Source organism: Acinetobacter sp. YH12116, from assembly GCF_013418895.1.
GTDB lineage: Bacteria > Pseudomonadota > Gammaproteobacteria > Pseudomonadales > Moraxellaceae > Acinetobacter > Acinetobacter indicus.
Genome location: NZ_VPBE01000020.1, coordinates 1 through 49509, shown reverse-complemented (window position 1 = coordinate 49509; position 49509 = coordinate 1). Strand labels below are relative to the sequence as shown.

The window sequence follows — 49509 nt, the reverse complement described above, 5'->3', positions numbered from 1 at the left end:
GATCGAGTACAAGGCTAGCAGCTTCAACTTTAAACTCTGGAGTAAATGTACGTCTTGGTTTCATAAGCACCTCATTGGTGAATCTATTATCACCTAATTTGGTGTCCAACTTTATTAAACCACTACACATGACAAAGTCCCCCTTTGAAAAAGGGGGATTTAGGGGGATTTAGGGGGATTTTTAGTTCCCCCTTTAATAAAGAGGACTAGAGAGATTCTTAAGAAATCGAATCATCCAAATTTGGCGCTAACCAACGTTTCGCTTCATCCAGTGTCCAACCTTTACGCTGCGCATAATCTTCAAGCTGGTCGCCTGCGATTTTACCCACGTTAAAGTACTGGCTTTCAGGGTTGGCATAGTAGAAACCACTGACTGATGAAGGTGGCCACATCGCAAAGCTGCTGGTCAGTTGCGTACCAATCTTGTCAGTTGAGCCTAACCAGTCAAATAAAGGCGCTTTTTCAGAGTGCTCTGGGCAAGCAGGGTAGCCCGGTGCAGGACGAATCCCGACATACTTCTCTTTAATCAGCTCTTCATTTGACAGTTGTTCATTGGCCTGATAGCCCCAGAACTCTTTACGGATACGTTCATGCAAATGCTCGGCAAAGGCTTCGGCAAAACGGTCACCTAAAGACTGTACCAGAATGGCATTGTAGTCATCGCCTTTGGCTTTGTACTCATTGGCCATTTCTTCTGCACCAAAGATCGACACGGTAAAGCCACCTAAATAGTCTTCCGCTTCACCTTTTGGCGCGACAAAATCGGCCAGTGACAGGTTCGGTTTGCCAGTGACTTTGTCTGACTGCTGACGAACGTGCTGGAAAGTATGCGTGACATGCGTACCTGTTGCATCATACACTTCGACTGAATCTGCACCGGAACGGTTGGCCGGATACAGGCCAAATACCGCGCGCGCATCAAAGCGTTTATTGTCGATAATATCTTTCAGCATCGCCTGCGCCTGATTGTATAAATCGGTCGCTGCTTCACCCACCACTTCATCGGTCAGGATGGCTGGGAATTTACCGGCCAGACTCCATGAAATAAAGAATGGCGTCCAGTCAAAATATTCAACCAGAGTTTCCAGCGGATAGTTGGTCAGGGTCTGGGTACCAATAAAGTTTGGTTTTACCGGTGTATTGGCTTTAAAGTCAATTTTCAGGCCGTTTTCAATTGATTCTGCATAAGACAGTTTCGCCGCTTTAGGCTGCTTGTTGGCAATCCGCTCACGTACTTTGGCATATTCAGCACGAGTGTCTGCTACAAAGGCTGGTTTCATGTCTTGTGACAGCAGGGTGGTTGCCACACCAACAGCACGTGAAGCATCAGCCACATAAATCACCGCATCATTGGAATATTGTGGATCAATTTTCACAGCCGTATGCGCTTTCGAGGTGGTCGCACCGCCAATCATCAATGGAATATTGAAGCCTTTACGCTGCATTTCTTTGGCCACAAAGACCATTTCATCCAAAGATGGGGTGATCAGACCCGACAGGCCAATAATATCGACTTTTTCATCAATCGCAGTTTGCAGGATTTTCTCTGCCGGTACCATCACGCCCAGGTCAATAATGTCATAGCCGTTACAGCCCAAGACCACACCAACAATGTTTTTACCAATATCGTGGACATCGCCTTTTACTGTGGCCATCAGCACTTTACCTTTGGACTCGCCCACAGTTTTTTCTGCTTCGATGTACGGGTTTAACCAGGCCACCGCCTGTTTCATCACACGGGCCGATTTCACCACTTGCGGCAGGAACATTTTACCGGCACCAAACAGATCGCCGACCACGTTCATACCGTCCATCAGTGGACCTTCAATCACATCTAGCGGACGTTTGGCTTTTAAGCGGGCTTCTTCGGTGTCTTCATTAATAAAGGTGGTAATTCCTTTAACCAGCGCATATTCCAGACGTTTTTCCACCGGCTGGTTACGCCATTCCAGGTTTTCTTCTTCTTTTTTAACGCCCGACTGACCGCGATATTTTTCCGCGACTTCCAGCAGTTTTTCCGTAGCATCCTGACCGCTGGTACCCTGATTCTGGTTCAGAATCACGTTCTCAACCGCATCTTTCAGTTCCGGGTCAATATCATCATAAATGGCTAGCTGACCAGCGTTTACAATACCCATGGTCAGGCCCTGTTTAATCGCATAGTACAGGAACACGGCATGAATTGCTTCACGCACTGGCTCATTACCACGGAAAGAGAACGACACGTTAGAAATACCGCCAGAAATCATGGCATGTGGCAGATTCTGTTTAATCCAGCCCGTGGCTTCAATGAAATCCACCGCATAGTTGTTGTGTTCTTCAATACCGGTTGCAACCGCAAACACGTTCGGGTCAAAGATAATATCTTCAGCCGGGAAGCCCACGTCATTGACCAGCACATCATAAGAACGTTTACAGATTTCTTTTTTACGTGCGGCAGTATCGGCCTGACCATTTTCATCAAAGGCCATTACGATCACGGCAGCACCATACTGACGGCATAGACGCGCTTTTTCGACAAACTCGTCATAACCTTCTTTCAGGGAAATCGAGTTGACGACAGCTTTACCTTGTACACATTTCAGACCGGCTTCAATAATTTCCCATTTAGATGAGTCAATCATGATTGGCACGCGGGAAATGTCCGGCTCAGAGGCCACCAGATTCAGGAAGTGCACCATTGCGCCTTGTGAATCGAGCATGCCTTCATCCATGTTGATGTCGATGACCTGTGCACCGCTTTCAACCTGTTGACGGGCCACATCCAGCGCTTCGGCAAAGTTTTCTTCACGAATCAGACGCAGGAATTTTTTCGAACCGGTCACGTTGGTCCGCTCACCGACGTTCACGAACAAGGAATCTTTGGTGATGTTAAATGGTTCTAAACCACTTAAACGGCAGGCAGGTTCAATTTCTGGCAGTTGACGCGGTGCAATACCTTCAACGGCTTGTGCAATGGCACGGATATGATCCGGCGTGGTGCCACAGCAACCACCGGTAATATTAATTAGACCGCTTTCGGCAAATTCTTTTAAGAAGGCAGCAGTTTGTTCCGGGGTTTCATCATAACCGCCAAAGGCATTTGGCAAGCCGGCATTCGGGTGTGCAGAAACAAAGACATCGGCCACATCGGATACGGTTTTTACGTGTGGACGCATGGCATCTGCACCTAAGGCACAGTTAAAGCCAATAGAGAGTAAATCACCATGACGCACCGAGTTCCAGAACGCTTCAGCAGTCTGGCCGGTTAAGGTACGACCTGAGGCATCGGTGATGGTACCGGAAATCATCAACGGTAATTCGCGGCCCAGCTGTTTAAAGACTTCTTTTACCGCAAAAATTGCCGCTTTACAGTTCAGGGTATCGAAAACGGTTTCAATCAGCAGAATATCGGCACCGCCTTCAATCAGGGCGTGCGCGGCTTCAATATAGTTTTCTTTGAGTTCATCAAAAGTGATATTACGGAATGCCGGATCATTCACGTTTGGTGAAATTGAACAGGTGCGTGAGGTTGGCCCCAAGACACCCGCCACAAAACGTGGTTTTTCCGGTGTTGAATATTTTTCACAGGCAGCTTTGGCCAGACGCGCAGCTTCACGGTTAATTTCCGGAACCAGCGTTTCCATGTGGTAATCCGCCATGGAAACACGCGTGCCGTTAAAGCTGTTGGTTTCAATAATGTCAGCGCCGGCATCTAGGTAGGCTTCATGAATACCTTGAATAATCTGCGGCTGGGTCAGTACCAGCAGGTCATTGTTGCCTTTCAGGTCATAGGCCCAGTCAGCAAAACGCTCACCACGATAATCGGCTTCTTCCAATTTATGGCGTTGGATCATGGTACCCATGGCACCATCGATAATTAAAATTCTTTTGGCAAGAAGTTCTTTCAGGGTAGCAAGCGTGGACATAAAAAACCCTTGTTTTGATGAATCAGAAATGCGCAATATTTTAGCAGAGTTCGACTGCTTTTTTCTGCAATTGATGGGATGGAACGGAACTTTGTGGCATCTTTGCTGAAAAAGTATACGTTTTCATGGGTTTATTTTGAAAATATACACATCGTTATAAATAAATCATTGTAAGGATTCATAAAATTGTCATATAGCTATGGCAGCATGAGATGGCCTAAAAATGGGCCGGGTTTTGCTGTGCTTGTAATATTTCAGTGTCATCAAAGATGACAGCAGTGACAGAAAACCTGATGAAGATGAGATGGTGGTTTATAAGTTTTTGATTTATTTTAAATAGTTTGATTTTTTGTCTATAAAATTATCAGGAAATTGTGGCAAATAAAGTAGAAAAATTACTTTATTTGACCTGCTTTTGTCATATAATTGTCACAATTTAACTGAACAATAAGGGGATTTTGTATCCTCTTTTCCTGCTTGCATGAATTCTAATCAAACTCCCGTAGATTCAGCACACCAGTCGGCTCCGAAAAAGTCGACCAATGTTCATGTGCCAACACCGAAATTCTTTATGCCGGTGTTTCTAACGCTTATTATTTCAACGCTTATTTATATTGGCTTTCAATTATCGGCAGATTTATCGCATGTTCCGGCGCTTAGCCTGTATTCGGTGATTCTGCTGGCCACCGCTTTATTTATTGCGCTGGGCTTTGAATTTGTTAACGGTTTCCATGACACCGCCAACGCGGTGGCTACGGTCATTTATACCAATGCCTTGTCTGCACCAGTTGCGGTAATGTGGGCCGGTTTCTGTAACTTCCTTGGGGTGATGGTCGCCAGTGGTGCCGTAGCCTACGGTATTATTGCCTTACTACCGGTCGAGCTGATCATGAATGTTGGCTCAGGCGCAGGTTTTGCCATGGTCTTTGCCATGCTGATTGCGGCCATTCTCTGGAACTTAGGCACCTGGTTCCTCGGTATTCCGGCTTCAAGTTCGCATACCTTAATTGGTTCCATTCTGGGTGTGGGAATTATGAACTACATCCTCAATGCGGGCGCTGGTGCATCCGGCGTGGATATGGAACAGGTGATGAAAGTCGGTAAGGCTTTACTGTTCTCGCCATTAATTGGTTTTGCCTTTGCTGCCGTACTGTTCCTGCTGGTGAAAAAGATTTTCAAACGTCAGCTGGAACTGTTCCAGCCGCCTGAAGGCAACAAACCGCCACCACCATTAATCCGTGCCATCCTGATCTTTACCTGTACTGGGGTGAGCTTTGCCCACGGTTCTAATGACGGTCAGAAAGGCATGGGCTTAATCATGCTGATCCTGATTGGGATTGTGCCATTGGCTTATTCCTTGAATAAGGAACTGGACAACCAGCATATTCAGTCTTTCCAGCAATTGTCGACGCAAACCGCGTCTGCAATTTATGCCAACCATACCGATATTCCGGATGCGCAGGCCCGTGAAGTAATCACCAAGTACATCCAGACCAAGGAAATCACCCCGGAAGTGGTACCGGCTTTGGCCAGTTTGACTGATCATTTAGGTGAGCGTGTGGGTCAATACGGCGATTTGAAAAATATTCCGGAAGCAGAAGTGGCAGCATTGCGTAATGATATGTACCTCAGCACCACGTCATTCAAGCGTCTGGATAAAGCGGAAGCTTTACCTGCCATGAGCAAGGAACAGGAAAAAGTGGTCGATGATTACCGTGACCATCTCGATTCCTTCCTGCAATATATTCCAACCTGGGTTAAAGTTGCGGTGGCACTGGCACTGGGCTTAGGAACCATGGTCGGCTGGAAGCGTATTGTGGTCACCGTGGGTGAACGGATTGGTAAACAGCACATGACTTATGGTCAGGGTATGTCAGCCGAGCTGGTGGCGATGTCGACCATTGCTGCAGCAGATGGCTTTGGTATGCCGGTATCGACCACGCATGTCTTGAACAGTGCGGTGGCCGGGACCATGGTGGCGAATAAATCTGGCCTGAATTTCCAGATGGTTAAAACCATTCTATCGGCGTGGATTTTCACCTTGCCTGCAACCATCTGTTTATCGGGTGGCCTGTTCTGGTTATTCCTGAAAGTATTCTAAGCCGGTTCATCCGCAATAAAAAACGCTGCCTGGGCAGCGTTTTTTTATATCTGTAGATGAAACAGATGATCCAAATGCTAAGTCGTGACGTCCTTTATTTTTTAGATAGACAGCAAATCTACAATGCATTCTCTCAAGGGGTGAGGGCTGGGGGTAAGGAAATAGCCTAAGCAATATCAAAGCTTCTCTTTCTTTAATGAACCTATCCACTATTTTATCTTTCAGGTAGACAGCAGGTCTCTAAAAAAATCTCCCTCTCCGTTTTGGATACGTAGCACCGCTACACAAGAGAGAGGGAACGATCGAAGAGAGATTAAAATCTCTTATTTCTTTAACTTGGCCAGTAAGCCTTTAGGCAGCTTCTCGGTAGCAAAACCATATAAGGCTGCAAAAGGCAGGGCAGTACGGGCCAAATATGCGACACGCCATAAACCGCCATGGTTGGCCCCTTCCATCATCAACTCTAAAGGATGGTTCAGAGTCACTTCCGGATTGGCCCCCGACTGTGGATTACGCAGGTCATGAATCCAGAGCGCGGCCATAATCGCATTGGTGGTTTCTGGCGCAAAAGCTTCTACATCAAACAGGCTGGCACCATTAAATGCCGCTTTTAATAACGGATTTTTAGTCACCGAATAGGTCGTGGTTGATGGTGCAATATTAATGCTGACGCGTTGTCCCTGATGACGGGCGAGGGTGGCGCGCCATTGCTGAATACGTTTGGCCAGCGCATAGTTCGGTCCTTGTTCTACCACCAGACAGTCGGCAATGCCGTAATCCTGTCCATTGTCTGAATGGACCAGATCATGCAGGTTTTTCTGGAAGAAATGCTGCGCCGTAACCGTTGAAACCCCACGGGTCAGCAGTTGCTGGGCTTTCGAGCGCTGCTGATACTTGTCTTTTGAGGCCTGAATCACATCGGCAGGCACTGCATAGACATCAGTTGGGGTGCACATAAACATCAGGCTGGTCTCGGCTTTTTGCGCGCTGACAGCCTGCATAATCGCATCCATCGCCATGGCCACACGCACGTGTTTTTCACCATCTAAATAGGCAATTGCAGCCAAATCCAGCTGCTGTTCAAACTGGGTTAGCCACTGGGCAATTTCAGGAGTTTGAGTCAGTAAATTGGCGCCAAGCTGCTCTTTTAATAGCTCAGTCGTGCTGTTTTCATCTACCGCTTCAGTCGCTGGTGCATACAGGGTGGCATTACCCTGTTGCACGGTTTCTAGAATTTTGTTCCAGACCTGGGCATTGGGTAAATCGACCGCGACAATATTGGCTTTCCATTTCGATAGCCAGGTCAGAGGGCCAGCTTCAGAAGCAGCGCCAAACAGCACCATGGTGCGGTCCGATAAATCAAACCATTCCGGATGAGCCACTGCTGCACGCAAAGCTTGGGCATGACTGTGTTCGATAATCCCGCCATCTTCCCAGCGCTGGATTTGCTCAAGCAGTGCCTGACCTTGCAGTTGTTGTCCCTGATATGGCACATACCACTCCGGCGTTGCCGTGCTTTGGCCCTGGATTTTAACTGTATGTAAAGGCTGGGCATCGAGGCTCATCACATCTTTCAGCAGATGTTTTTGACCATGTCGATAAAACTCGAAACTGCCATGCGCTTTATTCAGGCCCTGTTCGGCAATCTGAATCGGGTTCTGGCAGGTCTGAATACCGTATTCGACCAGCGCCTTAAAATATTTGGGATACTGTTTGCGCCAGTTTTTTTCAGACAGGGTTTGCTGGGACAGTTGCGGTGCAACACCGGCCAGTGCCTCGGCAATAATCGCACGTCCTGTGCGTGAAGTACTGGGTTTCTGGTTTTCGAAATGTGGAAATTGTAGGCCGTCTAATGTGGACATGCAAAAACTCGCAGCTTGAAAGCAAATTAATATACAGATGTATACATTATCTATGCCAAATTGTGAGATGGGGTGGCATTAACTACCAAAATTGTATGAATTATCCAATGAAATTGCAGTTTATGAGGACGCAGTAAAAAGCCTCCATTCTGGAGGCTAAATGGAAAAATGGGCTTAGCAGCGGCCTTTTTTGGCCTGACCTGGTGGGCAGAAATCTCCTGGATGGCCATAAATACGTGAGTCAGGATCAATCACCAAACGGCCTTCTGGGGTATGGACGGCACAGGCACTCAAGCTCAGTAAACAGCCGGCAATCAGAAATAACTTTTTCATCTCTCATCTTCCATCTTCGTTATTATTCGAGTTATTTTAGACGCCAACCGCTGCGGCATACTGTGTTAATTTGTAGTTATGCGTTGTCAAAATATACCGCAGGCGCTTCAAATTGCTCAAATTTAGAACGGAAGCTGGCTAAGTTTATTCAGGAAATGTGGAATTAAACGTGGCTCAATCATAATGGTGATAATCACCCCATAGGCTGCTCCCCACAAATGCGCGCTGTGGTTAATATTGGAATTGCCACGTTTACCCGACCAGATGCTATAGGCCACATACAGCACCGCAAAAATAATTGCCGGAACCGGAATAAAGAACACAAAAATCAGTTTCCATGGTTCAAACAGGATATAGGCAAACAGTACTGCAGACACCGCACCGGAAGCACCCAGGCTGGCCCAGCGATGATCATTTTTGTGTTTCAGATAACTCGGTAAAATTGCGGCAATCAGACCGCCTAAATAAAACAGTACAAAGCCCAGATCATACAGATATTGACGGTAAAAGCTTTCAATAATACTGCCGAAGAAAAACAGGGTAATCATGTTAAACAGCAAGTGGGTACCATCGGCATGGACAAAACCGTGAGTAATGAAGCGGTCATATTGACCCCGTTCCAATGCCGGTGGCCAGAAAATCAGCCGGTTCATGACTTTTTCTTTGGAAAAAGCAATAAAGGAGATAATCGCTGTAATCACAATCAGCGTAACAGTATGATTAAACGGTAAATCTAACATAAACAGATGTTCTTCTTTTCGGGTTTCCTGATCATAATGCCATTAAAAAACAAATGAAACAGAACTTTCATAGGATAATTCCGACAATTTTAGTTGAATTTTTTTAATTCCCCCGCATCTTCAGTTAAAATGGCAACTTCAGCATGAGGAAATATTGTTATGTCGACTGAGAACCACAGCACTGCAGTTGCAGAAGAGATTCCAAACTTATTGATCACCCCAAATGCTCAAGAGTATTTAAAAGATTTATTGGCAAAGCAAAATACACCGGGGATTGGTGTGCGTGTTTTTGTTGAGAATCCTGGAACGCCGCGTGCTGAGTGTTGTATGGCTTATAGTGCGCCAGAAGAAGTCGTACCAACAGATTATAAGCAGGATTATCCGGATTTTCCGGCCTATATCGACACCCCGTCTATTCCATATTTACTGGATGCGGTTATTGATTACAACAAAGACCGTTTTGGTGGTCAGCTGACCTTCCGTGCGCCTAACTCGAAAGTGCCACGCGTGGGTCCGGATGCCTCAATCGAAGAGCGTATTACTTACGTATTACAGTCTGAAATTAACCCGGGCCTTGCCGGTCACGGCGGTAACTGTGCCTTGGTGGAAGTAGTTGAAGATCCGGAACACGGTTTAACCGCGATCCTGAAATTCGGTGGCGGTTGTCAGGGCTGTTCAGCGATTGATGTCACGCTGAAACAGGGTGTGGAAACCACATTAAAACAGCATGTGCCTGAATTAATGCGTGTGGTAGACCAGACTGACCACAGCCAGGCCGAAGGTGCTTATTTCAAATAAGTCTTTAAGCTATTTAAGTTTAACTTTAAAAAAACCTCGAATATTCGAGGTTTTTTAACAACACTAAGGTTAATGATAATAATTATTAATAACAATTGCATTTAGATGTTTTTCCGTTACAATGCTTCACAAATTCATCACTTTTTATTCATAAATTACCTGTGGGGCACCTTCGGATATGAACAAGCCGTTTATGAAATCGACTTTAGCTTTTGCTGTACTTTCAACATTGGCTGCTTCAGTACAAGCACAAAATAAATCAGTTGAAGAGCAACAACCAGTCGCGCAGTCTGAAGCTACAAAACTGCAGACTATTGTTGTAACGGCAAGTGGTTCTGAAGTAAATGTAAAAGATGCTCCTGCTTCTATTACAGTCCTCACCGCAGAAGAAATTGCCAAGCAACCAGTAAAAAGTATTTCTGAGCTTCTGGCAAAAGTACCTGGTGTATCAGGTGGTATGGGTCTAAATGGTGAAGGTGCGAAAATTAAACTTCGTGGTTTACCTTCTGAATACTCTTTGATTCTGGTTGATGGACGCCGTATTGGTAATTCATCACGTACAGCTTATCGTACAGACTTACAACGTCAGGATTTAAACTGGATTAATCCAGAGAATATTGAGCGAATTGAAGTTGTAAAAGGCCCAATGTCGTCTTTATATGGTTCAGATGCGATGGGCGGTGTAATTAATATTATTACCAAAAAGACAGCTCAAGAATGGGGTGGCTCAGCGACTATCAATTTAGAAAAACCTGCAGATAGTACAGAAGGCGATACTCTTCAAATATCAGCAACTGCGAGTGGTGCAATCACAGATACAGTGAGTGCTCGTATTACAGCAGGCCGTACTGAACGTGAAGCTGACCAGAATGTTAAAGATCTTGAAAGTTCAACAACTGGTATGCGTAATGATACGGTTGAAGGAAGTCTTGTTTACCGCCCAACAGATAATCATCAGTTTGAGCTTTTTGGTAGTTATGGTAGTCAAACCAATACGAATCCGACCTATGCACCAAATGTTTCTGATGGGGAATTCTGGTTAGGTTCAGCTGGTGATAAAAATGAAACAGAATCTCAACGTCTTGGTCTGGCTTGGGATGGAACATATTCTTGGGGAAGTTCAAATCTAAGTGTTTATCAGAATAAATATGATCGCAGTACTACAACAGAAGTTGATGGGGTATTTAGCCCAACTGTTCAAAAAACAGAATTAACCGTTGTTGATGCTAAAGTGAATTTACCGTTTGATTTTGTTGTGCCGCATAAATTAACTGTAGGTGGTCAATTCCGTTCTGAAGAATTAACCAATGATCGTACTTTAGGTATTGATTCAAATGGTGCACCTTCGATTGATGGTAATGATTACACAGGTGATTCAACAGTAGCGGCTGATGTTTGGGCGCTATTCTTTGAAGATATTTTAAGTATTACACCTAATTTCGATGTGACAATTGGTGGTCGTCTGGATAAAGATGAACGCTATGATGCGAACTTCAGTCCACGTGTATACGGTGTATATCATTTTAATGACGCATTAACATTCAAAGGCGGCGTTTCTACGGCTTTCCGTGCTCCTGATCTTGTTCAAACTGCGCCAGGTTTCAGTACAGGTTCACGTGGTAAAGGTTGTACTTCTCAATTTGGAAAATATGATCCTGTAACTAATCCTACCGGTTTCCAAAGTAGCTATGATGCAAATACTAATCCGTTTGTAAACTGCTATAATACTGGTAATCCTAATCTGGAAGCAGAAGAATCAACAAACTATGAATTAGGCTTCCAATATGATGACGAAAAATATTCAGGTGGTTTAACTTATTTCCATACCGATTTTGATAACAAACTGGTGAACATGCCTGTTAAGCATATTCCTGCTGAACAAATTAATGACCCGCGTTATCCGAAAGGCGTATGGTATGTCGCACCTGATAATGCTGAAAAAGCTCGTATTCGTGGCCTAGAAGGCACCTTTGCAGTTAATCTGACCGATTATGCACGTTGGTCAACAAATGCAACTTATTTCTTTGAATCTAAAAATTTAGATACTGGTGCGGCATTAATCAGTACACCTGAGCTGTCAGTTCATTCAGCACTAGATTTACAAGCTTCTGATGCACTCGCTTTGCAAATGAACCTGCAGTATATTGGTAAGCAATATACAACAGAAACAACAGATGTAAATGCGTGGGCAAAAGCCTATACCTTATATGGTGTGAATGCGAACTACACTTTGAATGATAATGTCACTGTGCGTGCTGGTATATCAAATTTATTTGATGAATCCATGGAAACTACCGATAGTTCTGAAGATTATTATTCAATTCAAGGTCGTACTTATTTCGTTGGTTTAACGACACGTTTCTAATTTTATAAGTAAAAAAAGCCGCTTGAAAGCGGCTTTTTTTAGTCTTCAATCTTTAAAATTTTTAAGGTATTTTCAGCATAATAGAATTTTGCCAGATAGGCACGGGCACGTTCCCGTAAATACTGCTGCGACAGCATCTGCTGAATCACCGGGTTCAACAGCTGCTGTAATTCTTGCTGAATCAGGGCTTCATCAATATTCAGATCACGCAATAACAGGTCAAAAGTGCGTTCCTGATTACGGACATACCAGGCGTGTACCCCATCATGTAGCTGCTGTTTTAAATAATCACTCTGGCGCATAAAGTCCCAGATTTCATGACCCAGCGCCACAGTCTGTGGCAGATCCTGTACTTCAATATAGTTTTTTAAGACCGACAAAGGCAGGTCTTTAATCTTGTGCCAGATATTGGCCTGCAGATGATAGAGCTTGTCATCATCAAAATGCTGGTTCAGGACCGATTCACTCATCTGGCTAAGCTTTAAGATATTCTTTTGCAAATAGGCGCTGACTGCACTGTCTAAACTGGAATCGGTCACTGTTTCCAGTACCGATTTGCCCATTTTCATAAAACGCGACACGCCAGGCACGCTTTTGGCAATCAGTGAATTGTCCAGATAATCCTGAATCGAGTGCTGGATTAACTGGCTGATCATTGCAGAAAAGGCCGGATTACTGACCACGGTTTTAATCAGACGCTGACGATGGCCACTTTTGCTGGCCACATACTGGGCAATTTTATCAATGGTCAGTACCGGAATGACATCGGCAATTTTGGCGCTGTCATTCACCGGATGCACCAGGGCAAAGCGGATGTGTTCTGCAATCTGTTCAATCAGAAAGGCGCTGGCCGGCGTGTCCAGAATCTGTTTTTGCAGCAGGGCATTCAGCTGTTCGCAGCTCCAGAGATCTTTCAGATGCTGCTTGCGGAACCAGTGATAAAAATGCAGAAATTCCTGCTGTACGGTTTCAGGCTGAGAAAACTCATGTGCTAAAAAGTCAAGATGAGCTTCAATCAACTGCTCAAGCATCGGGTTTTGCTGCATACAATCTCTGGAACTTAGTTTAAAGGAATCAGTTTATCAGCTAGCGGGTTTTTTAGGTTCTGTGTTTTGGCCAGGAAGGGTAAATAATGTTGTACCACCTGCTGTTCGGCTTCCAGCATTGGCACATGACCGACATTATTTAAAATGACCGGGGTTTCTGCGCGTTTAAACAGACCCTGTAATTCTTTGGCCACTTCAACATTAATAATTTTATCGTGCTTGCCCCAGAGAATCAGGGTCGGTGCTTCAATATTGCGGGTGAGACGGGCAAAGCTGTCCGGGGTATAAATCCGGTTCAGGGTTACCATCTGATCAATAAATTTTAAGGATTGACTGGCCCGTGAAATTAACAGTTTTTCCTGGGCAGATTTAAACTGCTCTGGTACTTTCGGCGGGTTTTGCATCAGCTGATGCGCAATATGGTCTAAATCGCCCGGCGCGGTGACCACCAGATTTTTCAGTAACAGCGAGTCTTTGGTATAAGGCGTATTGGAGTGTTTGTAAATACCGGCACTGTTCAGCAGGAACAGGCTTTGGGTATCAAACGGATATTGGGCCGCATAGACCGTTGCCACAGAGCCACCCAGAGAATGCCCGGCAATATTCAGCTTGTCGGCAATATTCAAGGTTTCTACCAGCTGACGCAATTGCGCGCTCATGCTCGGTACAGACAGGTCAAAATTGCCCGAACTCTGGGTTTCACCGGTATTGGGTAAATCGGGGATAATCACATGATAGGACGGGGTGAGAAATTTGGCCACCCGGTTCCAGTTGTCGCGGTGTCCGGCAAAGCCATGTAACAGCAAAATGGTTGGCCGATTAACATCGCCGCCTTCATTATAGCGCCAGGTAATATTGCCAATTTTCAAGCTTTTCGAGACCAGACCCGCCGCCTGGCGTTCAGTCTGATAATAATGCTGCACCACTTGCTGTTCAGGCGAGAGTTTGGCGGCAGAGCTGAGCAGAGGTGCAGACAGTGCCAGTGTCAGGACTGCCAGTCGTGGCCAAGACAAAAATCGCGAAGAATCCTGCTTCATTGACGATATCCCCAAGAATATTTTTTAAATAGGCGTCGGCTTGGCTTGTTTGAATTGTGTAAATTTTCGCCTTAAGTCGAATTGAAAATGCTGTTTCTGGTTATTGTAAGGGCTTTGCAGAAAATGTCACCTAGCTGTTTTTTGATCGGGTTGGTGTGCTGCTTTTGAAGTGTGATGTAAATCGCAATTACTTTAGGAAAATTTGAAAAAATTTATCTTATAAAAATTGATCAGCTATTTTTTTTGCAAGTGACTTTGTCCCGGCAGAGGATTAAAATGCTGAAAATTCAAAAACTGGTGGTAACAAGAATGCTCACAGCTCAAGAGGCTTTAGAACGTCTTAAACAAGGAAACCAACGTTTTGTTTCGGGCAATACCAATCATCCGAAACAACTAACCCACCATCAACGTGCAGAGATGGCCGAAGACCAGAATCCTTTTGCGATTGTGCTCGGTTGTTCTGATTCACGTGTACCTGCAGAAATGGTTTTTGATCAGGGACTCGGCGATCTGTTTGTGATTCGTGTGGCAGGGAATATTGTTGCGCCATCTCAGGTCGGCAGTGTTGAATTTGCGGCAGAGCGTTATGACTGCGCCGTGGTTGTGGTCTTGGGCCATAGTCACTGTGGCGCGATTCAGGCCACCATTGATACCTTGATGTGCCCGGACTGTCCACCATCTGCCAATCTGATGTCAATTGTGAACCGTGTTCGCCCGTCCGTAGAAACGCTGATGCAGACTGAACTGAAAAATGATTTGGCCAAGCTGTCGAAACATGCGGTTCGTTCCAATGTGTTTGCCTCAGTCAATCAGCTACGTCATGGTTCAGCAGTGTTAGAAAACCTGATTGAACAGGGGCAGCTGAAAGTCGTAGGTGCAGAATATTCATTAGAAACCGGTGAAGTAACTTTCTTTGATTTTTAATTGATTCTAAAAATAATCAAAAAGCGGGCATTGATGTCCCGCTTTTTTTATCGCTGAAATCCGGATCTTGAAAACCATCTCAGCGTTGAATCGGCTTTATTTTAATGCTGCCTGAATGAAGGGATAGGCATTTTTCAGCAAAATGGGCTGGGCTGCAGCCGTCGGATGGATCAGATCTTTTTGCATCAGGGTATTTTTACCGGCGACACCGTCTAGGAAGAAGGGCAGTAATTTGACCTGATAACGCTGGCTCACCACTTTGTAGTTATTTTCAAACGCCTTGCTGTAGGCGCTGCCATAATTGGGTGGCATTTTCATGCCAAATACAATCACCTTGGCTTTGGCCTGTTGACTGTGCTGAATCAGCCGCGCCAGATTATTTTGAATCAGCTGCGGTGGCTGACCACGCAAGCCATCATTACCGCCCAGTTCAATTACCACCACATGCGGCTTATGCGTTTGCAGTAATTTGGGCAAACGTGCCAGCGCGCCGCTGGTGGTTTCGCCACTCACACTTGCATTGACCACTTTATGCTGTTTCGGATACTGTTGCTCTAAACGTTTTTGTAACAGATGGACCCAGCCTTGTTGTGGTTGCAAACCGTAACCGGCACTTAAGCTGTCACCCAGAATCATGATGGTTTTGGCAGACACCAGCATGGGCATGAAGGCAAGCCCCGCCACAGCGAAATAAGCAAAACAACTCATTTTGAAATTGCGAATGTGCATTTAAGGATACTATGACTCAATTCACTACAGATACCGCCATCATGCCACAAAGCATTATTTCTGCCCAACAATTGACACAAAAGATACAACTTGCACAAAAAACACTGACGATTTTTGAAAATTTAAATCTGGAGATCCGGGCGGGGGAACAGGTGGCAATTACCGGCCGTTCCGGTTCAGGCAAATCGACCTTATTGGGGATTCTGGCGACCTTGGATCAGGCCAGTGCCGGGCAGTTAACGGTCTGTGGTGAATCAATTCAGGAGCTGAATGAAGAACAGCGTGCGCTGGTGCGGCTGAAATATATTGGTTTTGTATTCCAGTCGTTCCAGTTATTGCCGCATTTAACCGCACTGGAAAATGTCATGCTGCCGCTACGCTTGCAACCGAATTTTAAATTTGCCGAGGCCGAACACAAGGCGCGTAATCTACTGAAAAAAGTCGGACTGGAACGGCAGGCAGAGCAGACCCCGAAAGTCCTGTCGGGTGGTGAGCAGCAACGGGTGGCGATTGCCCGGGCTTTAATCAGTGAGCCTAAAATCATTTTTGCCGATGAACCGACCGGGAATTTAGACAGCGAAACCGCCAAAGAAATTGAACAGCTGTTATTTCAACTGAACCGTGAACTGGGGACTACCTTGGTGCTGGTGACGCATGATCCGAAACTGGCGCAGCAATGTCAGCGCCATTTTGAACTCAGTCAGGGACAATTGCTGGAACACCCGGCAGGAGGATGAGATGAACCCGTTATTTCGTCCTTTACTGACCCAGAGTTTTAAAAGTACCGGTGTTTATCTGTTACTGATTGCGCTAATTCTGGCAATTAGTGCCACAACCGCGCTGAAATTCAGCAATGAGCAGATTCAAAATGCGGTGGCTTTGCAGGCGGCAGAAATGCTGGCCGGTGATCTGGTGCTGTCTGACAATAAACCGATTGCACCGCGCTGGGAAGCGGCGGCCGATGAGTTAGCGCTAAAGCAGTCGCATGTTACGGTGTTTAGCTCGATGGCGCACACCGGCGATGAATTTGTGATGGTGAATGTCAAAGCCATTGATCAGGCCTTTCCGTTACGCGGCGAACTACGGGTTGCACCGCAGCCTGCTGCTGCCATTCAACCGGGCGAGGTCTGGGTCAGCCAGCGCGCGATGGAGCTGCTGAAAATTCAGGTGGGCGATACCTTAAATATTGCCGATGGTGCCTTTCAGGTCACAGCCAGCATCGAGCATGATTCCAATCAGGAACTGGGTTTTAACGGTTTTTCACCGACGGTGATCATTGCCCAGCAAGATGTGGCGCGTACCAATGCCATTCAGGTCGGCAGCCGGATTAACTATCGTTTGCTGATGGCCGGCACACCCCAGCATACCCGCCAGTTCGAGCAGGATTTTAAACAGTATCAGGAGAGCTTGCCCAAGACCCAGGAAATTGACGGGCAGAATATTAGCGAACCAGATGGGCTGCGCCTGCGCAATGCCAGTGAAGGCAATACCCGCTTGATGCGTCCAATTGCCAATCTGGATACCTTTTTACAGCTGGCCAATATTCTCACCATTTTACTGTGTGGCATTGCCATTGCTCTGACCAGCCAGCGTTATGTGCAGCAGAATCAGGATCATATTGCTTTAATGCGTTGCATTGGCGCGACCAAGAAACAGATTCTGGGCGCTTATCTGACCTTGTTGGCGGTGGTGTTGTTACTGGCGATGCTGCTCGGTAGTGCGGTCGGCATTACGCTAGGCTATGGGCTGTTGCAATTGATGTTACAGCTGATTCCGCATTTGCAATTGCAGTTTTCCGCTGTCGAGATGCTGCTGGGGCCACTCCCGATTGCCATGCTGACCAGTGCCGTGGTACTGCTGGGCTTTATTCTGCCAAGTCTGTGGCAGCTGCTCAATACCCCACCAATCCGGGTGATTCGCCAGCAGGAAAAATCAGTCCAGTCGATGCTATGGATGCTGCTGACCGGCACACTCAGCCTGATGCTGTTTAGTGTGGTGCTGACTGAAAATCTTGTGCTAACGCTATGGGTCATGGGCGCCATCATCCTGCTGTGTAGCGTACTCTATGCCGTAGTCTGGAGTTTCCTGAAACTGATCCGTAATTTAAAAAGCGGCATCTCGGCCTATGTACGCACGCCGTATCAGACTACGTTTCAGATCACCGCACTGGCGCTGGGCCTTAGCCTGATTACCGTGCTGGCAGTATTACGTACCGATCTGCTGGATCGCTGGCAGCAGCAATTGCCGGAAGGCACGCCGAACCAGTTTGTTTATGGTTTACCACCGTTTGATATGCCGGAGTTTCAGACTCAGCTTGAACAGCTGGGCTGGCACAGTACGCCGCTGTACCCAAATGTGCGCGGGCGGCTGGTGGCGAAAAATGATCAGCCCTTTGCAGAAGCGCTAATCCAGCACAATAATTCGCTCCGACGTGAATTAAACCTGACCCAGGCCGAGCGCTTTCCGGCCGATAACCTGATTGTGGCCGGACAGGAACAGTTTAGTCAGGTCGGGCAGGTCTCGGTTGAAGCCAATACTGCGCAAGAGCTGGGCATTGAGATTGGCGATACGCTGACCTTTAGTTTGCCGGAAGGCTTGTTGCAGGCCAAAGTCATCAATCTGCGCAGCGTGGAATGGGAAAGCTTTAGCCCGAATTTCTTCTTTATTTTTTCACCGCAGACCATGGATGAAAATGCCGGCAGCTATCTGGGCAGTTTCTATGTGCCAGAGCAGGACCGTCCGGCACTGGTGCAGCTGATCCAGCAGTTTTCCAATACCGTATTTATTGATGTCAGCCTGATTCTGGAAGAGATTAAACGGATTGTGAATGTGTTGGTACAGATTATTACCATTCTGGCAGTATTGGTGGCCGTGTCTGGGATTCTGGTTCTGATTGCCTGTTTAAACCTGCTGATGGATGAGCGGAAACGTGAGGTGGCCTTGCTGCGTTCTTTTGGTAGTTCCAAGCAGAAATTAAAACGGATGATGAGTCTGGAAATTGGCCTGATTGGCGGGATTGCCGGAGTGGTGGCCTGTCTGTTTGCCGAGGTGATTAGTGCGATTGCCAGTTACCGGATGGAACTGGCAATTCAGCCACATTGGGAAATCTGGCTAATCTTGCCGGTTGTAATGACTTTATTGTGTGCTTTAATTGGCCGTTATCGGCTTAGTTATTTATCTGATATTCCGCCTTTGCAAAGTCTGCGAGAGATGAATCAATAAGTTTCATCTCTGCATTAAAATGGTGGGGTATGCGTTACAGCTGCAATTGCTGGCGCATCATCTGTAGAATTTCCTGCCACAGCGGGGCAAGCATCTGTACCTGTTGCAGACAGTACTGATAAAACAGCCAGCTGATGATGGCGGCGCCGGCCAGCCCCAGCAGCGAAAACAGCGCTGACTTGTGCAGCTTCTGGCCGATGTACCAGATAGCAGCCAAGGCCGCGCCCATCACCATGCCGCCAATATGTGCGGCATTGTTAATTCCGCTAATCATAAAGCCCATAAACAGGTTTAGGCCCATTACCAGCAATAAGGTTTTTTTATCCAGCAGAAAACGCTGTTTTGGCAGACGTGGCAATAATGATAAAACCGTCAGGGAAGCACCCAGACCCATCACTGCACCGGATGCACCAGCGCTCACACTTGGCAGTAAATCCGGGCTGGTCAGGCCATGCGCGAGAATCTGTAAGGAATCCTGAATCTGCAAATAGCCACTGAGCAGGCTGCCCATCAGTCCGGCCAATATGTATAAACCTAAAAAATACAGCCGACCAAAGAGCTGTTCGGCCACGCTGCCAAAAATATACAGGGCCCACATATTCAGCATCAGGTGAATCATGCCAAAATGGAAAAACATACTGCTGAACAGACGCTGCGGCTGTTCGAGAAAGGTCAGGGGAGCATAGTCGGCGCCCCAGAGAATCGCATCTCGGGTGCTGGGCTGGCTGGCATCGACACCGGTCAGGATTTGCCAGGCAAATACACCAATATTGAGGGCAATCAACAGGGCCGTCAGCCACCATAAATGCGTTTCGGGTTTACGGTGAATCAGCGGCGGTGAATATTCAGACATGCTATTTTTATACAATGATGATTTATTTCGTTATAAGCTTAACACGAAAAATTCACGCCTCAGGAGCCCCAAGCTGACATGAAAGCTTTTATTGTCCGTACCTTATTAATTCTTGTCAGTCTGTTTTTATTGATCCAGTTGTGGATTTTCTCGAGTCTGGCCTGGTGGCGAACCCAGCCGGTACAAAGTACCATGATGATGCGCCTGGACTACTGGTCAGATACTTCCCAGCCTATCCGGCATGAATGGCGTGACTATGACCAGATCAGTGAATATCTGAAAAAAGCCGTGGTCGCTGCCGAAGATGGCAAGTTTATGCAGCATCATGGCTTTGACTGGGAAGGTATTCAGCATGCACTAGAACGTAATAAAGATCAGGGTCAGGTGGTGGCTGGCGGTTCGACCATTTCCCAGCAGCTGGCGAAAAACCTGTTTTTATTTAACCAGCGTTCGTTTTTGCGTAAAGGTCAGGAAGCGATTGCCACTTGGATGATGGAACGCATGTGGAGCAAGCAGCGGATTCTGGAAGTGTATTTAAACTCGGTAGAGTTTGGTGACAACATTTACGGCATTGAAGCGGCGACCCAGCATTATTTTGGCAAGTCTTCACGCAGCCTCAGCCGTGAAGAAGCGATTTTTCTGGCCGCGATTTTACCGAATCCGAAATATTATCAGGACAACCGTTACGGTCGTGGTCTGGAACCGCGTAAGCGCATGATCCGTAAATACATGCGTTACAGCGAGATTCCTTGAGTTGTAAAATTGAAAAAAAGCCCACAGCAGTGGGCTTTTTTTATGAAATTGTCACAAAATTGAAGCATACTTATGAATAGTGAATACTTGAGAAAAAGTCATAGGGTGCATATGAATACGGCAGCGAGCGCGACCCCTGCGCAAATAGACTATACCTATAATGATCGATACATCAATCGTGAGCTTTCTATCCTCGATTTCCATTTGCGCGTGCTGGAGCAGGCAGTCGATCCTTTGCATCCCTTGCTGGAACGTATGAACTTTTTACTCATCTTTTCACGTAACTTAGATGAGTTTTTTGAAATTCGTGTTGCAGGGGTGATGGAACAGCTGGATTTGGGTAATGAAAGCCGTAGCCCGGATGGCTTGACTCCAAAACAGGTACTGGAGCAGATTTCCCAAACTGCCCACGCTGCCATTGAGCGCCAATACCGTATTTTAAACCAGGAAATTCTGCCTAAACTGCGTGAAGAAGATATCTGTTTCTTGCGCCGTGGTGAACTAACGCCAGCCCAATCGGCCTGGGTGAAAAAATATTTTCAGGAACAGGTGGCACCGGTTTTAACGCCAATCAGCCTGGACCCGGCTCATCCATTCCCGCGTCTGGTCAATAAAAGCCTGAACTTTATTGTAACGCTGGAAGGGAAAGATGCTTTTGGCCGTCAGATTGACCTAGCCGTGGTGCCAGCACCGCGCTCTTTACCACGTGTGGTGCGTTTACCAGATGAACTGACCGGTGGTAAAGAACATCACGTGATGCTGTCTGCGATTATTCATGAGCATGTATCGGACCTGTTCCCGGGCATGACTGCGACTGGCTGTTATCAGTTCCGTGTCACCCGTAATGCTGACTTGGCCTTAAACGAAGATGTCGAAGATCTGGCCAAAGCGCTGAAAGGTGAGCTGAACTCCCGTCGTTTTGGCCGCGCGGTGCGTCTGGAAGTGACCCAGAACTGTCCGCAACCGATTTATGAATATCTGCTGAATGAGTTCGATCTGCATGAAGATCAGCTCTATAAAGTGGATGGTCCAGTGAATCTGGCGCGTTTATTGTCTAACTTTAAACGTCCGCATTTACGTTATGATTCACATACGCCAGTGATTCCGAAAGTGTTGAAAAAGTCCGAGAATATTTTCTCGGCCATGCAAAAGCAGGATATCTTGCTGCATCATCCGTTTGAATCCTTTGCCCCGGTGATTAACCTGCTGCGTGAAGCGGCGCGTGACCCGCAGGTACTGGCAATTAAACAGACCCTGTACCGTAGTGGTGCCGATTCTGAAATCGTACAAGTCTTAGCGGAAGCGGCGCGTAATGGTAAAGAAGTGACCGCGGTCATTGAGCTGCGTGCGCGTTTTGATGAAGAATCCAACATTGCTGTGGCCAACGTGCTGCAAGAGGCCGGCGCGGTGGTGGTCTATGGCATTGTCGGTTATAAAACCCATGCCAAAATGATTCTGGTGGTGCGCCGTGAAAACAACAAGCTGGTGCGTTATGTGCATTTGGGCACCGGTAACTATCATGCCGGTAACGCGCGGATTTATACCGACTACGGCTTGCTCACCACCGACAAGGAACTCTGTGAAGATGTACACCGTATTTTCCAGGAACTGACCGGCATGGGCAAAATGGCCAAGCTGAAAAAGCTGTTACATGCGCCGTTTACCCTGCATACCCAGCTGATCAACTTTATTGATGATGAAATTGCCAATGCTAAAGCCGGTAAACCAGCACAAATTATTGTGAAGGTGAATGCCTTAACTGAAATGCAGCTGATCAATAAACTGTATGAAGCTTCCCAGGCTGGCGTGCAGATTGACCTGATTATCCGTTCGATTTGCTGCCTGCGTCCGGGCTTGCCGGGGTTGTCGGAAAATATCCGGGTACGCTCCATTGTTGGCCGATTCCTGGAACATACCCGCGTGTATTATTTCAGCAATAATGGTGATGCGCGTATTTACTGTTCAAGTGCTGACTGGATGGACCGTAACCTGTTTAACCGGGTTGAAGCCTGCTTCCCGATTGAAGATCCGGCACTGAAAAAACGTATTTATCAGCAAGGTCTGCAAATTTATCTGCAAGATAACCAGCAGGCGTGGCTACTGCAGGGGGATGGCACCTGGGTTCGTGCACAGGCCGCAAAAGGCGAGCCAGCTTCCAATGCGCAGCGCACCCTGATCGAGATGATTCAGTAAGCGAAGCAAGCCTGATATTTAAAGAATGTCAGGCTTTTATCCGCTAAAAAAATAAGGAGCTGATGCTCCTTATTTTTATGGGTATTGAAGAACTTAGCTGTGCGAGATTTTTTGCAGAATCTGCAATAACACATCAAATTCGCTTTGCAGCGGAGTACTCTTACGCGTTACTAAGGCCAGGGTACGGGTAGGTGCTGCGTCAATCTGTTTTACCACTAGTTCTGAATTGGCCTGAATCATATTGGTATGAATGGCAATTTCAGGCAGTAAGGTAAAGCCGAGGTTGGCTGATACCATTTCCACCAGAGTTGGTAGTGAGCTGGCTTTTAAACGATGATCATTTTTACGCTCGCCAATCGGGCAGGCACTTAAGGCATGATCACGCAAGCAGTGGCCTTCTTCCAGCAGCATCAGGCGAGACAGGTCCAGATCTTCTAAAGACTTGGCCTGAGCCGAATGTGCATCGGATTTATGGTGGACCAGTACCAGATTTTCTTTGGCAATTTCGGCAACTTTCAGACTGCGGGTATCAAACGGTAGCGCCAGTAACACCATATCCAGGTTACCGTGTTCCAGTTTTTCTACAATTTTTTCACTTTGTGCTTCATGCAGGTGTAACTGGATTTTTGGCAGTTGCTTATGCACTTCATCCAACAGCTGCGACAAAATGAACGGTGCAATGGTTGGAATTACACCTAAATGCAGGTCGCCGGTTAAGGGCTCGCTCATTTCACGGCTTAGGCGCATCAAGTCCTGCGCATCGGCCAATAGAACACGCGCTCGGGCTACAACTTGTTCACCGAGAGGAGTCAAACGTACATTCTGGCGATCGCGTTCAACCAATACGCCACCCAATAAGCGCTCTAACTCCATGATCCCGCCCGACAATGTCGATTGAGTCACGAATGAACGGCGCGCCGCTTCTGTAAAATGCAACGTTTCAGACAGTGTAACGAGGTATGACAGCTGTCTTAAGGATGGTAATGCAGCCATAGTGTCCTAATGCTTATAATTTAAAGTGATGAGCAAATAATTCGCTAAGATATGGAATGAAATGCGGAGGGATATCATGCCCCATTCCTTCAATTAATTCAAATTTAGCGTCAGGTATTGCTTTCGCAACAGCCTTACCATGTGCAGGTGGAAGTAAGCGGTCACGAGAACCATGAACAACCAGCGTGGGCTGTTGGATCTGCTTGTCCAGACTGCGCAATGAGCCTGTACATAATATTGCTAAAAACTGCTGAAGTACACCCGCTGGATGGTAACTTCGCTGATATAATTTACGGGCGGTCTGTACCGCTTCCATTTCATTCAGATAACCTGGCGAACCAATCACTTTAAACAGTTTCAGGCTGTGGTTAATAATGCCTTCTTCATCATTGGATGCCGGCTTGCCCACTAGGCTGAACAGCTGTTTCGGGAAAGGAGGTGGTAGGAAAGGCTGGTTGTTGCTGGTAAACAATAGTGCCAGTTTTCTGACCTTGTCCGGATAGCGGGCCGCCAGAATCTGTGCAATCATGCCGCCCATTGAAGCGCCAATCACATCAACCTGTTCCAGCTCCAGTTTATCAATCAGCAGGGCCACATCATCGGCCATATCATACAGGTTATAAGGCGCCCCCTGATTTTCTAAACCCAAGGCAAAACGGCCCATCAGTTTTAGGGTATTCAGGCGCTCGCCCTGATGGCGTACTTTAGAGGACAGGCCAATATCGCGGTTATCAAAACGGATGACCCGAAAGCCTTGGTCAATGAGCGACTTGCAGAAAAAGTCTGGCCAATACAGCAGCTGTGCACCCAGTCCCATGACCAGTAAAATGGTCGGATTGCCAATTTCGCCGCCCATTTCGACATGCAATTCAATGCCATTGCCCAAGTCGACTTTGGTTTCGTGCATAAAACTGCTGTAAGGTGAAACATTTAACCGCAAACTATTCATTCTTATATTCCTTTCTTCAAGGTGAGCGCGCACCCCTGATGGATTAAAGCGCTAAACTGCCGCTGGAATCAAGTCAGGAACAAGTTTACTTAAAGCCAGGCGCTGTTTGCCGGCTGTTGGCCCGAGCAGCACAAAGCCGCGTAAGGTGGCAGTGCTGTCAAAGGCTTTGGCAATCATGCCATCGTCCAGTTCTTCATTTTGCCAGGTCACTTCCACATCTACCGGGGCCGGTAACACCGTTAATGGTGCCGCCGGGGTTTTCACTGCAACCGGCATAGCCGGGTAGTGCACTTGTGTGGTTTCACCATTTAAGGTTTTGGCCAGGGCACGTGCCTGCTGCATGATTGGCATGACATACGGCAATAAAGTCCCGTTGACTTCAGCGCAGTCGCCCACTGCATAAATATCAGCCAGGTTGGTTTCCAGTAAGCCATTGGTGAGCACGCCGCGACTGGTATGAATGCCGGCTTCTTTGGCTAAAGTGATATTCGGCTGTAAACCGACGGCGGATAGCACCACATCGGCACTCAGGCTACGGCCATCGGCCAGTGTCACCAGATAATCACCCTTATCCAGTTTCGATACTTTATCGACCGTGGTGCCCAAGACAAAATGAATCCCAGTTTCTTCCAGGTTCTGTTTAAATGCAGTGGCAATAAATTCAGGCAATAAACGGCCCAGCGGTTGAGGTGCCAGATCAATCACCGTGACTTGATGCTCGGTATTTTGCAGGTCATTGGCAAATTCACAGCCAATCAGGCCTGCGCCTAAAATCACCACACGTTTATCCTGACGCGCTGCCAGCTGTTCGCGGAAGGCTTTATAGTCATTTAAATTATTGACCACGTGAATATCATCACTGCCATCGCCAGAAATGGCCAGACGAATCGGGTTGGCACCGACTGCCAGTACCAGTTTGGCATAGGCTTGCTGGCTTTCGACGCCATCTTTCTCTAAAGTCAGCAGATGCTGCTCGGCATCAATGGCTTTAACCCAGGTATGCGCTTCAATGCGCATATTCAGCTGCACGGCCATTTTCGCTGCATCCCCCAGCGCAATCTGTTCGGGTGCTTTTTTGCCGGCCAGGGCATTGGAGAGGGTAGGTTTTGCATAGTTGATTGCATCATCTGCGCAAATCATGACCAGTTCCTGTTCAGGGTTCAGTTTGCGAAATTCACGGGCGACTGTATAGCCAGCCATACCAGAACCAATGATGACAATCGGATGCATTATTTTCTCCATAAAAGGTTGAGCATAAGTTTCAAGACATAAAAAAAGACCATGCAGTTATGGTCTTCGAGGCGTACTTAGATTTCGACCATTTCAAAATCGACTTTAGATACGCCACAGTCCGGGCAGGTCCAGTCATCTGGAATATCTTCCCATTTGGTGCCCGCGACGATGCCATCTTGCGGCCAGCCTTCTGCCTCGTCATAAATCCATCCACAAACGATGCATTGATACTTTTTCATTTGACTCTCCAAAAGCCGATCTTCAATAAACCTGACCGGCAAAAAATTCCCTAACCAGCATGACTCAGTTGATATGATTTTAACACTTCATATTCGCTTAAATTTTTACGCAGTTATGAGGTTAAAGTAAAGTAAATATCGGAGTCTAATGCTTCATTTCTAAAGCTGAATGGCTAAGAAGGACAAAATTTATCTTTAAAATCTCAAACATTGCATAGTGTCGGACAATATGCACACTAAAAACCAGCGCAAATCTTTTCAAAATATATGAGAGATCACCTAAATTTCGACTAAAGTCGGACAGCTATTTTTGCTTAAATAGGCTATTCTATAATTAGGATAATCTATATTGGTTATTTAGTATAAAAATACCAATAATAAAAACAATGATTTACTAATTTTAATCGGGTTTTATTTAAACCTGAAGGGCTGACTTTGGCTGGTCTTCGTGGTCAAGACGCTGTAAAATTCACCTATTCTTTTTAATCTCTCTCCGATCTCCTTATGAGCAAGCTGTCTACAACGTTGTGGTCTCACATTCGTACTGTCCAAAACTTTCCTAAAGCCGGTATTTGTTTTTATGACTTGACCCCTTTATTCATGAAAAATATTGGTCCGTTGACAGATGCTTTAATTGAAAGTATTCCTGCAGAAAAACTGGCTGAAGTAGATAGCTTTATTGCGGTAGAAGCACGTGGTTTTGTGCTGGCCAGCCTGTTGGCACAGCGTACTGGCAAGGGCTTATTGCTGGTGCGTAAAGCCGGTAAATTACCACCACCGGTAGTAGGTGTGGGGTATAGCCTGGAATATGGTCTGGACCGTCTGGAAATGGCGGCGGATGTCACCGGTCAGAAAGTTATTATTGTGGATGATGTTTTAGCGACTGGCGGTACCTTAAAAGCAGTGAAACAACTGGCAGAAAAATGTCAGCATGAAATTCTGGGTGCGAGCATTTTCCTGGATTTACCAGATTTACACGCAGATTTGGGTCTGAACATCTGGTCGGTACTGGATGAACGCTCTAAGCCGGTGGAAGCAGTGGCTTAAGTCTGAGCACTACCCTGTAAAACATAGAAAGCCTTGCCGAGTGCAAGGCTTTTTTATTTGTGCAGTGATTGCTGTTCCAGTTGCCAGATTAAAGGATTGATATTTTCAGGACACACCAGCCGATGATGACCGCCTTTAAAAGCATGAATTGGCATGTAATTTTCCAGCTGGGTTTGTACCCAGTGCATGTCCAGCTGTTCATCGCCGAGTTCCAGATAGGCCAGCTGTGGAATATCATGGTTCAGTTCCTGTTCGGAAATCTGCGGATAGTCCGGTCGGAAGTCGGGTTGTAAACTCGGGTTGGCAATGACGCAGGGAATACCATGCAGCGCCGACATCTTTAAGGCCCAATAGCCGCCGAGGCTATGTCCGACAATAATTTCAGGCTGGATTTTAACAATAATATCGTTATAGAAACTGGCCACCGTCTGGTAGTTCAGATTGCGATAATCCACGGTAATACAGTATTTTTTATCTGCGCAGATGGCATGAAACTTACTCGATTCACGTGAGGAATCCAGCCCATGCAGAAATAGGATTTTCGAGGTGCATCTATTCATTGTTTTCATTCACACTCAAGCGTCTATTGAATAGTTGAAAAGTTCCCTTTTCAATTAATTTCTCCTGCTTATTGTAAGAGTGGTGGCGCAAGAAAGAAGTTAGCTATTGGTCTAACAGTTCAGCAAAAGGCGAGGTGCTGTTTAGCAGAGGTTTAGAAAATGAAAAAAATGGCTTAGGATTCAGCAGAGCATACGAAAAGCCAAATAAATCTGCTATGCTATTGCACTTCATTTTTTAGTAATTTTCGAGGCAGAGATGACGCAACCAAACGCTCAGTCGACTTCTGAACCCACTATTTCCGAAAACGATTTAATTGCACAGCGTCATGCCAAGTTAAAGCAAATCCAAGAAAAGGCTCAGGAAAGCAACAGCAGCCCATGGCCGAACACCTTCAAGCGTGAACATTACGCGCAAGATTTACAAGAACAGTTTGCCGACAAATCTAAAGAAGAAATTGAAGGCGGCGATAAGGTGTATGTGTCGGTGGCTGGCCGTGTCATGCTCAACCGTGGTTCGTTTATCGTAATTCAGGACATGACGGGTCGTATCCAGCTGTATGTGGCCCGTAAAGAACTTAGCCCTGAAACCTTGGAAACCATTAAAGGTTTGGACCTGGGCGATATTATTGCTGTTAAAGGTTATATCGGCCGTTCAGGCAAAGGCGATTTATATGTGCATATCGAGCACTTTGAATTGCTGACCAAATCGCTGCGTCCATTACCAGACAAGTTCCATGGCCTGACCGATACTGAAGTGAAGTATCGTAAGCGTTATCTGGACCTGATTGTAAACGAAGAAACCCGTAAGACTTTTGAAATTCGTGCCAAAGTGGTATCGGGCATCCGTGCGTTTTTAACTGAAAAACGTTTCATGGAAGTCGAAACCCCAATGATGCACGTGATTCCAGGTGGTGCATCGGCGCGTCCATTTGAAACCCATCACAATGCGCTGGATATGCCATTATTCCTGCGTATTGCGCCAGAACTTTATTTAAAACGTTTGGTGGTGGGCGGTTTTGAACGCGTGTTCGAAATTAACCGTAACTTCCGTAACGAAGGTGTATCGACCCGTCATAACCCGGAATTCACCATGATTGAATTCTATCAGGCTTATGCAGACTACAAAGATTTGATGGAACTGACCGAGCAGATGCTGGAGAAACTGGCCATCGACATCTTGGGTTCGACCGATGTGCCGTATGGCGATGAAGTGTATAGCTTCAAAGGTCCGTTCAAGAAAATCTCGATGTTTGATGCGATTCTTGAGCACAACCCGCAATTCACGCCTGAAAACGTCAATGACCGTGAATTTCTGGCCAACTTCGTACAAAACGAACTGAAAGAGCAGGTAAAACCGGGCTTTGGTTTAGGCAAGCTGCAAACCATCGTGTTTGAAGAAACGGTTGAAACTCAACTGCGTCAGCCAACCTTCATTACTGAATACCCAGCAGAAACCTCACCGCTGGCTCGCCGTAATGATGAGAACCCGCACATCACTGACCGTTTTGAATTCTTCATTGGTGGTCGTGAGCTGGCAAACGGCTTCTCAGAGTTAAATGATCCAATTGATCAGGCGGAGCGTTTCCAGGCACAGGTGGCTGAGAAAGATGCTGGTGATGATGAAGCGATGCACTACGATGCAGACTTCGTTGAAGCACTGGAATATGGCTTGCCACCTACAGCAGGTGAAGGGATCGGGATTGACCGTCTGGTGATGTTATTCGCCAATGCACCAAGTATACGTGATGTGATTTTGTTCCCGCATATGCGTCACAAGAACTAAAATCTGCTAAATCAAATAACCCGCGAATCTCGCGGGTTATTTTTTTGTTTGAGTATCATCAAGCTATACGTAAAGCACAGATCAGAAGAATCGCTTAGATTAAACTGGTCTGAATACGCACTTTCATGTTCAGGCTTTGCTGCACAATAAAGGATTTCATCCACTGCACCTGTTCACCCATTGGATTGGTTTTGACTGCGGTGTCGAGGAAGGCCAGTTCCGGGCGCTTGAACAGTTGCTGTTCAATGGCCTGTTCCAGCTGGCTTGAGGTGGAGGCCAGTGGCATGCTGACCAGATAAAAGGCCTTTGGATAATTATAAAAGGCATACATCAGGTTAAAGGCTTTCTGGTCACCTGTTAAATTGCCGGCACCAATTTCATAACCGCGATCCTGATTACTGTGGGTCAGACCAATCAAAAACTCGATATTATGGTCCGAAAGTCGTAGACCAAATTGCAGCCCGATCTGATCGGCACTGAACTCGTGCTGGACAAAGGTATTTAGTGCAGAACCATCTTCATCAAACGCTTCCTGCAACACCAGCATGTGCTGCTGATGCTGATACAGAAAGCCGGCAAGCTGCGCCTGTTCCAGCTGGGCTTTTAAGGTGGCTAAATCGTAATGACTATAAGGCATGGGAGCAATCAGAAAAAATTAAAATTTGTTTTATTTTAGGTGTTTCACTTGGAAAATGAAGCGATCTATTAGAGCTTTTAACAATAACTCAATAGATAGAAGTGAGCATAAAAACGGCGACTGGAAAATAGTGATCAGGCTAAAAATAAGCGATGCTGTGCAGGGTATGAGTAAACTTTGATAGCAATATCAGTAATCCTGTATATGACGTTTTTGCATATTAATATAATAAAACAAGCAATAGTACAGATAACTAAATCTCTATAATGAATATAAATTTTATAAAGTGTAATAAGTACACGTTGATTTAAGCTGGTGTTGTCCATGTCATTAAATGAGGAAAGACTTACTCATCTGAAACAGCTTGAAGCTGAGAGTATTCATATCATCCGTGAAGTTGCTGCCGAGTTTGAAAATCCGGTTATGCTGTACTCGATTGGTAAAGATTCTGCGGTGATGCTGCATCTTGCCTTGAAAGCCTTCTATCCTGCAAAACTTCCATTCCCTCTGTTACATGTCGATACAGGCTGGAAATTCAAAGATATGATTGAATTCCGCGACAACATGGCCAAGAAACATGGTTTTGATCTGATTGTGCATCAGAACCAGGAAGGCCGTGACGCCGGAATCAATCCATTTGATCATGGTAGCTCAAAATACACCGACATCATGAAAACCCAGGGGCTGAAACAGGCTCTGGACAAATACGGTTTTGATGCTGCATTTGGTGGTGCGCGCCGTGACGAAGAAAAATCACGTGCCAAAGAACGTGTCTATTCTTTCCGTGATTCCAAACACCGTTGGGACCCGAAAAACCAGCGTCCAGAACTGTGGAACCTTTATAACGGTAAGGTCAACAAAGGCGAAAGCATTCGTGTGTTCCCATTGTCGAACTGGACCGAGCTGGACATCTGGCAATACATTTATCTCGAGCAGATTCCAATTGTTCCATTGTACTTTGCTGCTGAACGTCCAGTGGTAGAACGTAGTGGTACACTCATTATGGTTGATGATGAGCGTATGCGTTTACATGAAGGCGAAGTGCCACAAATGAAATCGGTACGTTTCCGTACACTTGGTTGTTACCCACTGACCGGTGCAGTTGAGTCAGGCGCAGATACCTTGCCCGAAATTATTCAGGAAATGTTGCTGGCCACCAGCTCGGAACGTCAGGGTCGTATGATTGACCATGATGAAGCCGGCTCGATGGAGAAGAAGAAGCAAGAGGGCTACTTCTAATTTCTCCCGACTTCTCTTTCTAAAGAGAGAAAATTTCCCCTAGGTAAAAGGGGGGAGGGAGATTAAACCGGTTTCTAAAGAATTTGTGGAGTTTGAGCAATGTCTCATCAATCAGAACTCATTAGCCAAGATATTTTGGCCTATTTAAAACAGCACGAAAATAAAGACTTATTGCGTTTCCTGACCTGCGGTAACGTCGATGATGGTAAATCGACCTTAATTGGTCGTCTGCTTTATGATTCAAAACTGATTTATGAAGATCAGTTGCAAGCGGTAACCCGTGACTCGAAAAAAGTCGGGACGACAGGGGATGCACCTGACCTGGCTTTACTGGTCGATGGCCTGCAGGCAGAACGTGAGCAGGGTATTACCATTGATGTGGCGTATCGCTATTTCTCGACTGAAAAGCGTAAGTTCATCATTGCCGATACCCCGGGACATGAGCAATATACCCGTAACATGGCCACTGGTGCATCAACTGCGGATCTGGCGATTATTTTAATTGATGCACGTTATGGCGTGCAGACCCAAACCCGTCGTCATACCTTTATTGCCAGCCTGCTGGGTATTAAGAACATTATTGTTGCGATCAACAAAATGGACCTGGTGGAATTCTCTGAAGCGCGCTTTAATGAAATTCAGGCGCAATATAACGAGTTCGTGAACCAGCTTGGTGACCGTAAACCGGCCAATATCATTTTCACGCCAATTTCTGCCCTGAATGGCGATAACGTGGTGAACAAGTCGGCCAATACTCCGTGGTACAGCGGCGAAACTTTGATGGAAACGCTGGAAAACGTGGAAATTAGCCGGACTTCAGGTAAAAACGAATTCCGCTTCCCGGTGCAATATGTCAACCGTCCAAACCTCGACTTCCGTGGTTTTGCTGGCACCATTGCTTCGGGCGACATCCGTGTGGGTGATGAAATTGTCGCGTTGCCATCAGGCAAACGTTCTACCGTCAAAGACATTGTAACTTTTGATGGCAATTTGGAACGTGCTTTTGCCGGTCAGGCGGTTACCCTTACCCTGAATGATGAAATTGATATTTCACGCGGTAACCTGCTGGTCAAAGCGGGCGATCAACCGGAAATTTCACGTTCTGCACGCGCAACTGTGGTGTGGATGAATGATCAGCCACTGGTCAAAGGCAAGCTGTACAACATTAAGCTGGGTACACAAACTGTTCCTGCCAAAATTGCTGAGATTAACTACCGTGTAAACGTGAATACGCTGGAAAAAACCCAGGTAGAGCAGCTGGAACTGAACGCGATTGCTGATGTTCAGATCGAGTTTGATGCGCCAGTGGTATTTGACCGTTATCAGGACAGCCGTTATACCGGCTCGTTTATTTTCATTGACCGTTTAAGCAACGTGACCGTTGGTGCGGGTATGGTGGAAGCGGCGGTAGAATGGACCGCACATGATGAACCTGTGACTGCGGAAGATCGTGCTGCCCGTTTAGGTCAAAAACCTGCTGCGGTGACTGTCACTGCACAAGCACTGGAAAATGCACAAGCGCTGGAAAGCCTGCTGATTCAGCAAGGTGTAGTTGCAATTGTAAAAGCGGGTCTGAATGCTGCTCAAGTGGCATTACTTCGTGAAACTGGTGTTGTGGTGGTCACCGATGTTGCTGAAGGCACTGACGTAAGCTATGGCACCGAAGCCGTTGAAGAACTGGCTGAGAAAATTGTGGAGCTGGTTCGTCTATAAGACTGGGCTGGTTAAAGAAAACCTACCGCAAGGTGGGTTTTTTTATGGCTTTTAGATTCTTGGTGGGACTGCTGTGTCTATTTCAAACTTAATGATCTACGCGAATATTCTTACTCTATACAATCTGGTGTAGAGCGGGAAGATACACAAGATTTTATTTATATTGCGCTTATGTTTGGCTGTGCCAGTAGAGTTCAGGCAGAGCAATCAAAGTGTGGTTACGATTAAATGACGAATAATTGAAAAATCCATCGAGAGTGATCAGGAGAATTTTCAATCTGCTTATCATAGTGCAAAAAATAGCAGTCGCTGCGCTAAGCATAGTGCTGATCATCGTGTAGGCGGATATGCGCCGCTATGTTATCCGGAAGATGTGAGTGATCGAATGGTAAAGGAATATAAAGGGTGTAGTTAATTAAAGGCTCCGTATTTTAGATAGCGAGCTAAAGGAAATATTTTTGTTGGATTTAGTTTTATATGGATAATCATTCATAAGAATCATTGAGGATTAAGGCCAGAATAGATTTCATCTCTGTCAGACTTTTGACCCCTGCAATTCTGTGGATGATCTGTCCCTGCTTGAAAATCAGGGTCGAAGGTAATCCATAGACATGATAACGCAGGGTGAGAATAGGAGATTGATCGACATTGATCTTGCCAAATTTAATCTCTGGCTGATGGTGGGCATAATAGCCGGCCAGTTCGGCAAACACCGGAAAATTCTGTACGCAGGGTGCACACCAGTCTGCATAAAAGCGGATCACGGCAAAGCCATCAAACCATTCAAATTCACTGTAATTATTTTCGTTATAGTCGATGACTTGGGTCATGGCTCACCTGAGTTATCAATCTGCGAAATATACATCTCATTATACATAAGTCCGGCTTGGCTTCATTCCGTCATTTATCTATGTTCAAATAGAGCACAGAAAACTTGCACTGAACAATTAAGGAAAATCCATGTCACAAGCGACGATGCAGCAGGTCATTATTACAGAACCAGGCGGCCCGGAAAAACTGGCCTATGAAAGTGTGGCTATTCCGACACCAGCAGCCAATGAGGTGCTGGTTAAGGTTCATGCCTTTGGTTTAAACCGCCCGGATATCTTGCAGCGCCAAGGCCTTTATCCAATGCCGAAAGGGGTGACGCCTGTGCCGGGGCTGGAAGTGGCAGGTGAAGTGGTAGCGGTAGGCGCAGAGGTCAGCAAATTTAAAGTCGGCGATAAAGTTTGTGGCCTGACCAATGGCGGTGGCTATGCAGAATACTGCGTGGTTCCAGAAAGCCAGACCCTGACTATGCCTGAAGGCTTGAGTTTTGTACAGGCTGCGGCTATTCCAGAAACCTTCTTTACCGTATGGGCCAACGTGTTCCAGATGGGGCAAGCCAAGGCTGGCGAAACAGTACTGGTCCATGGGGGTAGCAGCGGTATTGGCACCACAGCGCTGATGTTATGTAATGCGCTGGGCATGAAAACCTTTGCCACTGTCGGTTCAGATGAAAAAGTTGCAGCTATTTCACACCTGACCACCGCCATTAACTACAAGACGCAAGATTTTGAGCAGGTGATTAATGAACAGACCGACAACGGCGGCGTCGATGTTATTTTAGATATCGTTGGTGCACCTTATCTGGAACGTAACCTGAACCTGTTACGCCGTGATGGTCGTCTGGTTTATATCGCGTTCTTGGGCGGTGCCAAAGCCAAAGATGTGAAACTTGGCCCGATTATGATGAAGCGCCTGACCATTACCGGTTCAACCATGCGTGCGCGTAATACTGCAGAAAAAGCTGAAATTGCCCAAGGCTTGCAAGACACAGTGTGGCCATTATTGAGCAAAGGTGAATGTCTGCCGATGATTTTTAAAACCTTTAAATTTGATCAGATCCAGGAAGCGCATGCGGCCATGGATACCGGTGATCATATTGGCAAGGTTGTGGTAGAAATTATTTAATTCGGCATCTAAAAAAGACCGGCTATAGCCGGTCTTTTTTATGCTTATTTCAAGTTAGTACATTGATGTTTATTACTTAAACTGTACAAGTTTTACTAAAAATTAATATATATGTGATGTATTTGACACAACCTGTCGAAACTGTGTTGTACATTAGCCCACATACAAAAAAGACATCATAAAAATAAACTGGATATTTCAATGAAGAGACAGAGGGCAGAATCATGAGAATTTCATCTACAGCATATACCACCACCCAGAATATACGTGCTTTAAGGCGCATTCATCGGGCTATTATCCGTCAAAAAATAGGTCTGGCAGATATCCACCGGGTGTATAGTGCCATGCTGCATTTAGAGCGTTATGTGGATCGCCTGGATCAGAATAAGCCTTAAGTCTAAGCTGAATGCAGTCTTGTGATACGTATTTTGATTTACTTTTAACGTAAATGTATTTAAAGTTTTGGTCTAATTATTTATATGATTTTTTATTTAATAAATTTTAATTTACGGTTGTTTAATTGATAGAAAAAACAGTGCCTTAAAACAGCACCATGAGGGTATCATGAAGTGTGTTACTTCAACACATGAACGACTGGCTGAACGGCTGGTCAGTATTTTAACCAAACTCAATGTAGGGCATCAGCTGAGTATTCCGGAACTGGCCCAGGAATTTAAAGTCAGCACCCGCACCATTGAACGTGACTTTGATCGGCTGAATGCCTATCTACCTTTATTGCAGGACAAACGCAGCAAAAAATACTATCTTGATGCTTCCTATTTGGGACGGTTTAAACTTCAGGATATCCAGAACTTTGCCCAGTTGTCGGGCATTAGCGATCTTTATCCCTCGCTGGATATTTCGTTCCTACGTGAGCTGATGGATCATCGTGCCAATCTGGTGTTTTCCGCCAAAGGTTATGATTATGAAGACAGTAGCCAATATGCCGAACATTTTAAAACCCTGACCCAAGCCATTCAGCAGCGTCAGTACATTGGCTTTGTCTATAAAAACAAGTCCCGTCGGGTGCAGCCTTATCGCCTGATTCATCATCATGGTAACTGGTATCTGGCTGCGGTGCATTCGGATACCTTAAAAGTGTATCGCCTGAGCCTGATTGAGCAGATTGAACTCAGCTATGAACTGGACCCGTTTGAGCATGATCCGGCTATTCTGCAACAGTTGGAAGATGAAGAAGGTATCTGGTTTGGTCATGAACAGCAGGAAGTACATTTATCGGTTGCGGCAGATGCCGCGCTGTATTTTAAACAGCGCCGGCTGTTTCCAAAGCAGCAGATCCTGGAAGAAAAGCCGTGTGGCAGCCTGCTGATTTCCTGCCAGATTCGCCATCATATTCAGCTTTATCCGCTGGTGCGCTACTGGATTCCCTATGTCAAAATTGTAGCGCCGCTGCATTTACAAACCGAGCTGGAGCAGAGCCTTAGCCATTATCTGCATTAATTCGTGTTGTGGGTGTACATTTGAGTTTTGATGACCATTAAAATTGGCCCCCTTATTCCTGTCATAATTGCTACGGAATCTGTCGAGCTTTAAGCGAAATTATGCGAAAATAGTCTTTTACTTTTTGCCCAAGGCTATTTCATGATTGACCAGTCTCCTGAATCTTTAAGCGATATTGAAATTATAGACATCCTTCAGAGTATGAAGAATGATGTGCTCAATAGCGAAGCCAAAGAGATTATCCGCAAAGGTGGAAAAGTGGGACGTCAGGAAGCGCATAAACAGGCCTTGGTGGCATTGCATCAATCTTTTGAAGAAAAATTTGTTGAAGCGGTGACGCTGGCATTGAGCCTAAATGAAGCCCAAGCCAAAAAAATCCGCTATAAAAAAGACCGGATTCGTATTTTAAATGCCCGTCAGATTGATTATCTGGCCATTGATGGCGCAGAAACCGCCCAGGTACTGGCACAAATTGCACAAGCTATTGTCCGTGAAGATGCGATTGTGACCCATGACCTGCACAATATTTTCCCGTTCTGGAAAGAAGGCTGGCCAATGGTGCAGTTCGACAGCGCCTATAAAATTCTGGAAGATGACATTGCCATTCACTATCAGGCGGTGCTGGATGAATTGCTGCGTCAGTTTTAAGTGAATTGCTGCATGAAAAAAACCTTCTAGAGTCTAGAAGGTTTTTTTATCGCTCTTGATTAGAGAAAGATAGATTATTCCTGTTCCGGCGGTTGGTTATTTTCCAGTAAACGTGTCACCAACAGCTGGTCAATTTTAAAATGATCGACATCGACCACTTCAAATTTATAACCGCCATATAACACGGTATCGGCTGGACGCGGAATCTTGCGCAGTTGATACATCATAAAACCGGCCAGAGTTTCATAGTTTTCTTCATCGGGCATCTCTTCAATTTCAAGCGCATGTTTCATGTCTTCAATTGGAGTACTGCCATCAATCAGCCATGAATTATTATCACGTTTAATAATCTGCTGTTCTTCTTCAATAGGGGTTACCCAGTCGCCCATTACGGTAATCATAATATCGGACAGGGTAATGACGCCGACCACCAGTGCATATTCATTAATCACCACCGCAAATTTTTCTTTGGTTGAGCGGAAGCGGTCCAGCACTTCAGACAGAGTCAGGGTATCGGGAATGGTGAGTACATTACGAATGGTTGATTCATTCAGCTGGTTAATTTTCTGGTTATTTAGAATCCGTACCAGAATATCTTTGGCATCAACATAGCCAATCACCTGATCAATATTCTCATTACAGACCAGAAATTTGGAATAGGGGAACTCGGCCAGTTTCTGGCGAATACTGTCTTCGGCTTCATTCAGGGTAAAGTACACCACATTTTCACGCGTGGTCATGCTGGACGGGACATTACGTTCTTCCAGTTCAAACACGTTTTCAATAAAGTGATGTTCCTGTTTTTGCAACACACCCGCTTGGGCTCCGGCATCCATCACTGCGGAAATATCATCAAAGGTAATATTGTCATCGCGGATGGTATTGACCTTAAACAGCCGGAACAGCATATTGGCGATGGCATTAATAAACCAGGCCAGCGGTTTGCAGACGGTAATAAATACCTGCACCGGATTGATCACAGAAATAGAAATTTTCTCTGGTGCAATCATGGCCAGGCGTTTCGGCATCAGGTCGGCGAACAGAATAAATAAAGAGGTGACCAAGGTAAAAGACAGCGCAAAGCTGAGGGTTTCGGCCCACGGTCCGGTATAGAAACGGGTGACAAAATCGTAGAAATACGGGCGAAAAGCACCTTCACCCAAAATACCGCCTAAAATGGCAATCGCATTCAAGCCAATTTGCGAGGCGGCAAAAAAGTCTGCCGAGTTTTCCTGTAAATCCAGCACTTTTTGCGCACGTTCATCTCCGGCTTCAGCCAGAATTTTTAATTTGACCTTACGCGCACCGGCCAGAGCGATCTCGGTCAGTGATAAAAAACCTGCTCCTGCAATCAGTATGAAAATAATAACAATGTTCTGGAAGAGGCTCACGAATCCACCTGCGGATTTTTATTCTGAATATTTTTAACGTCAAAAACATCGAGTAGTGCACCGGGCACTACTCATGTTCATCTTAGTATAAGCTTTAAAAAGAGAGATTTATGAGCGTTTTTTGTCAAAATTGAGAAAATTGTGAGTTATTCATTAAAAACTCACGGTTTTCTTCTTCAATCATTTGACGGGCCACATACAGAATCAGCTGACGTAACCAGCGATGCGCCGGATGATGATGCAGTAACGGACACCAGGCCATCTTCAATTCAAATTCCGGAATATAAAACGGCGGGTCTTTAATCAGCAGATTCTGGCTTTTGGCCTGTAAACGGGCAATTCGGGTCGGTAAGGTGGCCACCAGATCCACATTGGATGCCAAGAGTGCCGGCATCTGATAATGACGGGTAAAGACTGAAATCTTGCGTTTTTGACCAATCCGCTCCAGTGCCTGATCAATCCAGCCTAATCCGGCCTGTTTTTCAGGATTAACGCCAAAGCCAACGCCCATACCGGTTTTAGAGACCCAGATATGCTGTGCATCTAAATAGCTTTTTAGGTTCAGGTTGCCGGCCGCCGGGTGTTTCTGATTGAGTAGACAGGAAAAACTGTCACGCCAGACCAGTACCTGGTGGAAACTTTGCGGAATTTCATTAAAGCGGTTGATGGCTAGGTCTACCTTGCCTTGTTCCATGTCACGATAGGAGACATCACTTGGGGTCAGAAAGTCGAGCACCACATTTGGCGCTTCAGAACGCAAGGCTTTGACCAGACGCGGCACCAGAGTGGCTTCGGCATAGTCTGAAGTCATAATCCGGAATACGCGATTGGAGGTATACGGGCGGAACTCGGTACGGGGTTCCAGAATCATGGATAAATCGGACAGGGCATCACGAATACGCGGTTGTAATTCAAGTGCGCGTTCGGTCGGGGTCATCCCTTCAGATGAACGGATGAGCAGGGGATCATTAAATAAGTTACGTAGACGACGTAAAATGTTACTCATGGCGGGTTGGGTAACGCCCAATTGTTCAGCTGCTCGAGTGACATTTTTTTCGCGAAGTAATACGTCCAGGTAAATTAGTAGGTTGAGATCGACCCGCTCCAGATTCATAAAAAAAATACCGAAAATAAACCCAAGAAATTATTTGGATTATGCCATAAGCCTGAAGGCTTGGGTAGAACAATTACCGAAAAAGCCTGTTCCCTGATCGGATCAATTCCTGCATATTTACCGGGTTTTTCGGCCCAATTCGCGCGGGGTTTAAGCGGCTTAAATCAGCGCGTGTCGGGTTGATTCAAACCTCATCGCATCCACCTGCAGAAATGCTTGAGTTGAGCGACTCAACACAAGCATGGTCTTCTTCTATTCACTGTCAGGTTGGCTCTACCAGGCTAAAAATAAGCCGGATATTGCCTTGATTTTGTACGGAAAAAGCCGTACCCGACTTAAGTATAATGAATATAAAAAAAGCAAATGGTGTGTTTTTTAATCGGTTATTTGAATTGTAAAATAAAATTTATTTAATAAAAATCAAATATTTGTTTTGTAATATAAATTTTCGGATACGACTTTGATCTACATATTTTTTAAATAAATAGTGAAGATTCTTTGAGGATATTGGATTAATTTTCTAACTCACTCTAATCTGTACTCAACACGACGAAGTGCTCTAAATCTGAACACATCCAGAGGTATGATTTTAGTCATTTCGTTGGAGAAAATCCTAAAATTAATACAGGAAAATATCATGACTACATACCAAACAGCGATTGATGCAATCCGCGAATTGAAAGCGAAATTCGGTAACACTTGGGCAGACATCAGTCCTGAAGATGCTGCGCGTATGCAGATGCAAAACCGTTTCAAAACTGGTTTAGACATTGCTAAATATACAGCTGCGATTATGCGTCGTGATATGGCTGAATACGATGCAGACAGCAGCAAGTATACTCAATCACTAGGTTGCTGGCACGGTTTCGTTGCGCAACAAAAAATGATTGCGAACAAAAAATACTTCGGTACAACCTCTAAGCGTTATATCTACCTGTCTGGCTGGATGGTTGCTGCACTTCGTTCAGAATTCGGTCCACTTCCTGACCAATCTATGCACGAAAAAACTTCTGTTCCTGCATTGATCGAAGAAATCTACACTTTCTTACGTCAAGCTGACGCAAAAGAATTAAACGATTTGTTCCGTGCACTGAAAAAAGCACAAGACGCAGGTGATACTGCTAAAGCAGCTGAAATCACTGCTCAAATCGACAACTTTGAAACTCACGTTGTGCCAATTATTGCCGACATCGACGCTGGTTTCGGTAACGAAGAAGCAACTTACTTACTTGCGAAGAAAATGATCGAAGCGGGTGCTTGTGCACTGCAAATCGAAAACCAAGTTTCTGACGCTAAACAATGTGGTCACCAAGCAGGTAAAGTAACTGTTCCACACGAAGACTTCATCGCGAAAATCCACGCGCTTCGCTATGCGTTCCTGGAAATGGGTCTTGACGACGGTATCATCGTTGCACGTACTGACTCTGAAGGCGCTGACTTGACTCAAAAAATCCCAGTGGTTAAAGAGCCAGGCGACATCGCTTCGCAATACATCAGCTACTTAGACACTCAAGAAATTGACATCTCTGAAGCGAAAGAAGACGAAATCCTGATCAAGCGTGATGGTAAATTACACCGTCCTAAGCGTTTAGCATCTGGCCTGTACCAGTTCCGTGAAGGCACTCAAATTGACCGCGTTGTACTTGACTGTGTAACCAGCTTACAAAACGGTGCTGACCTGCTTTGGATCGAAACTGCAACGCCTAACGTTGAAGAAATCGCTCACATGGTGAACCGTGTACGTGAAGTTGTGCCAAATGCGAAGCTTGTTTATAACAACTCTCCATCGTTCAACTGGACTTTAAACTTCCGTCAACAAGCGTACGACCGTTGGGTTGCTGAAGGTAAAGATGTATCTGCATACGACCGTGCTAAGTTAATGAGTGCTGAGTACGACAACACTGAATTAGCTGCTGAAGCTGACGAAAAAGTACGTACATTCCAAGCAGATGCTTCTCGTGAAGCGGGTGTATTCCATCACTTAATCACACTTCCGACTTACCACACAGCTGCTCTGTCTACTCACGAGCTTGCTCAAGGTTACTTCGGTTCTGAAGGTATGTTGGCTTATGTTGCTGGCGTACAACGTAAAGAAATCCGTGGCGGTATCGCTTGTGTGAAACACCAAGCAATGGCGGGTTCTGATATCGGTGATGACCACAAAGAAATCTTCGCTGGTGACAACGCGCTTAAAGCGGGTGACGATGCGAAAAACACAATGAACCAGTTCAACGGCTAATCGTTAGACGGTTTACAAAAAACCCTGCATCTGCAGGGTTTTTTTATGCTTGAATAAAAAGAATAAATAAGAAAGAAAAAAGAAGATCAGTACAGCAAGATAAAAAGAAACGGCAGAATAGAAAATGAAAGAAAAAAGAAAAGCTATTTCACCTTAATATAGTCCGCCACCGCATTGTCCGGATAATTAAAGCTGATTTTATTGTAGCGGGTGTGCTGGGCCGGAATAGGTTCTAAAAAGCTTTCATCAACCAGCGCGTTATATTCCTGATAGTTTTGATCGACCAGAATAATATCGCTGACTTTCAGTTTTAGCGGCTGATCTGACTGGTTATGAATACGCATATAGTAGTCATGCGCTTTGACGGTATCGGTAATATCGCGAAAGCTTAAGCTATCAATATGTTCGGCCTGAATGTCGGCATGTTTCAGCGCATTGCTGACTTCAATGGTCGCAACACGTTCCAGTTTTAGTGCTGGCTGTTTGGATGAGGCATCCACAAGTTCCAGCCCGTTTGCTGTGGGCTGCAATTGTTGAATCTGTTGATCAGTACTGATTAATTGGGCAGTCTGTTCATTGGTATAGCTGACCTGACCTTGTGTATTCTGGCTACGCTGACGGCGAGCATAGATACGGGTATCTTGCAGGCTGTAGCTCTGATCCGGATGAATCTTTAACTCAAGAATACGCTGCTGGCAATCATCACAGTCAAGGATAGCCTTGTAGTGACCGGTCAGTGGCTCCGGCTGTGGTGTCGGCGTTTCAGCAGCAGGCATCAAGCTGTCTTGTGGCTGGGTTTCGGTTTGGGCCTGGGCATTGCTCATGGTACTGCTTTTTTCAGCTTGCCCACCGCAACCACTTAAACACAAAGACAAGGTGCTAATTGCAAGAAGAGGACGAGATAACATGGCAACAGATCAATCTTTGGATAAGGTATTAAACATAAACTTTTCGGGCATATTCGCCTAGAGCAGAGGGCTAAATTGGACCGTTGTTTTGTAGCAAATTTTATCGCGGGCAAAAAACCGTTTTGAAACAAGAAAAGTCACCAAAGTGGTGACTTTTAGCGGTGCTAGATCTTGTGCTTTATTGCAGATCTTTTTGCAGACGATAACTCTGGCTGGCATCAATATTGTCGCCATTGTTGACATCGCGCGCTTCAATAAAGTTTTCACCGACAAAGAATTTACGGTTATTGGCAGCCTGATCCAGAATAATAACGGCAGGATCATTCGGGTCAAATTCAAATGTACCGGTAATTTTGGACTCCTGACCATTGGCGCGGCCTAGGAATTCCTCATTCAACTCATAAGTTTTATCCATTTTTAGCTCAAGCTCGGTTTCAATGCCTTGACAGTCGCTACACGGCAAGACCCCTTTATATTCTCCCGGCCAGTCCAGTGCGGTGGCGGCTGTATCATTGGCGCTCATGTCAGTGGCTGCGGCAGGCGAGGTGGTTTCTGCATCGCGGGCGGTTTCAGGGGTTTTATTGTTATCACAGGCGGCCAGTAACAGCGCCGTGAGGGCAAGGCTCAGAATTTTTATTTTCACCGATCAATCTCCTGACAGGACAGATAGGGTCAGCATAGCCTGATTGTAAAAATTGCCCTGTTGGGTTTCTGTGAGTATTTATTTTCAGTTTCCGGCATCCGGTTTATTTAAGAAAAACCCGAAAGATTGGCAGGAATGGCGATTGACGGTTTGGCTAATTGTATACATTTATATATTAATTGATTAAATATTCGGCAATCTGCTCTTTTTTAAATCTGTTGAGTTGTTAAACTTCGCGCAATTTTTATTGTGTGGATTGTGCTTGTGTTTGAGAAGTTGGCAGAACAGAGCTTGGGGTTGATGGGCTGGGAAATTGACAATCACTGGCCGCTGGATTTGGACCAGTGTGTGATGATTGCCGCGCCGCATACCAGTAACTGGGATGCACTATATGCACGTTTGGCGCTTAAAGCCTTGGGCGTGAATGTTCGCCTGACCATTAAAGACAGTTATATGAAGTTTCCGTTTGGGCCTTTTGTCCGTGCAATGGGCGGAATTGGCATTGACCGTCGTCCGAAGGCAGCCGGTGAGCAGCGTCCGAGCATGGTGCAGCTGATGAGTGATTTGTTCAAGCAGCATCCCAAGCTGGTGATGCTGGTTACGCCAGAAGGTACACGTGCCAAACAGGAACAGTGGAAAACCGGTTTTTACCATGTGGCAGTAACGGCTGGCGTGCCGATTGCATTGGCCTATATGGACTACGCCCAGAAAAAATGTGGGGTGGGTAAAATTGTCTATCCATCGGGAGATATGGAAAAAGACATGGCCGAAATCATGGGGTTTTATGCCAGCATTGCGGCCAAATTCCCGGAACAGTTTAGTGTCGATACCCGTTACTATGCAGAACCGGCTGAATAATCGTTCATCGTTAAAAAAAGAAGACAGGGCATCGACCCTGTCTTTTCATTTATGCACTTTCAATATCAACATTGGCCGATTGAAGCTTCTCTCTGATTGATCCGCTGTTTTGTGTGATCAAACTTCTAAATATCTAATTTTGATTTAAGGCTGTTCTGCTTTGGGGAAAATCCCGCCCAACGATTGGCAGGCTGCGGTATAAAGCTGATATTGCTGCTGCACAATTTCATCCACCGCCAGGCTGGATTGCTGTTCACCTTCCTGATATTGCTCGACATAACGGCTGGCTTTTTGCCGGGCGGCAACCAGCGCATGTTCGTGATAGCTGTTAATAGCACTATGGGTCATCAGCGTTGTTTCAATATTGTGGCATTCAAATTGCGCCAGCAATTGTTCAGCGCGTTTTAATTCTTGGGAGTTACCGAACATACAGGCGCTCAGCAGGGTACAGCAGGCCAAAGCAAACAGGGGTTTCATGTTAGCAAAATAGTGAAGAGAGGATGGACCATAGTCTAGCGAATTCAGCCCACCTCTAGCATGACAAACCGGTTTAACTGCTTAAAAATTAGTTTATTGTGATAAAAGTCACACAAAACTGCAGTTAACCTTTGACCAGACCGCCATCAACAATCAGGTTTTGCCCGGTGACTGCACGCGAATACGGTGACAGGAACATCATAATGGCAGCAGCAAATTCTTCTGGGGTGGTAACACGGCGTAGTGGCGTCGAGGCAGCAATTAAATCAAATACCGCATCTGGCGTGGCTTTGCTGGCATCGGTGGTTTGGAGCAGACCGCCAGACAACATATTCACGTTAATACCATATTGGCCCAGATCATGCGCTGCAGTACGGGTAAAGGCCAACAGTGCGGCTTTGGCGGTGGTGTAGTCATGATAAGGCACCACCGGGTTCTGCACGAGGTTAGTACCAATATTCACAATACGGCCAAATCCGGCAGTTTTCATATCCTCAAGCGCCGCTTGAGTGGTATTGAGGGCAGCCACAACAGCGCCATCAAACTGTTGCTGCATGATGGCCGGCGTCAGGTCTTCAACTTTAGGACGGGCATCACCATTAAACTCAAAGTTGATTAAGGCATTGTTGATGACACTATGAATCGTCTGACCAAAATGCGCCTTGGCTGCGGCAAAGAGAGCCTGCACTTGGGCTTTGTCAGTGACATCGGCCTGATAGGCAAAGACCTGCTCTGGATACTGTTGCACCAGTTGCTCGGCAGCAGCGGCACTGTTTAAATAATTTACCACTACACGCGCCCCTTCCGCCAATAAGGTTCGGGTAATGGCCAGGCCTAAACCGCGTGCGCCGCCAGTCACTAAAACAATTTGATCACGAATTTGCATATTGTTCACATCCTCATTCCCTATGCAGATGCACCATAGCAAGAAATGGCAGCCAGCCAAAGCGAAATCTGCGCCGATAGAAATTGGTGCAGTTATTGCTTAATGCCAGGGCATAGACTTTAAAAAGATACGAATTGAGCAAAATGAATCAGCTGGTGGCAACAGAAGTGAAGCCTGCGGTGCAATATTGGTTTGCACAGCTCGAACTTGGCTTTAAAGGCGCAAAAAATCGCACCGTATTGGAACATCGTAAACATCATGGTCCTGTTCGGGTGCAAAAAATGCTGTGGCCAGAAAAAACCGGGGTGTGCCACGCCATTATTGTGCATCCACCTGCGGGTATTGCCGGGGGCGATCATTTAACCTTTCAGATGTCGGCAGAGCAGGCGGCACATGCCTTGGTGACCACGCCGGGTGCAGGAAAATGGTACAAGACCAATCAAAAACAGGCCTTCCAACATATTGATATTACAGTTAAAGATACTTCTATTTTTGAATGGCTACCGCAAGAAACCATGCTCTTTAATGGTGCAAATGCCAATTCTGAAACCAGAGTTGTGCTGGAGGATTCTGCCAGTTTTATTGGTTGGGATATGTTGGTACTGGGCCGTCAGGCGCGCCATGAAACATTTATCGAGGGCAGTTATCAAAATCGATTTCAGCTGTACCGGAACAATAAATTACTGGTCACTGACCGTTTGAGTTTTAGTGGCAATGACCGCTGGCTCAGCTCCTGTTTGGGAATGAACGGTCATGCAGTCATGGCTAGCTTCTGGGCAGTGCCGCCAGAAAAATTCCGCTCAAAATTCTATTTAGATCAGCAGATTGATCAAATCCGTGAGCTGATTATGCGCATGGATATTAAGGTGACGTTAACCCTGCTGGATGATGTGGTGACAGCACGTTATCTGGGTGATGACGTACGCCAGTGTCATGATGCCTTTGCTGCGATACGCGCCAAGCTGCGCCGTTACTGGTTTGATTTAGATGAAGAATTTCCGAGGATTTGGCGGACATAAAGACCATTCTCCCTCCCTATGGGAGGGAGTTAGAGGGAGGGCTAATACATTGGGTTTATTACCTCTCCCTAACCCTCTCCTGAAAGCAGAGGGAATTTAATTTTTTGAGCACACATTTTGCATTACACCCTTTAGAACAAACTTAGGAACGAGATATGGAACTCAATCCCACTGAAAAAGACAAAATGCTAATTTTTACTGCGGGCTTGGTGGCCGAACGCCGTAAAGCACGTGGGCTAAAGCTGAACTATCCCGAGGCGATTGCCTATATTTCTGCCGCGTTGTTAGAAGGCGCGCGTGATGGCATGAGCGTGAGTGAGCTAATGCATTACGGCACCACATTATTAAAACGCGAAGATGTGATGGACGGTATACCGGAAATGATTGCAGAAGTACAGGTTGAAGCGACATTTCCAGATGGCTCAAAACTCGTCACTGTACATCAACCGATTGTCTAGGAGTCAAACATGATACCCGGAGAAGTGATTACCCCAGACTCAGACATTGAAATGAATGTCGGACGTCAGACCTTAAAAATGACCGTGGCAAATGCCGGTGACCGTCCGATTCAGGTCGGTTCACATTTTCATTTTTATGAGGCCAATGATGCTTTGCAATTTAACCGTGAAGCAGCGCGAGGCTATCGTCTAAATATTGCAGCAGGCACAGCGGTACGTTTTGAGCCGGGTCAAAGCCGCGATATTGAACTGGTGGCTTTAGCTGGTAAACGTGAAGTCTATGGCTTTGCCGGTCGTGTTATGGGGCCATTGGATTAAGGAAAAATTAAAATGAAAATGTCACGCCGTGCTTATGCAGAAATGTTTGGTCCAACGGTGGGTGATCGGGTTCGTTTGGCCGATACCGAACTGTTTATTGAAGTCGAACAAGACCTCACCACTTATGGTGAAGAAGTTAAATTTGGTGGTGGTAAAGTCATTCGTGATGGGATGGGGCAGTCACAACTTTTGGCTGAAGACGTTGCTGATACCGTCATTACCAATGCCTTAATTGTAGATTGGTGGGGTATTGTTAAAGCGGATGTTGGCTTAAAAAATGGTCGTATCTGGAAAATTGGTAAAGCCGGCAACCCTGATATTCAGCCAGATATTACCATTCCACTCGGTGCTGCTACTGAAGTGATTGCAGGTGAAGGGCAAATTTTAACCGCAGGCGGTGTCGATACCCATATTCACTGGATTTGTCCGCAACAGGTAGAAACTGCGCTGATGTCAGGTGTGACCACCATGATTGGTGGCGGTACAGGTCCTGCAGCAGGCACATCGGCAACGACGGTGACTCCGGGTCCTTGGCATATTTCCACCATGCTGCAAGCCATTGACGATTTACCCATGAATATTGGTTTATTGGGTAAAGGTAACCTCAGTCAGCCTGAACCGATTGCCGAGCAAATTCGTGCAGGTGTAGTGGGTTTAAAACTGCATGAAGATTGGGGCTCGACACCTGCAGCGATTGATAACTGTTTGACTGTGGCAGATGAATTTGACGTGCAAGTGGCAATTCATACCGACACTTTAAATGAAAGTGGTTTCTTGGAAGAAACGTTGGCGGCATTTAAAAACCGTACCATTCACACTTATCATACCGAAGGTGCCGGTGGTGGACATGCGCCTGATATTTTAAGAGCCATTGGTCAGCCGAATGTATTGCCATCATCCACCAATCCAACCCGTCCTTATACCATCAACACCATTGATGAACATCTGGATATGTTGATGGTCTGTCACCATTTAGATCCTGCAATTTCGGAAGATGTGGCGTTTGCGGAAAGTCGTATTCGCCGTGAAACCATTGCTGCGGAAGATATTTTGCAAGACTTAGGCGCAATTGCCATGATGTCATCGGATTCGCAAGCGATGGGGCGTGTTGGAGAAGTGGTGATACGCACATGGCAAACCGCACATAAAATGAAAGTGCAGCGTGGACCTTTAGAGGGTGACAATGCCACGCATGACAATCATCGTGTGAAGCGTTATATCGCCAAATATACGATTAACCCTGCGATTACCCATGGTTTAAGTCATGAAATTGGCTCGGTGGAAGTCGGTAAACTGGCCGATTTAGTGTTGTGGAAGCCCGCATTTTTTGGTGTAAAACCATCGATGATTATTAAAGGCGGGATGATTGCGGCAGCGCCAATGGGCGATATTAATGCGTCAATTCCAACACCGCAGCCAGTGCATTATCGTCCGATGTTTGGTGCCAATGCCCGTGGTGTGCATAACACCTGTATTACGTTTTTGTCGCAAGTGGCGATTGATGCGAGTGTGCATGAAAAGCTAGGGCTGAAAAAGTTGATTAGCCCATGTAAAGGCACACGGGATATTCAGAAGAAAGATATGAAGCTGAATACTTACTGCCCTGTGATGGAAGTTGATCCTGAAATTTATGAGGTTCGGGCGGATGGGAAATTACTGACGTGTGAACCTGCGGAAGTGTTGCCGATGGCACAGCGGTATTTTTTGTTTTAAGAATCTCCCTAAATCCCTCTTTAAAAAAGAGGGACTTTCTGTAGTGGTTTAATAAAGTTGGACACCAAATTAGGTGATAATAGATTCACCAATGAGGTGCTTATGAAACCAAGACGTACATTTACTCCAGAGTTTAAAGTTGAAGCTGCTAGCCTTGTACTCGATC

The 49509-nt window shown here is 45.9% G+C and carries 43 protein-coding genes and 1 pseudogene; 23 read left to right on the top strand and 21 right to left on the bottom strand.

What is annotated here, in order from left to right:
- Window positions 1-218: 218 nt before the first annotated feature.
- Entirely contained in the window at window positions 219-3908 is a 3690-nt protein-coding gene (gene metH, locus FTU54_RS11645; RefSeq protein WP_104487315.1) for a methionine synthase, read from the bottom strand.
- A gap of 481 nt (window positions 3909-4389) precedes the next feature.
- On the opposite strand from metH, the gene FTU54_RS11640 reads away from it, so the two are divergent.
- On the top strand, window positions 4390-6009 hold the full coding sequence (locus tag FTU54_RS11640) for an inorganic phosphate transporter (protein ID WP_005179429.1): 1620 nt from the start codon (window positions 4390-4392) through the stop codon (window positions 6007-6009).
- Window positions 6010-6332: 323 nt separating this feature from the next.
- Here the strand turns inward: FTU54_RS11640 and FTU54_RS11635 are convergent, their stop codons facing one another.
- The 3 genes from FTU54_RS11635 to FTU54_RS11625 all read right to left on the bottom strand — a co-directional run bounded on the left by FTU54_RS11635 (window position 6333) and on the right by FTU54_RS11625 (window position 8944).
- Window positions 6333-7871 (bottom strand): hypothetical protein, encoded by a 1539-nt coding sequence (locus FTU54_RS11635; protein WP_180074782.1) that lies wholly within the window; start codon window positions 7869-7871, stop codon window positions 6333-6335.
- 174 nt (window positions 7872-8045) lie between these two features.
- Window positions 8046-8204 (bottom strand): hypothetical protein, encoded by a 159-nt coding sequence (locus FTU54_RS11630; RefSeq protein ID WP_005179424.1) that lies wholly within the window; start codon window positions 8202-8204, stop codon window positions 8046-8048.
- Between the two features lie 122 nt (window positions 8205-8326).
- Window positions 8327-8944, bottom strand: coding sequence for a rhomboid family intramembrane serine protease (locus FTU54_RS11625; protein ID WP_005179422.1), 618 nt, complete (start codon window positions 8942-8944; stop codon window positions 8327-8329).
- Window positions 8945-9103: 159 nt separating this feature from the next.
- Between FTU54_RS11625 and nfuA the strand changes: the two genes are divergently transcribed.
- Complete coding sequence (nfuA, locus tag FTU54_RS11620) at window positions 9104-9742, top strand: Fe-S biogenesis protein NfuA (protein WP_005179419.1); 639 nt, start codon at window positions 9104-9106, stop codon at window positions 9740-9742.
- Between the two features lie 178 nt (window positions 9743-9920).
- The gene (locus FTU54_RS11615) at window positions 9921-12107 is read left to right on the top strand and encodes a TonB-dependent receptor domain-containing protein (protein WP_163170301.1); all 2187 of its coding nucleotides are present in this window, start codon (window positions 9921-9923) and stop codon (window positions 12105-12107) included.
- A 38-nt stretch (window positions 12108-12145) separates the two neighbouring features.
- Here the strand turns inward: FTU54_RS11615 and FTU54_RS11610 are convergent, their stop codons facing one another.
- The gene (locus tag FTU54_RS11610; RefSeq protein WP_180054986.1) at window positions 12146-13153 is read right to left on the bottom strand and encodes a hypothetical protein; all 1008 of its coding nucleotides are present in this window, start codon (window positions 13151-13153) and stop codon (window positions 12146-12148) included.
- Window positions 13154-13167: 14 nt separating this feature from the next.
- Window positions 13168-14190 carry an alpha/beta fold hydrolase gene (locus FTU54_RS11605; RefSeq protein ID WP_180074781.1) on the bottom strand — a complete coding sequence of 341 codons (1023 nt, stop codon included), beginning with the start codon at window positions 14188-14190 and terminating at the stop codon, window positions 13168-13170.
- Between the two features lie 309 nt (window positions 14191-14499).
- On the opposite strand from FTU54_RS11605, the gene FTU54_RS11600 reads away from it, so the two are divergent.
- Window positions 14500-15114 carry a carbonic anhydrase gene (locus FTU54_RS11600; protein WP_034598190.1) on the top strand — a complete coding sequence of 205 codons (615 nt, stop codon included), beginning with the start codon at window positions 14500-14502 and terminating at the stop codon, window positions 15112-15114.
- Window positions 15115-15210: 96 nt separating this feature from the next.
- On the opposite strand, the gene FTU54_RS11595 is transcribed toward FTU54_RS11600, so the two are convergent.
- On the bottom strand, window positions 15211-15822 hold the full coding sequence (locus tag FTU54_RS11595; RefSeq protein ID WP_005179403.1) for an arylesterase: 612 nt from the start codon (window positions 15820-15822) through the stop codon (window positions 15211-15213).
- 32 nt (window positions 15823-15854) lie between these two features.
- Between FTU54_RS11595 and FTU54_RS11590 the strand changes: the two genes are divergently transcribed.
- The gene (locus FTU54_RS11590; protein WP_168383173.1) at window positions 15855-16580 is read left to right on the top strand and encodes an ABC transporter ATP-binding protein; all 726 of its coding nucleotides are present in this window, start codon (window positions 15855-15857) and stop codon (window positions 16578-16580) included.
- A 1-nt stretch (window position 16581) separates the two neighbouring features.
- Window positions 16582-19065: an ABC transporter permease gene (locus FTU54_RS11585; RefSeq protein WP_180074780.1), complete on the top strand. Its 2484-nt coding sequence runs from the start codon at window positions 16582-16584 to the stop codon at window positions 19063-19065.
- Window positions 19066-19099: 34 nt separating this feature from the next.
- Here FTU54_RS11585 and FTU54_RS11580 read toward each other — a convergent pair whose 3' ends face one another.
- On the bottom strand, window positions 19100-19918 hold the full coding sequence (locus tag FTU54_RS11580) for a rhomboid family intramembrane serine protease (RefSeq protein ID WP_180074779.1): 819 nt from the start codon (window positions 19916-19918) through the stop codon (window positions 19100-19102).
- 78 nt (window positions 19919-19996) lie between these two features.
- Here FTU54_RS11580 and mtgA point away from each other — a divergent pair, with 78 nt between their 5' ends.
- Together mtgA and ppk1 are read left to right on the top strand one after the other, a co-directional pair.
- On the top strand, window positions 19997-20671 hold the full coding sequence (mtgA, locus tag FTU54_RS11575; protein ID WP_005179383.1) for a monofunctional biosynthetic peptidoglycan transglycosylase: 675 nt from the start codon (window positions 19997-19999) through the stop codon (window positions 20669-20671).
- A 111-nt stretch (window positions 20672-20782) separates the two neighbouring features.
- Entirely contained in the window at window positions 20783-22864 is a 2082-nt protein-coding gene (ppk1, locus tag FTU54_RS11570) for a polyphosphate kinase 1 (protein ID WP_152342460.1), read from the top strand.
- A gap of 93 nt (window positions 22865-22957) precedes the next feature.
- On the opposite strand, the gene oxyR is transcribed toward ppk1, so the two are convergent.
- The 4 genes from oxyR to rubA all read right to left on the bottom strand — a co-directional run bounded on the left by oxyR (window position 22958) and on the right by rubA (window position 26278).
- Window positions 22958-23857, bottom strand: coding sequence for a LysR family transcriptional regulator OxyR (gene oxyR / locus FTU54_RS11565; RefSeq protein ID WP_005179377.1), 900 nt, complete (start codon window positions 23855-23857; stop codon window positions 22958-22960).
- A 13-nt stretch (window positions 23858-23870) separates the two neighbouring features.
- Window positions 23871-24806 carry an alpha/beta fold hydrolase gene (locus tag FTU54_RS11560; RefSeq protein WP_045796061.1) on the bottom strand — a complete coding sequence of 312 codons (936 nt, stop codon included), beginning with the start codon at window positions 24804-24806 and terminating at the stop codon, window positions 23871-23873.
- Window positions 24807-24857: 51 nt separating this feature from the next.
- A complete protein-coding gene (locus FTU54_RS11555; RefSeq protein WP_180074778.1) occupies window positions 24858-26036 on the bottom strand; it encodes an NAD(P)/FAD-dependent oxidoreductase in 1179 nt (392 codons plus the stop codon).
- A 77-nt stretch (window positions 26037-26113) separates the two neighbouring features.
- The gene (rubA, locus tag FTU54_RS11550) at window positions 26114-26278 is read right to left on the bottom strand and encodes a rubredoxin RubA (RefSeq protein ID WP_005179369.1); all 165 of its coding nucleotides are present in this window, start codon (window positions 26276-26278) and stop codon (window positions 26114-26116) included.
- 504 nt (window positions 26279-26782) lie between these two features.
- Between rubA and FTU54_RS11545 the strand changes: the two genes are divergently transcribed.
- Window positions 26783-27325: an adenine phosphoribosyltransferase gene (locus FTU54_RS11545; protein ID WP_005179368.1), complete on the top strand. Its 543-nt coding sequence runs from the start codon at window positions 26783-26785 to the stop codon at window positions 27323-27325.
- A gap of 53 nt (window positions 27326-27378) precedes the next feature.
- On the opposite strand, the gene FTU54_RS11540 is transcribed toward FTU54_RS11545, so the two are convergent.
- Window positions 27379-27885 (bottom strand): YqiA/YcfP family alpha/beta fold hydrolase, encoded by a 507-nt coding sequence (locus tag FTU54_RS11540; protein ID WP_168384305.1) that lies wholly within the window; start codon window positions 27883-27885, stop codon window positions 27379-27381.
- Between the two features lie 256 nt (window positions 27886-28141).
- Here FTU54_RS11540 and lysS point away from each other — a divergent pair, with 256 nt between their 5' ends.
- On the top strand, window positions 28142-29668 hold the full coding sequence (gene lysS, locus FTU54_RS11535; protein ID WP_005179355.1) for a lysine--tRNA ligase: 1527 nt from the start codon (window positions 28142-28144) through the stop codon (window positions 29666-29668).
- Window positions 29669-29762: 94 nt separating this feature from the next.
- Here the strand turns inward: lysS and FTU54_RS11530 are convergent, their stop codons facing one another.
- The gene (locus FTU54_RS11530) at window positions 29763-30305 is read right to left on the bottom strand and encodes a hypothetical protein (RefSeq protein WP_180074777.1); all 543 of its coding nucleotides are present in this window, start codon (window positions 30303-30305) and stop codon (window positions 29763-29765) included.
- A 324-nt stretch (window positions 30306-30629) separates the two neighbouring features.
- On the opposite strand from FTU54_RS11530, the gene cysD reads away from it, so the two are divergent.
- The 3 genes and pseudogenes from cysD to FTU54_RS15315 all read left to right on the top strand — a co-directional run bounded on the left by cysD (window position 30630) and on the right by FTU54_RS15315 (window position 33672).
- Complete coding sequence (gene cysD / locus FTU54_RS11525) at window positions 30630-31544, top strand: sulfate adenylyltransferase subunit CysD (protein ID WP_005179347.1); 915 nt, start codon at window positions 30630-30632, stop codon at window positions 31542-31544.
- A 99-nt stretch (window positions 31545-31643) separates the two neighbouring features.
- A complete protein-coding gene (cysN, locus tag FTU54_RS11520) occupies window positions 31644-33257 on the top strand; it encodes a sulfate adenylyltransferase subunit CysN (RefSeq protein WP_168381860.1) in 1614 nt (537 codons plus the stop codon).
- 142 nt (window positions 33258-33399) lie between these two features.
- Window positions 33400-33672 (top strand): annotated as a pseudogene (locus FTU54_RS15315) (hypothetical protein).
- Between the two features lie 70 nt (window positions 33673-33742).
- Here the strand turns inward: FTU54_RS15315 and FTU54_RS11515 are convergent.
- The gene (locus FTU54_RS11515) at window positions 33743-34087 is read right to left on the bottom strand and encodes a co-chaperone YbbN (protein WP_005179334.1); all 345 of its coding nucleotides are present in this window, start codon (window positions 34085-34087) and stop codon (window positions 33743-33745) included.
- Window positions 34088-34217: 130 nt separating this feature from the next.
- On the opposite strand from FTU54_RS11515, the gene FTU54_RS11510 reads away from it, so the two are divergent.
- The 4 genes from FTU54_RS11510 to FTU54_RS11495 all read left to right on the top strand — a co-directional run bounded on the left by FTU54_RS11510 (window position 34218) and on the right by FTU54_RS11495 (window position 37319).
- The gene (locus tag FTU54_RS11510) at window positions 34218-35210 is read left to right on the top strand and encodes an NAD(P)H-quinone oxidoreductase (RefSeq protein ID WP_168384307.1); all 993 of its coding nucleotides are present in this window, start codon (window positions 34218-34220) and stop codon (window positions 35208-35210) included.
- A 224-nt stretch (window positions 35211-35434) separates the two neighbouring features.
- Window positions 35435-35605 carry a hypothetical protein gene (locus FTU54_RS11505; protein ID WP_005179332.1) on the top strand — a complete coding sequence of 57 codons (171 nt, stop codon included), beginning with the start codon at window positions 35435-35437 and terminating at the stop codon, window positions 35603-35605.
- Between the two features lie 169 nt (window positions 35606-35774).
- The gene (locus FTU54_RS11500) at window positions 35775-36671 is read left to right on the top strand and encodes a YafY family protein (protein ID WP_005179331.1); all 897 of its coding nucleotides are present in this window, start codon (window positions 35775-35777) and stop codon (window positions 36669-36671) included.
- A gap of 141 nt (window positions 36672-36812) precedes the next feature.
- Window positions 36813-37319: a hypothetical protein gene (locus tag FTU54_RS11495; RefSeq protein ID WP_180074776.1), complete on the top strand. Its 507-nt coding sequence runs from the start codon at window positions 36813-36815 to the stop codon at window positions 37317-37319.
- Between the two features lie 74 nt (window positions 37320-37393).
- On the opposite strand, the gene FTU54_RS11490 is transcribed toward FTU54_RS11495, so the two are convergent.
- The gene (locus FTU54_RS11490) at window positions 37394-38710 is read right to left on the bottom strand and encodes a hemolysin family protein (RefSeq protein WP_005179329.1); all 1317 of its coding nucleotides are present in this window, start codon (window positions 38708-38710) and stop codon (window positions 37394-37396) included.
- Between the two features lie 124 nt (window positions 38711-38834).
- Window positions 38835-39824, bottom strand: coding sequence for a LysR family transcriptional regulator (locus FTU54_RS11485; protein ID WP_005179328.1), 990 nt, complete (start codon window positions 39822-39824; stop codon window positions 38835-38837).
- A 637-nt stretch (window positions 39825-40461) separates the two neighbouring features.
- Here FTU54_RS11485 and FTU54_RS11480 point away from each other — a divergent pair.
- The gene (locus tag FTU54_RS11480) at window positions 40462-42063 is read left to right on the top strand and encodes an isocitrate lyase (protein ID WP_005179327.1); all 1602 of its coding nucleotides are present in this window, start codon (window positions 40462-40464) and stop codon (window positions 42061-42063) included.
- Window positions 42064-42206: 143 nt separating this feature from the next.
- Here the strand turns inward: FTU54_RS11480 and FTU54_RS11475 are convergent, their stop codons facing one another.
- Together FTU54_RS11475 and FTU54_RS11470 are read right to left on the bottom strand one after the other, a co-directional pair.
- Window positions 42207-42971 carry a copper resistance protein NlpE N-terminal domain-containing protein gene (locus FTU54_RS11475; protein WP_180074775.1) on the bottom strand — a complete coding sequence of 255 codons (765 nt, stop codon included), beginning with the start codon at window positions 42969-42971 and terminating at the stop codon, window positions 42207-42209.
- Between the two features lie 178 nt (window positions 42972-43149).
- Window positions 43150-43614 (bottom strand): copper resistance protein NlpE, encoded by a 465-nt coding sequence (locus tag FTU54_RS11470; protein ID WP_180074774.1) that lies wholly within the window; start codon window positions 43612-43614, stop codon window positions 43150-43152.
- Window positions 43615-43878: 264 nt separating this feature from the next.
- On the opposite strand from FTU54_RS11470, the gene FTU54_RS11465 reads away from it, so the two are divergent.
- The gene (locus tag FTU54_RS11465; protein WP_180074773.1) at window positions 43879-44472 is read left to right on the top strand and encodes a 1-acyl-sn-glycerol-3-phosphate acyltransferase; all 594 of its coding nucleotides are present in this window, start codon (window positions 43879-43881) and stop codon (window positions 44470-44472) included.
- A gap of 144 nt (window positions 44473-44616) precedes the next feature.
- On the opposite strand, the gene FTU54_RS11460 is transcribed toward FTU54_RS11465, so the two are convergent.
- Window positions 44617-44949: a hypothetical protein gene (locus FTU54_RS11460; RefSeq protein WP_177155898.1), complete on the bottom strand. Its 333-nt coding sequence runs from the start codon at window positions 44947-44949 to the stop codon at window positions 44617-44619.
- A 124-nt stretch (window positions 44950-45073) separates the two neighbouring features.
- On the bottom strand, window positions 45074-45835 hold the full coding sequence (locus tag FTU54_RS11455) for a 3-oxoacyl-ACP reductase (protein WP_075174975.1): 762 nt from the start codon (window positions 45833-45835) through the stop codon (window positions 45074-45076).
- A 143-nt stretch (window positions 45836-45978) separates the two neighbouring features.
- On the opposite strand from FTU54_RS11455, the gene FTU54_RS11450 reads away from it, so the two are divergent.
- From FTU54_RS11450 to ureC, 4 genes are all read left to right on the top strand, one after another.
- Window positions 45979-46854, top strand: coding sequence for an urease accessory protein UreD (locus FTU54_RS11450; protein WP_168390715.1), 876 nt, complete (start codon window positions 45979-45981; stop codon window positions 46852-46854).
- A 155-nt stretch (window positions 46855-47009) separates the two neighbouring features.
- A complete protein-coding gene (gene ureA, locus FTU54_RS11445; protein WP_045796076.1) occupies window positions 47010-47312 on the top strand; it encodes an urease subunit gamma in 303 nt (100 codons plus the stop codon).
- Window positions 47313-47321: 9 nt separating this feature from the next.
- The gene (locus FTU54_RS11440; RefSeq protein WP_075167067.1) at window positions 47322-47630 is read left to right on the top strand and encodes an urease subunit beta; all 309 of its coding nucleotides are present in this window, start codon (window positions 47322-47324) and stop codon (window positions 47628-47630) included.
- 12 nt (window positions 47631-47642) lie between these two features.
- Window positions 47643-49343 carry an urease subunit alpha gene (gene ureC / locus FTU54_RS11435; RefSeq protein WP_180074772.1) on the top strand — a complete coding sequence of 567 codons (1701 nt, stop codon included), beginning with the start codon at window positions 47643-47645 and terminating at the stop codon, window positions 49341-49343.
- Window positions 49344-49509: the final 166 nt, after the last annotated feature.

Coding starts and splice junctions, on each gene's coding strand:
- metH (WP_104487315.1), bottom strand. CDS start 3,908: ATGTCCACGCTTGCTACCCTGAAAGAACTTCTTGCCAAAAGAATTTTA.
- FTU54_RS11640 (WP_005179429.1), top strand. CDS start 4,390: ATGAATTCTAATCAAACTCCCGTAGATTCAGCACACCAGTCGGCTCCG.
- FTU54_RS11635 (WP_180074782.1), bottom strand. CDS start 7,871: ATGTCCACATTAGACGGCCTACAATTTCCACATTTCGAAAACCAGAAA.
- FTU54_RS11630 (WP_005179424.1), bottom strand. CDS start 8,204: ATGAAAAAGTTATTTCTGATTGCCGGCTGTTTACTGAGCTTGAGTGCC.
- FTU54_RS11625 (WP_005179422.1), bottom strand. CDS start 8,944: ATGTTAGATTTACCGTTTAATCATACTGTTACGCTGATTGTGATTACA.
- nfuA (WP_005179419.1), top strand. CDS start 9,104: ATGTCGACTGAGAACCACAGCACTGCAGTTGCAGAAGAGATTCCAAAC.
- FTU54_RS11615 (WP_163170301.1), top strand. CDS start 9,921: ATGAACAAGCCGTTTATGAAATCGACTTTAGCTTTTGCTGTACTTTCA.
- FTU54_RS11610 (WP_180054986.1), bottom strand. CDS start 13,153: ATGCAGCAAAACCCGATGCTTGAGCAGTTGATTGAAGCTCATCTTGAC.
- FTU54_RS11605 (WP_180074781.1), bottom strand. CDS start 14,190: ATGAAGCAGGATTCTTCGCGATTTTTGTCTTGGCCACGACTGGCAGTC.
- FTU54_RS11600 (WP_034598190.1), top strand. CDS start 14,500: ATGCTCACAGCTCAAGAGGCTTTAGAACGTCTTAAACAAGGAAACCAA.
- FTU54_RS11595 (WP_005179403.1), bottom strand. CDS start 15,822: ATGAGTTGTTTTGCTTATTTCGCTGTGGCGGGGCTTGCCTTCATGCCC.
- FTU54_RS11590 (WP_168383173.1), top strand. CDS start 15,855: ATGACTCAATTCACTACAGATACCGCCATCATGCCACAAAGCATTATT.
- FTU54_RS11585 (WP_180074780.1), top strand. CDS start 16,582: ATGAACCCGTTATTTCGTCCTTTACTGACCCAGAGTTTTAAAAGTACC.
- FTU54_RS11580 (WP_180074779.1), bottom strand. CDS start 19,918: ATGTCTGAATATTCACCGCCGCTGATTCACCGTAAACCCGAAACGCAT.
- mtgA (WP_005179383.1), top strand. CDS start 19,997: ATGAAAGCTTTTATTGTCCGTACCTTATTAATTCTTGTCAGTCTGTTT.
- ppk1 (WP_152342460.1), top strand. CDS start 20,783: ATGAATACGGCAGCGAGCGCGACCCCTGCGCAAATAGACTATACCTAT.
- oxyR (WP_005179377.1), bottom strand. CDS start 23,857: ATGGCTGCATTACCATCCTTAAGACAGCTGTCATACCTCGTTACACTG.
- FTU54_RS11560 (WP_045796061.1), bottom strand. CDS start 24,806: ATGAATAGTTTGCGGTTAAATGTTTCACCTTACAGCAGTTTTATGCAC.
- FTU54_RS11555 (WP_180074778.1), bottom strand. CDS start 26,036: ATGCATCCGATTGTCATCATTGGTTCTGGTATGGCTGGCTATACAGTC.
- rubA (WP_005179369.1), bottom strand. CDS start 26,278: ATGAAAAAGTATCAATGCATCGTTTGTGGATGGATTTATGACGAGGCA.
- FTU54_RS11545 (WP_005179368.1), top strand. CDS start 26,783: ATGAGCAAGCTGTCTACAACGTTGTGGTCTCACATTCGTACTGTCCAA.
- FTU54_RS11540 (WP_168384305.1), bottom strand. CDS start 27,885: ATGAATAGATGCACCTCGAAAATCCTATTTCTGCATGGGCTGGATTCC.
- lysS (WP_005179355.1), top strand. CDS start 28,142: ATGACGCAACCAAACGCTCAGTCGACTTCTGAACCCACTATTTCCGAA.
- FTU54_RS11530 (WP_180074777.1), bottom strand. CDS start 30,305: ATGCCTTATAGTCATTACGATTTAGCCACCTTAAAAGCCCAGCTGGAA.
- cysD (WP_005179347.1), top strand. CDS start 30,630: ATGTCATTAAATGAGGAAAGACTTACTCATCTGAAACAGCTTGAAGCT.
- cysN (WP_168381860.1), top strand. CDS start 31,644: ATGTCTCATCAATCAGAACTCATTAGCCAAGATATTTTGGCCTATTTA.
- FTU54_RS11515 (WP_005179334.1), bottom strand. CDS start 34,087: ATGACCCAAGTCATCGACTATAACGAAAATAATTACAGTGAATTTGAA.
- FTU54_RS11510 (WP_168384307.1), top strand. CDS start 34,218: ATGTCACAAGCGACGATGCAGCAGGTCATTATTACAGAACCAGGCGGC.
- FTU54_RS11505 (WP_005179332.1), top strand. CDS start 35,435: ATGAGAATTTCATCTACAGCATATACCACCACCCAGAATATACGTGCT.
- FTU54_RS11500 (WP_005179331.1), top strand. CDS start 35,775: ATGAAGTGTGTTACTTCAACACATGAACGACTGGCTGAACGGCTGGTC.
- FTU54_RS11495 (WP_180074776.1), top strand. CDS start 36,813: ATGATTGACCAGTCTCCTGAATCTTTAAGCGATATTGAAATTATAGAC.
- FTU54_RS11485 (WP_005179328.1), bottom strand. CDS start 39,824: ATGAATCTGGAGCGGGTCGATCTCAACCTACTAATTTACCTGGACGTA.
- FTU54_RS11480 (WP_005179327.1), top strand. CDS start 40,462: ATGACTACATACCAAACAGCGATTGATGCAATCCGCGAATTGAAAGCG.
- FTU54_RS11475 (WP_180074775.1), bottom strand. CDS start 42,971: ATGTTATCTCGTCCTCTTCTTGCAATTAGCACCTTGTCTTTGTGTTTA.
- FTU54_RS11460 (WP_177155898.1), bottom strand. CDS start 44,949: ATGAAACCCCTGTTTGCTTTGGCCTGCTGTACCCTGCTGAGCGCCTGT.
- FTU54_RS11455 (WP_075174975.1), bottom strand. CDS start 45,835: ATGCAAATTCGTGATCAAATTGTTTTAGTGACTGGCGGCGCACGCGGT.
- FTU54_RS11450 (WP_168390715.1), top strand. CDS start 45,979: ATGAATCAGCTGGTGGCAACAGAAGTGAAGCCTGCGGTGCAATATTGG.
- ureA (WP_045796076.1), top strand. CDS start 47,010: ATGGAACTCAATCCCACTGAAAAAGACAAAATGCTAATTTTTACTGCG.
- FTU54_RS11440 (WP_075167067.1), top strand. CDS start 47,322: ATGATACCCGGAGAAGTGATTACCCCAGACTCAGACATTGAAATGAAT.
- ureC (WP_180074772.1), top strand. CDS start 47,643: ATGAAAATGTCACGCCGTGCTTATGCAGAAATGTTTGGTCCAACGGTG.